We start from the raw sequence: 57,671 nt of genomic DNA on the forward strand, positions 1-57,671 counted from the left end.
GCAGGCTGCATAACAGGCACACTGGACACCCGAATGACTTGAGTGGAAGCCGTAGGAATAAGCCAAACGTTGAGGCCGTCAAACATGGCGGAATACATGGGATTGGCATTAACGCCTGCTGGCCAATTCGAGAAGCTCTCCATTTCGCCAGTCGTTGTGTCAATTCTGAATAATGAGCTGAAGGAGCTAGCCTTTACCCAAATATATCGCCCGTCAAAGGTGCTTTTGCCCAATAGGCTTCCGGATTTATTGAAGCCAGCCGGCCAATCGTCATAACCGGTCATTTCGCCAGTGCTCGTATCCAGCTTCACGACCTGATTTGCGTTATAGGGTATCATCCACATGCTGCGTCCGTCAAATATGCCTCCGTTGAATGCATAAAACCCTTTCGCGAAGCCGCTAGGCCAGTTGTCGTAGGCGGTCATATCTCCCGTAGCTGTATCGACCTTGATGACACTGCTCGCCGTATTAGGAACGAGCCACAAATTTTGCCCGTCAAAAATACCGTCGGTAAAAGCATAATTCGGCAGCGTAAAGCCGCTGGGCCAATCATTATAGCTGGCCATGCTGCCAGTTGCCGGATCGAGGCGAATCAGGGCATTGGCACTGGAAGGAACGAGCCAAATATATTGCCCGTCAAAAATGCCTCCACTGAAACGGGGAGAAGTGTTGTTAAAGCCGGCTGGCCAGCTGTTGTAGCCGGTCATGACCCCGCTTGCCGGGTCAAGTTTAATAATCCGGTCAGCTAATGCCGGGATCATCCATAGCGATTGCCCGTCAAATACGATGTCGCTGAATGCCCCGTACCCCTTCGTGAAGCCTGCTGGCCAATTGTTATAGCTGGTCATGGCTCCCGTTACAGGATCCAGCTTGACTACCTTATCCGTTTCTTGCGGGGCCATCCATATGGCTTGGCCGTCCGAAGCACCGCCTGCAAAAAGCGTGTAGTTCAGGCTCACGTCGCTTGGCAGCTCGTAAGCCGCTATCTCGATAGCGGGGCCGAGAGCGGTTGCCGCGGCTCCTGATGCCGCTGTTGACGTGGCTGCTGGCCAGAAGCCTGATGTCAGCAGCAGAGCGGCGAGACATACCAAGATTTGGTGCTGTATTTTGCTAAGCATCCGATAATCCTCCTATTCGTTTCCCTGATTGGAAAGGCTGTAATCTATATTCTTCTATCTATATTTTACTTATTTTAGCAGCAAAAAAATCCCCCTATAGGGGGATTTAGCGAAAAACAACATCTATTTTAGGCAAGCTGTACGTTTTTGCCGTTCATGGACGAAGGAAGCAGCGAATAAACGTTTTGCAGGTGAAATACGCGCGGGCTAAGCTTGAAGCTGGAGCCCTTGAAGGTGCAGCGGTCATAGTTGAAATGCAGGGACGATATTGTAATGGTGCAGTTGTTGAACGTGCAGCCAATGTAGTGGTTTCCATCGAAGCAAATATGCTCCCCGTCAAAGCGTTTGTTTATTATATAGTCCATCCTATATTCCTCCTCGAAATGTGTATCGAATTACTTTGTATTTACCCTAGTAAACAGATATGAAACAGGCATTAAGTGATATTGATTTCAGATATCAGCTAGCCCTCTCCTTTATTTGACGAAAAAGGAGCCTGTCCGGTTTTGCGGCGGGCGCTCTTGCAGACTGGGCTTAGCTGGGCGTGAACGAGCCAGGCACGCATTCATTTCCCCGCCTAATATAATGATATGCGACGTAATGAATAACCAGACCAGCAAAATAATAATGCCGCCTATGCTGCCGTACGTTTTGGAATAGTTGCCGAAATTATTAATGTAGAACTGGAACAGCATCGAGGCTGCAACCCAGCCAATTGTCGTAAACAGCACGCCGGGCAGCACTTCATTGATGGTCAGCCTGCGGTTAGGAGCAATCCAATACAGCATCGTAAATACGATAAGCATAGCGGCGAGCGGAATCGCATATTTCACCAAATTCCATACCCACTCGCTTTCACTTGGCACATGAAGCAGGTTGAACAAATAGCTGCTGATCGTCTGGCCAAATACGAGCATAAGCATGACGAGCGTAATGACAAGGCCAAGCACGAGCGTGGCGATCAGTGCAATGCCGCGTATTTTCCAGAAGGGGCGGCTTTCCTGCTCCTCATAGGCTGTATTCAGGCCTTTAATAATGGCATTCATGCCATTGGATGCCGACCAGATCGTCGCCAGCATTCCGACCGACAGCAGCGTCCCATTGCTGCCCTGCGTAATTTCTTCAAGCACCTTGCTGATTGCCTCGCCCGTCTCGGCAGGAAGCAGGCGAATAAGCTCGGCCACGAGGCTGTCCCCAGATAACTGAACGAAGCCGAGCAGGCTGACGACAAACAGCAGAAAGGGGAAGAAGGCCAAAATCAAATAAAAAGTCAGCTGCGCCGCTACCCCCGGCACATCATCATCGCGGAAACGGACATACATATCGAGGAAAAATCGCATCGTTTTTGATTTAGGTGCCATAAGCAGCTACCTCCGTTTATGATCTATCTTTTTAAGTTATTCATATATGGTCATGCAGGCTGGTTAAGCCCCGACATTGCCTGTCGTTTATGCTGTTGCTTATACTTACCCGCACAGGAGGCAGCTCAAGCGAAATAGGACGTATGCTATTCCAAAAACTAGTAGACAAACTGGATTAGTAAGGAAGTGGGTGTCAAGGAAATGAATTGATGGAGAGAAGAGAGAGGAGCTGGAGCAAGATAATTCGTACAATTAATCGCGCAGCAGGTACAACTTTTTCCAAATGATCATCGTCTATAGAATAAATGGGCGGACAGGAAGTGATCGTATGGACGTATATTTGCAAGCAAGCGTCGTCATAGCGCTGCTGCTAGGAGTGGGCCTATTGTTTATTGCTTCTACTAAAAAACGTCATGGGCAGGGCGAGCATATGAGCGAGCGTCAAAAAACGCTGCGGCGAATCGGCGCCTGTATCGTGATTTTCACAACGCTGCTGATCGTATTCGGCTTGTTGTCTTATAACGCCGATGAAGTGCATCAGATGGGGCATTGAATACTGACGCACAAAGGGGTTATCGTTAAGCCGCGCTTGAATAAGGCGACTTAACGATAACCCCTTCTATTGGTTGCGGCTCAGCTATTGGGTCAGCTATTGGGAAAACGGTAGGCTGCGCCCGCATGAGTATCCGGCAGGCGTGTATTTCCTTTGCCGAACAGGCGCTCGCGAAGCGTATCCTCCTCGTATTGTTGTCTGAACATGCCGCGCCGCTGAAGCTCTGGCACAACGAGATCGACAAAGTCGATATGCGTCCCGGGAAGCACATAACGCTCCAAATTAAAGCCGTCAATACCGGTTTCCTCTACCCAATATTGCATTTGGTCGGCAATTTCCTCAGCTGTTCCGGCTATTACAATACCGCGAAATTCCTTCTCGGCAAAATTATCGCTCACTTCTCGGACGCTCTGAACTTTGCCGCTATGCTTCGTATAGCGCTCGGTATGCGTGCGTCCTTGCTCGGTTTTTATCTGTTCGAATGGCGCATCGGGATCGAGCGCGGACAAATCAATGCCCGTCGCATTCTCATAGGTGAGCAAAGCCGCCTCCCGGCTGCGATGGGCTTTATATTCGGCAAGCTTGCCCTCAGCTTCCTCGCGCGTACGGCCAACCACAGCCGACAGTCCCGTGAAAATTTTAATTTCCCCGGCTCCTCTGCCATAAGCGACAGCCCGCTTGCGAATATCCTGCACCTGAGCCCTCAGCGCTTCTACAGTCGGGGCTTTCAGAAAAACACCCTCGGCATGCTTGGCGGCAAAATCTCGCCCACGATCCGAGCTGCCCGCCTGAAACAGGACGGGCGTCCGTTGAATAGAAGGCTCACTGGCATGGGAGGCCTTCATTTTATAATATTTGCCGCTGTGCTCAATGACATGAACCTTGTCCGCATCAGCGTAAATGCGGCGCTCGCGATCGGCGATGACAGCGTCATCCTCCCAGCTGCCCTCCAGCAGCTTATAGCTGGCTTCCATAAATTCCTCAGCCTGCTCATAGCGTTCATCATGCGGCAATATGCCGCTGCGGCCAAAGCTTTCCGCGCCGCTGATGCCGCCTGTAGCCACGACATTCCAGCCAATGCGGCCGCTTGTCAAATGGTCAAGCGTCGAGAAGCGGCGGGCGTTGGGAAATGGCAGCTCATACACAGGCGAGGCCGTCGTGACGAATGCGAGATGCTTCGTGCTGGCAGCGAGTGCAGAAATGACCAGCATCGGATCGTTGGAGGGTGTGTACACAGCTTCGCGATACGAAAGCTCGCGCTTATGGTGGGGGTAGCCATAGGAATCGGCAAAAAACATAAAATCGAATTTGCCGCGCTCCAGCACCTGCGCCAGCTCAATCCAGAAAGCCAGCTCCTTGTAGCGTGTAGATTGATTGGCGGGATGGGTCCATAAGCCCTGGGTCATTTGATTAGGGGTATGAATATCGAAAATGCCTAAATGGATTTTTTTCATCGCAAGCAGCGCTCCGTTCCACTATTTAAATATCAAGTTATTCACTCGGAATAATAGTTATAAGTGAGCATAGCGGAAGGGGCAGCGTTTGTACAATTGAAAATGCTAAAGCGCCGCTTTAATAAACCTAAAGCATCGACGCGCTACCAATCTGGATCAGGAGTGAGCGCCTGCTTAATATCGGCAATCAGCTCTTTATTAATTTGGCTCAGCGTCGTGCTGTTCCGCTTAATGAGGATGCCGAGCTCAGGCCCCTCGGCCATATCAATAACCTGCTTAATGATTGTCCCCGGCAGCGGCGGTGAAATGGCGACGATGGGCGACAGGGCAATGCCAAGCTGAGCCTGTACATAATATTTGAGCGCGGAGATGCTGGCGACCTCAATGCTGTTATGCCGCAGCTTGCCGATTTTTTTCGTAATCATTTCCTCGATGCGAATCCGAAACGAGCAGGTTCCCGGCGTGAACAGAAACTTTTCATTCCGCAAATCCTTCATCCGTATTTCCGCGCGTTCAGCAAAGGGATGCCCAGCAGGGAGCAGCAATGAAAATTGTTCCTTCATTAAACGGTGAAATTCAAGCTCGATATGCGGTTCAGGCTGATTGCAAAGCGCCAGATCAATTTCATCGTCGATGACCATCTGCATCAGCTCTTTGGTCGTGCCGACCTTGACTTTAATTTGCACCTTCGGCTTTTTTTGCGTATACGCGGACAGAATGCCAGGCAGGCGACTGCTGGCGGAAGGCTCCGAAGCGCCTACCCGCACAACGCCAGCGTCCCCTTGAATGAAATCCGTTAAGGAGCTGTTCAGCTCGTCGTATTCCCGCAGCAGCATATCGGCCCGTTCATGGAACAGCCGTCCGGCGCTGGTGAGCGTTATCGTTTTGCCCCGCTCGAACAGCTTCATGCCGAGCTCCTCTTCCAGCTTCTTGATTTGTATCGTAATGGTAGGCTGCGAATATTGCAGTGCCTCGGCAGCACGCTGGAAATTACCGAGCTTAACAATGGTCTGGAACGTTTTAATTAACCGAATTTCCATGCGATTTCACCCCTATGCTTAAAAAATACTAAATTGGCTATTTAAATCTTTCAATTATACACGTTCAGCTTTATGCCCTATTATAACAGATATAAACCCGATTAAATCAAGTGGATTACACATATTTAAAATGGAAAATGGAGGTTTTACCCTAATGTCGAACGAAAGCTTGTACACCAGACACGCCCCTAGCTTCTCATCCAAAATATTCAGCTATGCCCCTGATGCCTTTAAGGCGTTCGGCGAATTTAACAAGGAAGCACTTGCTGATGGCGTAATTTCAGTGAAAGTTAAAGAGTTTATAGCCGTTGCCGTTGCCCATGTTACAGGCTGCCCTTATTGTATTGAAGCCCATGTCGGCAAAGCGAAGGCGCTAAACGCATCGTTCGAGGAATTGTTCGAAGCGGCGGCTGTCGGTGCTGCGGTCAATGCTCATTCCGCCTTCTATCAGTCGGTCAATGCGCTTAATGCGTTCAACGACAGCAAAGAAACGGATTTGTACAGCAGAAGCAATATCGAGCTGGTCGAGCAGCTGGAGGACGTAAATGAGGGGCTGTACAATGCTTTCTTCGAATATTTGCATAAGTCGCTTAAGCCGCAGCATATCGAAGCGAAGGAAAAGCTGCTCATCGCAGTAGGCTCGGCCCATGTGACGGGAAGTGCTTACAGCATTGAGATTTTTACAAGGCAGGCGAAGGAAGCGGGAGCAACACTGGAGGAGCTGGCTGAGACGATTGTTGTGGCAACGGTGTTGAAGGCAGGCTCTGCGATGGCACACCGGGTGAATGCCCTTCAAGCCTACGAGCGGGAGTAGCAGCCGATTTCTAGCCATTAATAGCCTGATAATCGAATGAAGAAGAAGAGGAAGAAGGGGGAAGCAAGCATGTCAGATGAAAATAAAGGCTGGAGCGGACAGCTCCCCGAGTGGGTTCATGAGCAGGTTGTCGCATGGCGAAGGCATTTGCATCAGCATCCGGAGCTGTCCTTTGAAGAGACGGAGACGGCGCAGTTTGTCGAAGATACGCTGCGCAGCTTTGGCGGGCTCATCATCAGCCGCCCAACGAAGACGAGTGTGCTGGCGAGGCTTGTCGGTGCTTATCCGGGCAAAACGCTGGCGCTGCGGGCGGATATGGATGCCCTGCCGATAGCGGAAGAAAACACGTTTGATTATGTTTCGCAAAATCCGGGCGTCATGCATGCCTGCGGGCATGATGGACATACCGCTGTGCTGCTCGCGACAGCGCGTCTGCTTGTAGAGCAGAAGGAGCGGCTGCATGGCGAAATCCGGTTTATTTTTCAGCATGCAGAGGAGCTTCCTCCGGGGGGAGCGCGCGAGCTGGTCGAAGCTGGCGTACTGGACGGCGTGGATTGGATCGTTGGCGAGCATCTGGCCGCCCAATTGCCCGTCGGACAAATTGGCGTCGTATATGGTCAGATGTCGGCATCGCCGGATAATTTCACCATTACCGTTAATGGGGTTGGCGGCCATGCCGGCTTCCCTCATCGCTCGGTCGATACGATTGCGATTGGCGCCCAGATCGTGACGAATATTCAGCATATTGTGGCGCGTTATACCGATCCGTTGGAGCGGCTGGTCGTCTCTGTGACCCAATTCACGGCGGGAGCCTCCCATAATGTCATACCTGATAAGGTAACCCTGAAAGGAACGGTGCGGAGCTTCAGCGAGCAGGTGCGCAAGCAGGCGGAGGAGCAGCTGCAGCGCATTGTCGCAGGTATTGTTTCGGCACATAATGCGCAATTCGAGTTCCAGTATGTGTACGGCTATGATCCCGTGGTTAATGACGAAGCATTGACCCGAATCGTGGAGGAGGCGGCGATTGAAGTCGTCGGCAAGGAGCGTGTCGTTCACAACCCGCCGGGCATGGGCGGCGAAGACTTCTCCGCCTACCAGCGCAAGGTGCCTGGCACATTCATTAATATAGGCGCGGGCAACGTCGAGAAAGGCATCGTTTATCCGCATCACCATCCACGATTTGCAATTGATGAGGATGCGTTGGCAAACGGAGTGGCCTTATTCGTAAAAGCAGCAGAAAAGCTAGTGGATTGGCAGTCATAATGCACAATAACAGGGAGGCACTTTATTTATGAAGCAATATCAAAAGTTAGGAATAATCGGATTGCTCGGCGCATTGCTCATCGTTTTCGGCTGCTCCAGCAACAGCTCTGCACCTGCAAGCCCGAATGGAGCGGCTTCGCCAGCCGAGTCAGCAGCAGCTGGCACATCGGGAGGCGAGAAGCTGGCAACCGAACTGAAATATCCGCTTGCGCAAACGATTCCGACGCTTGATCCGCATCTGTCGCTTGGCGGAAGCAATTCCACGATAGCGGTCAATATTTACGAGGGACTATTCGCCTTTAATGCCAAGTATGAGCCTGTTCCAATGCTCGCCGAGTCTTATGAGCTGAGTGAAGATGGGAAAGTGTACACCTTCCGCCTTCGTAAAGGCGTCAAGTTTCACAATGGCAAGGAGATGAAGGCAGAGGATGTAGCAGCCTCGCTCAATCGCTGGAAAAATACGGCGCCGCGCGCGAAAAGCTCTTTTTCCGATCGCGAGTTTGAGGTGAAGGATGACTATACGGTCGTGCTCAGCTCGGACGTGCCGAGAAATGATACATTGGCGCAGCTTAGCCATGTGCTTAATTTTGCAGCGATTATGCCGAAGGAGGTCGTGGATGCGGCTGGTCCGGATGGCGTAACCGAATATATTGGAACCGGGCCGTTCAAGTTTGTGGAGTACAAAACCGACCAATACGTGCATCTGCAAAAATTTGCGGATTACCAGCCTGTCGATGCGCCAGCTGACGGTTTTTCCGGCAAGAAGGAAGCGCTCGTGAACGATTTGTATTTCACTTTGGCTACGGATAATGCGACGCGTTTCTCCTCTTTCCTCGCGAAGGACTTTAACAATGTCGATGTCAGTCTGGATAATTTGCCGCAGGTTGAAAATGACCCTGACGTGGAAATCATCAAAAACCTGTCCACTGATTTCAATTTGGTTTTCAATAAAAAAGGTCCGCTGTTCTCGCAGCTGAAATACCGCCAGGCTGTCGCATCGGTGCTCGATGTTGACCAGGTTTTGCTTGGCATCGTCTCCACACCGGAGCTGTACCGCTTGAATCCGAGCTACATGTACAAGGAAAATGCGAAATGGTACAGCGAGGCAGGCAGCGAAGCCTATAACCAGAAAAATCCGGACAAGGCGAAGCAGCTTCTCCAGGAAGCGGGCTACAATGGCGAGGAAGTTACCCTTCTGACGACCAAGGATACAGGCACCTTCTATAATGCAACGTTGATGGTGCAGGCACAGCTGGAGCAAATCGGCATCAAGACGAAAATCGACATTTCCGATTACGCCACGATGCTGACGAAGCGGGCTGACCCGAATGGCTGGGATATTTATGTCGGTCCATTCCTCGTGCCTTCAACGCCTTCACAGCTGCTTTATTTGAACCCGACCTATGGCTTTGCTGATGATGCCAAGCTTGCGGAGCTGCTTGAAGCTTCTACCTCGGCTATTAGCGACGATGCGATAAAAGCGGCGAATGATGCGCTGCAAGCCTATGAGTGGGAGTATTTGGCGGCGATTAAAATCGGCGATATTTACAACTACAATGCGGTTCGCAAAAATCTCGTCGGCTTGACGTACCTCAGCAACATTCCGAATTTGGCAAATACGAAGCTGGTTGAATAATAGCATTGCACAGCACTATACAGCATTGGAGCGGGCCTAAAGCAGGCATACAGCAGCTGCTTGCCGTGCGGAATTCTACTTTGGAGGGAGGTAAACGGTTTGACCGCTTTTATTGTAAAACGGGTGCTATCGTTGATCCCTATTCTTTTCATTATGTCGGTTATTGTCTTTCTGATCATTTACCTCATTCCGGGTGATCCCGCGCGCGTCATGCTGGGTGATGGAGCAGACGAAGCGACGATTCAGCAGCTGCGTGCCAATATGGGGCTTGATCAGCCGCTTATCATGCAATATGGCCAGTGGATGGGTTCAGCGCTGCGCGGGGATTTAGGCGATTCTTATTTTTTGAAAAAATCGGTGTCTGCCGTCATAGGCGAGCATCTTCAGCCTACCCTGTCGCTCGCGCTGCTTGCCGAGCTGATTGCGATAACCATCGCACTGCCCTTCGGCATATGGGCGGCAGTCAATCGCGGGGGCTGGGCGGATAAAGCATTGACCGCCTATACGCTGCTCGGCATAACGATTCCCGGCTTCCTGCTCAGCATGTTTCTGGTGCTTCTGTTCGCCGTGCAGCTGAAATGGCTGCCGGTATCCGGCTATGCGCCGATCAGTGATGGACTTTGGAATTTCTTGAAATTTTTGATTTTGCCCGGCATTTCAGTCGGCGTCGTCATGTCGTCGGTTATTGCCAGAATCGTTCGCTCCTCCTTTCTGGAGGTGATGAACCAAGGGTATGTGAAGACGGCGCGCTCGAAGGGGCTGCGTGAGCGGGGCATCGTATACAAGCATATTTTGCGCAATGCGCTCATTCCCATTTTGACGGTCATTGGCGGAACGTTCGGTACGCTGCTCGCTGGCGCGGCGGTCGTAGAGAGCATTTTTAACATTCCGGGACTGGGACAGCTTCTAGTCCATTCGGTATCGCGCCGGGACTATACCGTCATTCAAGGCTTGGTGCTGTTCATCGCGTTCACCTATGTGCTAGTGAATTTGGTCGTTGACCTGCTTTATGCGGTCGTCGATCCCCGGATTCGGTTGAATAAATAACAGAAAGGAGGCTGGGCGCGGATGGAAAAAACACAGCCCTCGCTGCATCTGGCAAAGCGCAAGCGCACGATAGGCAATCGAAGGCGCGGACTGCTCAAGAGGCTGCTGGCAAGCAAAACAGCGTCGGCGGGCAGCGTGCTGATGATAGTGGTCGCCTTCATTTCTTTTTTTGCGCCATGGATATCCGTTTACGGCCCGCTCGACGTCGATATCGTCAACCGTTTGTCGCCGCCGGGCGCGCAGCACTGGTTTGGCACGGATAATTTGGGCCGGGACATTTTCAGCAGAGTGATGCATGGCACGCAAATATCGGCGCAGGTTGGCTTTGCCGTCGCTTTGTCGGTCGCCGTTCTAGGTCTTGTTATCGGTTTGTATGCGAGCATGTACAAGTGGCTGGATCAATTGCTGATGAGGACGATGGACGCTTTGTTTGCTTTCCCGGCGATTTTGCTGGCGATTGCCATTATGGCCGCGCTCGGGCCAAGCGTTTCCAATCTGATTATTTGCCTGATTATCGTGTTTATTCCTTCGGTAGCCCGAATCGTCCGTTCGGCCGCGCTCGTCGCGAAGGAGCAAACCTATGTGGAAGCGATGCACGCCTTGGGCGCGTCACAGACGAGGATTTTGTGGCAGCATATTATGCCCAGCACGATTTCGCCGCTTATTGTGCAGAGCTCCTTTATTTTTGCCGAGGCGATTATTGTGGAAGCTGCACTTAGCTTTCTGGGGGCAGGCATTCCGGCTCCGATGGCAAGTCTCGGCAATTTGCTGGCCGATGGAAAAATGTATATATACAACTCCTGGTGGATGACGCTGTTTCCCGGCTTTGCGCTCATTATTTCGGTACTGGCGATGAATTTGTTTGGGGATGGAATCAGGGACTTGCTCGATCCTCATGTTAGACAGGGTAAAGGGAAAAAATAGGGCATCGCAGCCGGCGGGTTGGAGTCCGACTAAGGAGGGTGGAAGAAATGCCGGAGGAGCTTTTGCTTGAGGTTAAAGCTTTACGAACTTATTTTCATACAGCACGCGGGAAGCTGGCCGCAGTCGATGGCGTTTCCTTTGATGTTAGGCGTGGGGAAATCGTCGGCGTTGTCGGAGAATCCGGATGCGGCAAAAGCGTCACTGCCCAGTCCGTGCTGCGGCTGCTCGATGAGAAGCATGACGTGAGCTATGAAGGGGAAATCCGATTTGCAGGCAGCAATCTGCTTGAGCTGAAGCAGCGGCAAATGCGGGAAATTCGGGGCAATGAAATTGCGATGATCTTCCAAGACCCGCTTAGCTCGCTCAATCCGGTATACACCATTGGCGAGCAAATTATCGAGGCTATAGTGCTGCATCAGAAAATCAGACGCAAGGAGGCGGTTCGCAAAGCGATCGAGCTGCTAAAGCTGACGGGCATTCCTTCGCCGGAGCAGCGGGTGTGGGAGTATCCCCACCAGCTTTCTGGAGGCATGCGCCAGCGCGTCATGATTGCGATTGCACTGGCCTGCGAGCCGCAGCTGCTTATTGCCGACGAGCCGACGACAGCGCTGGATGTGACGATTCAAGCGCAAATTATGGAGCTGATAACAGAGCTGAATCGCAAGCTGGCAATGAGTGTTCTGCTCATCACCCATGATCTGGGTGTCGTCGCGGAAACATGCCAGCGCGTCGTTGTCATGTATTTGGGGCAGGTCGTTGAAATGGCTGATGTCGCCACCTTATTCGCCCGTCCGCTGCATCCGTATACGATTGGTCTGATGGGGGCCATACCGCGAATGGATGGAGACAGAACGCAGGATTTGCAAGTGATTGAAGGCAGTGTGCCTTCGCTATCGAATGTACCGACGGGCTGCCGCTTTGCGCCGCGCTGCGCCTATGCAGACGACCAGTGCCGCAAGCATGTGCCGGAATTAACGCGCGATGCTGCCAGTGGAACGATGGTGCGCTGCTGGCATGCCGGTACTTTGGCTGAAGCGTTCGAAGCAACTGAAGCAGCTAGAGCAGTCGTAGCAGCTGAAACAACTGAGTCAGCCGAAGCATCCGAAAGAGTCGAAGCGAAAGGAGGCGTGCAGCATGCCATCTATCCATGAACAGGAAGGCGGGCCCATGCCGCTGCTGGAAGTGAAAGGCTTATCCAAGCATTATAGTACGAAGCGTCCGGCATCCTTTCGCAAAAGTCTCGTTAAAGCCGTTGATGATGTTTCCTTTCACATTTATGAAGGGGAAACCTACGGGCTGGTCGGGGAATCGGGCTGCGGCAAAAGCACGCTCGGCAAGGCGCTGCTGCGTCTCGTTGAGCCTACTGCCGGAGAAGCGCTGTACCAGGGCGAGGATTTAAACCGCATGCCGAGCCGCCAGCTTCGGGCAAGCCGCCGGCAGCTCCAGATGGTTTTTCAGGACCCGTATTCCTCGCTGAATCCCCGCAAGACCATCGGCAGAACGCTGGAAGAGCCGCTCATCATTCACGGAATAGGCAGCCCGCAGGAACGAACGGAGCTTGCGCTGCGGATGCTGGAGACGGTGGGCTTGCAGGAGGAGCATTATGACCGGCTGCCGCATGAGCTGTCCGGCGGCCAGCGCCAGCGGATTGGACTCGCCCGGGCTCTTATTCTTGAGCCGCGGCTCGTCATCTGCGATGAGCCCGTTTCGGCGCTGGACGTCATCATTCAATCGCAAATCATTAACCTGATGCGCAAGCTGCAGCGGGAATTAAAGCTGACGTATTTATTTATCGCCCACGATATTGGCGTCATCCGCCATATATCTGATCGCATTGGCGTCATGTATTTAGGCAAAATGGTCGAGGAGGCCAGAACGGACGACCTGTTCGCCCAGCCGCTGCATCCTTACACGCAGGTGCTGCTGTCCGCTGTGCCGATTCCCGACCCTGCAATAAAGAAGGAGCGGATGATTTTGCAGGGCGACATTCCATCTCCGCTGGAGACGGTCAGCGGCTGTGCTTTTCATCCGCGCTGCCCGTATGCGGTTGAGACCTGCCGGAAGCAGGTGCCGCTCAAGCGGGAGGTTGCGCCGGGCCATTTTGCAGCGTGCCATCTTGCGTAAGGCCACTTGCACACAAGCTAAGCTATTGAGGGATAGGAGAGAGTAGACGATGAAGAAAAAAATTCATTTGGGCGTATTTGAGGTGAATGCCGTCAATCATTTGACCCAAGGCATCTGGACGCATCCCGAGCAAAATCGCATTCATTATAACAGCATTGATTATTGGATCGACATCGCCCGGACTTTGGAGCGGGGCAAGTTTGATTTTATGTTTTTCGCTGACAGCTACGGCTATCCGAAGGAGAGGACCGAGCTTGCGTTCCGCGAGGCATCGGGTGCAGTAGGCAATGACCCGATGCTGCTCATTCCAGCGCTTGCGCAGGCGACTGAGCACCTCGCTTTTACGATGACGACCTCGACGACGTATGAGGCTCCTTATGCGAATGCGCGCAGATTTTCAACGCTGGATCATATTACGAAGGGGAGAATCGGCTGGAACGTCGTGACGACGAGCAGCAAATCGGCCGCCGATTTGTTCGGCAGAAGCGAGTTTCTGCCGCATGATGAGCGTTACGATATGGCTGATGAATATATGGATGTCAGCTATAAGTATTGGGAGGGCAGCTGGCAGGACGATGCGCTGCTCGTTGATCGCGAGAAGCGGATATTTGCTGATCCGCAGAAGGTTCATAAGGTGAAGCATGAAGGGAAATATTTCAAGTCGGAGGGGTACCATGCTTCGACGCCTTCCCCGCAGCGGACGCCGGTTATTTTTCAGGCGGGCAGCTCCGGAAGGGGACGCGCTTTCGCCGCGAGGCACGCGGAGGGCATCTTCCTCAAGGCGCCGACGACGGAGGTGCTTCGGGACCAGATCGCTGATATTCGCAGGCGGGCCGCAGAATATGGACGCGATCCGGCAGCAGTGAAAGTGTTCACCGGGCTGTCGGTTGTAGTGGCAAAGACGCGCGAGGAGGCGCAGCGCAAATTCGACGAGTATATGCAGCATCAGAGCGCAGAAGCGACGCTATCCAGCTACGCTGGTGTGACGGGAATCGACCTGACGCAGCTTGATCCGAACGCCTATTTTGAAAATATTCATACCGAAATGGGCCAAACGCATACCGACCGTTTTACGAAGCACAGCAAGACGAAGAAGACGGTGCAGGAGGTCATGGACGATTTTGTGCAAAAGGGCTTCCGCGGACTGACCGTTGTCGGTACGCCAGAAGACGTTGCCGATCAAATCGAACGCTGGACGGAGGAAACGGACGTGGACGGCTTTAATCTGGAGCCGTATGTGCTGCCAGGCTCCTATGTCGATTTTGTCGACCTGGTCATCCCGGAGCTGCAAAAACGCGGGCTGTTCAAAACCGATTACGAAGCAGGCACGCTCCGCGAGCGGTTGTTCGGCAAGGGTGAGGCGCGACTGCCGGAGCATCATCCAGGCGCTTCGTTCCGCACGCCGGCCGCCCTTGTCTAATCGAAGGAAAGTAGGAGACGATGATGTTTAACGACGAGGTGCTCCTCCAGCTTGTGGAGCAGACCGAATACACGCAGCGCCAAGCGGAGCTTCTCGCCCAGCTTCGCCGAATAGGCAAGCAAAGCATTGGGCCCGCCGCCAAGCAGGTGGATAACGAAGGCGCGTATCCTTATTCCTCGCTCGCTGCGCTTAAGAGCGAAGGCTTGCAAAATCTGTCTGTTCCTGAGGCGTTCGGCGGCTTCGGCGCTGGCTACAAGGGAGATGCTGTGCTGCTCGTATTGGCGCTGATGGAGCTGGCTTCCTGGTGCTCGTCCACCTCGCAAGTATTTGCCTTGCACAATACGGGGGTACAGCTGGTGCATGCGATGGGGGATGCGGGGCAGCAGCGATTTTTTTTCGAGGAAGTCCAGCGCGGCCACCTATTCGGGAGTTTTGGGAGCGAGGCAGGGGCGAATCGTTTCGTACTGGCTAATACGCTTCGTAAAGTAGAGGGCGGCTACCGGCTGAATGGAAAAAAGATTTTTGCAACCGGCTCGCCCGGCGCAAAATGGGCGTTCTGGCGCTCGGTGTCCGAGGATGCGCCGGGCAATCAGGATGAACGGTATATGATGCCTATAGCGGAGCTTAATGGAGCGGGCATTACGATCCATGATGATTGGGACGGCATCGGGCAGCGCGGCACCGGAAGCGGCACCGTCATTGCGGAGGACGCTTTTATTCCAGAAGCGCATGTAATGGGAGGGCCAGGCGCTTATGCCGCCCATGTGCCTTTTTTTGCAGCACAGTTTCATATTCATTTTGCGGCCCAATATGTCGGGATTGCGATTGGCGCTTTTCGGGAGGCTGTTGACTATTTGAAGGAGAAAGCAAGGCCTTGGTCAGAGGCCAAGACGGCGGCTGAGGACCCGATTGCGCAGCTCCGGGTAGGCGAAATGGCGGCCAAGCTCTCCTCCGCGCAGCAGCTGGTAGTTCGCGGCGCACGTCTGCTGCAAGCAGTCAATGAACGGCAAGGAGAGCCGGAACTGCACAGGGCTGTTCAAGCAGCGGCGTCCCATGCCAAAATCATCGCGACCGACACCGCGCTCGACGTAACGAATGCGATTTTTCAAATTATGGGTGCCCGCTCAGCGACGAGAAGCTGCAATTTCGACCGCTATTACCGCAACGCCAGAACGCTCACGCTGCATGACCCGGTAGACAAGCAGCGCGAGGCGGCGGGAAGGCATGAGCTGGGACTATAGCTTGGAGATACAATCAATCGCAATGAAGCACGAACAAGCATAAACAAGGAAGCACTCCGAATGTCCCATTTGGAAGGTCTTCCTTATTTGTGTTCAGCTAGTGTTTAGCTAGGCCAGCTAGGCCTGAAGAAGCAAGCAGGAATAATGATATTATTGAAAACGCTTGCAAAAAATACTATACTTTGATCAAGCGGCAGAAGAGAGAGGGGTAAAGCATGAAAATCAGACATCCGTTTTTTTATCGCACGCTCCGCTTTAAGCTCTTGTTCGGTTTCCTGCTGCTTGTCATTCCGATTGTATCCTTCATGATCTACAACAATCTGTATGCGATTAATGTCGTACGGAATCAGGTCGCCCAGTCCAATAAAAATCTGATCAGCCTCTATATGGGCCAAATTGACCGCAATTTGGAGGATGTGGAGAAATATTTGTTTAATATAGCGGCGATGGAGACTGGCCTGCTCGTACTGGAGCAGCCGCGGGAGCAAAATCCCGACGGCTATGCGTTCGAGAAAATCCAGCTGAGAAACCAATTGAGGAATGAATTGCCCAATTATAAGTCGATGGATATGTTCTTCATTTATTCGCCGGAGAATGATGATTTGATGAGCGTGTTTGGCGTTGCGCCGGATTATGCCACCGGAACCGTGATGGAGCAGAACATTGTAGAAATGATCAAGCTTGCCAAGAAGCCGCTGCAGAAGGACTGGTTCGTCCAGCATATGGCGGACGGTGATTATTTAGCTTATGTCATTCAATACGGCGACATTTATATAGGCGCGATGGGCAATGTAGATCAGCTAATGGTGCCGCTGCATTTAATTGATTTGGGTGAAAAGGGCCGGGCCTTTCTGACGGATGACCGTATGAAGCCCATTATTGATACGCCGCTGGATGGCGGCATCTCGATTGAACCTAGCGGCAGCGGGAACGAAGGCTATCAGCTTACGGGAAGCGATGACCAATTTATCGCAGTCGGCGAGCGCTCCTCACGAGGCCGCTTTGGGCTGGTCGCCCTCATTCCCGACAGCGTTGTGCTGGAGAAGCTTCCCTTTTTGCGCAGCATCGTCTCGCTCATCTCCTTTGGGGCCATTATCATTTTGCCGATTATTTTGCTGCTGCTGCGCAAGCTGGTGCTTGTTCCAGTCAATCGTATTATTATGGCGATGCGCCGCATCGAAGACGGCAATCTCGATGTGCGGATCACGAAACCGTCCTCCACATTTGAATTTGAGGTGATGAACGAATCGTTCAACCGCATGATTACGCAAATTAAGGAGCTCAAGGTTAATGTGCTGGAGGAGCAGCTGAATAACAAAAAAGCACAGCTTAAGCATTTACAGCTGCAAATCAATCCTCATTTTTTTCTTAACTCGCTTAACATTGTTTATAATTTGGCCCAAGTGAAGGATTATCACCTTATTCAGGAAATGACGCATTGCCTGGTCCAATATTTCCGGTTTATGTTCCGCAGCAATCTGTCGTTCGTGTCTCTATCTGATGAGCTTGCCCATACGATGAATTATTTACGCATTCAGGAAATGCGCTTTCCGGGCGATTTGACCTTCGCTTTCCATACGGATGACAGTCTTGGCAGGGTGCCTATCCCGCCGCTAGTCATTCAATCGTTTGTGGAAAATACAATTAAGCATGCGGTAAATACGGATACGCAGGTTCACATTGCCGTTACTGCCAAAGCGCACAATGAAGATACGCTTTATGTCCGCATCGAGGATACGGGGGAAGGCTTCCCGCCGCAGGTGCTGGCACTTCTCCAGCGAGATATGGAGCTGAGCAATGAAGAAGGCGATCATATCGGCATTCAAAATGTGAAGCAGCGGCTAGGACTGCTTTATCAAGATGCAGCACGCATGGCACTAAGCGGCAGCTCAGGTCAAGGGGCGATCGTAGAGCTGTGGCTGCCGATGCAACCAGAAGAGACAGGGGGACGACGAGGATGAGACAGCTGTTAATTGTCGATGATGAGCGGCATGCGGTGCGGGGCATTAAGGCAGGCGTCGAATGGGAGGAGCTTGGCATATCGGTTGTGCATGAAGCTTACAATATCCGAACGGCTAAGGAAATTATGAGCGACAGCAAAATCGATGTGCTTATTTGCGATATTGAAATGCCGCAGGGCAACGGCTTCGAGCTGCTCGATTGGGTGAAAATCCATTACCCGCAGACAGAGGCTATGTTTCTTACTTGCCATGCTGATTTCTCCTATGCGCAAAAAGCAATTCAGCTAGGCAGCTGCGATTATATGCTCAAGCCCGTCCGCTACCCCGAGCTGGCCAGCACGGTCAAGCGCGCGCTGGACAAGCTGGCGAAAGCCGATCTTGATCGCGAGAAGCTGCAATTTGCAGACATGTACGAGCATTATTACCGGCTATGGGAATCTTATCAGCCGATGTTTATGGAGCGCTTCTGGCAGGATTTGCTGAGCCGCTCGATCCCTTCGACGAAGGACGGCATACGAGAGGCGCTGGCGAAGCATAACATTGCTTATGAGGAGCTGCCGCTCTATAAGCCGGTGCTCATTAGCGTCCAGCGCTGGCACAAGGAGCTGACGCTGCGCGAGGAGAAGATCATGGAATATGCGCTGCGCAATTCCTTTGAGGAAATGATACTCGCGAGGTCCGGACTCGGGCGAATTGTTCAGGTGCGCAGCGGGGCGCTGCTCGCGCTGCTGCCTATTCGCCAGGAGGGGGAAGGCGAGCAGCTGCATGAGCAGATCGATTCCTATATCGAGGCGTGCAATCGTTATTTTTTCTGCGACTTGTGCTGCTATATGGGAAGCTCAGTACCAGTAGAGGAAATATGCGAGATGTACGAGCAGCTTGTTGAGATGGAGTCGCGCAATGTAACGCGCACGAACGAAAGGCTTAGCCCCGTCAATTGCGACGTCAGCACGGATGTTGCCCCGCTTCCTGTGATGAGCGGCTGGGCGGAAATGCTCAAGCTTGGTTGCGGGAAGGAAATGCTGGAGGAAATCGCTCAATACTTGGACGGCGTTAAGCAGTCGGGGCAGGCGGATGCCAGGTGGCTGCGCAGCTTTTATGAGGATTTTCTGCAAATGGTGCATCAGGTGCTGCATGCCAAGGGACTGCGGGCGCATCAGGTATTTTCCGCGATGGTATTGATGAAGCGGGTAGATGCCGTAACCCGGTCTATTACTGATTTGTCGGAGTGGGTAGCTGTGCTTATCCATGAGGTCAGCGGCAATCTGAATAGCGTAGACGAGACGCAGACCGTCGTCGACAAGGTCAAGCATTACATCGCCAAGCATATGAGCGATGATCTATCGCGTGAGGATATTGCCAGCCATGTATGCCTGCATCCGGATTATTTGGCCCGCCTGTTCAAGAAGGATACAGGGCTGACGATTTCCGAATATTTGCTGCAGGAGCGGGTAGCGCTCGCCAAGCAAATGCTGGCGAAGACGGAGCTGGCGATAACAAGCATTGCCTATGAGCTGGGCTACGGCAACTATTCGCATTTTTCGAAAATGTTCAAAAAAGCGACCTCGGTCGGGCCGCAGGAATATCGCAAGCTCCAGCAAAGTGGGCAGGCCAAGGGAAGCTGAATTTTCCCCTTCTCCTCTTACGAATCTAAAATAACCCTTCAGTTCCACGGGTAGCGAGGCGCCTGGCAAGCAGTAAGCCATCGTCCATCCGCTGTGGAATGGAGGGTTTTGTGCGTTTACCAAAAAGCATCCGGGCGAGCGCGAATTAGTATTGCTTTTTTTCCAGTATTCAACTATAAATAGATCAGACTTAGGGCGGAGGTGCTGGTGGATTTGCAAGCAATGATCAAAATAATGCGCCGATTTGCCGAATACAAGCTGCTGAGCAGCGTATTCTTATTCACACTATTAATAGAAGTAGCCTATACAGTGGCTTCGCCGCTTAGCTTGAAATATTTGGTGGATGAAGCTTTTACACCGCGAAACTTACAGGCGTTTATTATCATTTTGCTTATTCTGCTCGGCGGGGGCATCTTGAATGTCATTGCCGGTGCAGTGTCGGACTATTCATTAGGCAGGCTGGCTGGAGAGGTCGTTCGCAAGCTGCGAACAGAGCTGTTTGCTCATATCCAGCTCCAGTCCTTGCCCTTCTACGAGCGTTATCGGGTTGGTGATTTGGTGACCCGCTTCTCGGCTGATATGGGCTCCATTGAACGGGTGATTCGCGGCTCCAGCCCGATGCTGCTCAAAGAATTGCTTGCTGTAGCGCTTGGGCTCATGATGCTGTTTACGCTGGAATGGAGGCTGACGCTTGCCATGCTCGCGGGCTCGGTTCTCATGTTTGTGCTGCCGCAGCTTGTGCAGAAGCGCTCGGAGCGGGCGAATCGGGAGTACAAGGAGGCGCAGGAGCGCTTCTCCAATATGATCGATGAGATGGCCAAGGGGCACAAAACGATTCGGGGCCTGCATCAGCAAAACCGGTTTCGCATAAGGGGCGACAACAAAATTGCGGCTTTGTTTAAGACAGGCATGAATCTTCATATGAGCAATTCTTTAATGGAACGGCTGCCTTTAACGGCTTTGCTGCTGCTCAACGGAATTATGATGGGCTTCGGCGGTTATTTAATTTTTCATGATGCGATGACTGTTGGCGGTTTTATCGCCTTCTTCACCTTGTTTATGAGCGTGGGGCAGTCGGGCTCGAATTTGGCCTTTCTCCTTCCCCAATTAATCGAATCAAACATCAGCTTCCAGCGCATCGATGAAATGATGGCCTGCAAGCCAGATTTGCCAGCAGCTGAGCATCCTGCATTACTGCCGGATACGAGCTTGTCCCTGCGCATGGAGCAGGTCACCTTTGGCTACAACGCGGGCATTCCGCAGCTGAAAGACGTCAGCCTCCAGATCGAAGCTGGCAGCTATGTTGCTTTCGTTGGCCCCAGCGGATCGGGCAAAAGCACAGCGCTCCAGCTGCTCTCCCGCTTTTATGATCCCCAGCAGGGAAATATATTTATCCAAGATTTCCCCATTCAGGACATTAGCGAAGCCTCGCTTAGACAGCGTGCTGCGCTTGTTTCGCAGGACACGTTTTTGTTCCATATGACGGTGAGGGAAAACCTGCTGCTTGGCGACGATATCGCGGAAGCGGACATGATTGCAGCTGCAAAGCAGGCGGGCATCCACGATACCATAGCAGGCTGGCCGGATGGCTACGACACCTGGATTCGCCATGAAGGCGGCTCCTTATCAGGCGGGGAGCGGCAGCGCATTGCCATTGCACGCGCTCTGCTTCGCAGGCCGCAGCTGCTGCTGCTGGATGAAGTAACATCGGCGCTGGACCCGGCAGCTGAGGCGGACATTAACCACCTTATTGAACAATTAAAGGGTACTCGTACGATCGTAGCAGTTACCCATCGGCTCTCCTCTGTCGTAAATGCGGATCAAATTTATGTATTTCAGGGCGGTCAAGTGGCAGAGAACGGTTCCCATCAGCAGCTGCTTAGGGAGCAAGGGCTTTACAGCAGCCTATGGGAGAAGCAGCACGGCTTCCATGTATCGGGAGATGGACGGCATGCCTCGGTGAGAGGAGAACGGCTTGCGAAGCTGCCGTTTTTTGCCGGAATGGCTCCCGAGCTGCTGGAAGGCGCAGCTGAATTATTCACCTCCGAAACGTGCAGGGAAGGCGAAGCGGTTGTACGGGAAGGCGAGGAGGGCGATAAGTTTTATATTATCGTTCGCGGCATTTTTGAAATATGGAAGGCGTTTGAGGGTCAAGAGGACAAGAAGGTAGCTGTATTGCAGGACGGCGACCATTTCGGAGAAATTGCCCTGCTGCGGAACATTCCGCGCACCGCCACGGTAAAGGCAGCCGGTTCCGGCGTCCTGCTGTCGATGCGCCGCGAAGCGTTCCATCGGCTGACGAAGGAGCATCCGCAGCTGCTGCATATGCTGGAGCAAACGCTTCAGCAAAGAATGTAGCGCAGCGGCAGAGCAGGAACATTTTCAGGTGCAGAGAGGGGGATTTTAGGTGGCAATGGCGTATTTTAAACGGTGTGAAAATGATGAGGATTATGCAAAGGCCAGCTTGTTTCTGTTGAAGCACAGGCGGGATTTGCATCCCGCTTATACGACAATGGACACGTTGTCGCTGCTGTACGCTTATTTGACGGAGGGGCAGATCATTGTAGGATTGGATGAGCTGCACCAGGTAAATAGCATTTCCGGTTTTTATTATGGGACGCCGGAGCAGGATTTTCAGAATAAGGAAGTTGTTTTTGTGGATATGGTCATTGTTGAGCAAAAGCATCGGGGAACGCGCTTGTTCGCAGAAGGGCTGAATTTTCTAGTCCATCACGTGTTGGAGAGTCGACCGGAGGTACAGGAGCTGAGCCTCGCAGCCTTGTCGGAAAATAAACGGCTTTGCCGGATGTATGCCAAGTTTGTACAAGAGAAGTACAAGCGCGAGGGAGCGCTTGGAGAAGAAACGGTTTTTAGCGGTGAAATTAGAAAAATTGGTACTATGCTAAGAAAAACCAATCCAGTATAATCGTTTTTGTAGGAAAAATTAACTAAGAATGGAGGCGGACAAATGATTCCACCACGCGGATTTGGCAACAAAGACATTAAAAAAGGCAGCGGTTTCGGCAAGATTGTTAAGGTTAATGAAGCATTGAGAGCCCAAGCGAACTAATGTCGTTTATATTTCGTCCCTGTGCGCTTGAAATGGATGAAGAGGCGTACGCTGCGTTTCTGATTCAGCATCATGCTGAACTGAATCTGCCTTATTCCTTCCCGATGAAGCTGAGCTTTATGGGAGGACCGCTCATTTTGGGCAAAGGCCTGCTGCTTTTTAGGGAGGAGCCTTACGAGATTGCCGGCGCTGCGGGCTTCGTCTGCGGGACGGGCGAGCATGATTATGAGGATCAGCATATTTGCCAGATCGAGATTGCTTTTATCCGCAAGGAATATCGTGGCACCAGGCTGTTTGCGCACGGCTTGAATGCGCTCATTGAATTAATGAAGGAATCGAGCCCTGGCGTCCAACAGGTACAGTTTTGGGTGAGGGCGGATGATCGCCAGCTTGACAGGCTGCTGTCCAAATTTACAGCGCTGCAAGGCGCATCGAAGTCACCCGTAAATCATCTTATGCTTTACAAAATCCCCTTTAGCGAGCTCGAAGGCTACGTTCAGAAACGAGCTGCTAGGACTCGCCCCTAACCTTTGATAATGAAGGTTATCCGTATGTATTACTTTCCCAAACAGCTAATCTATCATGCAGCAAGCTTTTGATTATTTAGCGCTCACAGAGGCGCTCCCTACAAGTGATAGTGAAATGAATCATGAACGGAGGCGAGCACATGATCCCACCAATTGGATTTGGTAAGAAAGATATCAAGAAAGGCAGCGGTTTTGGCAAAATCGTTCAAGCAAATGAAGCCTTGAGAGCACAAGCATAAGGCTGCTCATCCTTTTTTGGCCAGAGAAGCTTGCGATAGCTAGAAATTATAGAACCATATAGAGGCCTAGAAGAAGCCTGCTCTGTACGCGCAATCGTATAGGGCAGGCTTTTTAGCTATTTATTAAAAGCAGATGCCTTTGTTCAAATATAGGAAAGGATATGTTTTTTTTATCCCTTCTCTATATTTCTCGGACTGAAACGCGCCGCGCCGCCGAAGGACGTCGACAACCGTTTCACCTTGTTCCGCTCTATCAAGATGTCGGAAGATGACAACGAAGAAGTCGGTTTAGTCGTAGTGTGCTTGCCCGCGAAAAACTAAGATAGAGGTAGAAGAAGTGAAGGGGGAACCGCGATGGCGACGACTGCAAGCACAGCGACAGCAAAACCAGCGGAGCAGCAGACGGAAGTAAGACGGGCGCAAAATCCCGTATTGAAAAGGCTGAAACGTTACGCACCATTATTCATTATGATTATTCCCGGAGTCATCTATTTGTTCATTAACAATTACTTGCCGATGCTGGGGCTCATTATTGCTTTCAAGGATGTCAACTTTGCCAAAGGCATTTTGGCCAGCGATTGGATCGGCCTTAAAAACTTTGAATACTTGTTCAAAACCGAAGATGCTTGGATTATTACCCGCAATACGCTGCTCTACAACATATCTTTTATCATACTAAACCTGATTATAGCGGTGGGCATTGCCATCTTGCTTAATGAAGTGAAGAAAAAAGTGGCCGCCCGTTTTTATCAAAGTATCGTGCTCATTCCTTATTTGATCTCAATGGTTATTGTCGGTTATTTGGTACTCGCCATGCTGAGTGGTGAAACCGGATTCATAAATAAACAGATCCTTCCGCTCTTCGGAATTGATCCTATCTCATGGTATAGCGAGCCTAAATATTGGCCGGTCATTCTAGTCATCGTTAACGTTTGGAAAAATGTCGGCTACCTCTGCATTATCTATCTTGCAGCGATCATCGGCATTGATCCGGAATATTATGAAGCCGCTACCATCGATGGAGCAGGCAAATGGCGCCAAATTACGCAAATTACGATTCCGCTTATAGCACCTGTTATTACGATCATGACGCTGCTGCAAATTGGACGTATTTTCTACTCGGATTTTGGTTTATTCTATCAAGTACCGCTCAATACCGGCGAGCTGCTTTCCACAACGAACGTTGTTGATACGTATGTGTACCGCGCGCTCATTAATCTTGGCGATATCGGGATGTCCTCAGCTGCAGGCTTGTACCAATCCGTTGTTGGCTTCGTGCTCGTGCTGCTGTCCAACTATATTGTAAGTAAACGAAACCGCGACAATGCGCTGTTCTAGGAGGTTAGGGCCATGGTAAATACGAAGGAAAAAATATTTCAAGTCGCGATTCATATTTTCTTTATCGCTGTAGTGCTCATGTGTCTTATGCCATTCGTGCTGCTGCTGACAACTTCCTTTACGAGCGAAGCTTCCATTGTCAAAGATGGTTATTCCTTATTCCCTAGCGAGTGGAGTCTGGATGCTTACAAGTTTTTATGGAATGATGCTGAAAATATTACGCGTTCATACGGCATTACGATCTTCGTCACGTTAATTGGAACGTTCATCGGGCTGTCGATATCCGCGTTGTTGTCCTACCCGATGTCGCGCAGCGATATGCCAATGAAAAAGCAGCTCGCCTTTTACGTCTTTTTCACGATGCTGTTCAATGGCGGACTCGTACCGACTTATCTGATTTACACGCAAGTATTCGATATGAAAAACTCTCTGCTGGCGCTAATTATTCCAGGCTTGCTGACGAATGGTTTCTTCGTCCTCATTATGCGGACGTTTTTCCAAAATTCGATCCCGCATGCGATTATTGAATCCGCTTCTATTGACGGCGCTGGAGAATTCAAAATTTTCTTCAAGATGATTTTGCCGCTGTCGCTGCCGATCCTCGCAACGATTGGCCTTATGCAGACGATTGGCTATTGGAACGACTGGTTTAACGGGCTCATTTATATTACCGACAGCAAGCTGTTCAGCTTGCAAAACCTGCTGAACCGGATTTTGCTCAACGCCCAGTTTATTCAGAACAACGCCTCAACGCTGAATGCGGGGGAAGTAGCGAGTGCGCAAATTCCGCTGGAAACGGTAAGGATGGCCATGGCGGTTATCGGCGTAGTGCCGCTGCTGTGTGCGTACCCTTTTTTCCAAAAATATTTCGTCAAAGGGCTTGTTATTGGTGCTGTTAAAGGTTAATGCTGTTAAACGTCTGGCTACACACGGCTTTCAGCCGGTTAGCATACAAGCTTGAACAAACAGGGAGGTTGCAGAGATGAGAAAACGGACAAATGGAATAGTGGCGCTGCTGCTGACGGTTATGCTGGTGCTTGCAGCATGTGGCGGCAACAGCGGCGGTTCAACATCGAATGCCGGAGCAACGAATGCTGCAGGTGGAGAAACAGGCGGAGCGTCTGAACTCAAGCCTTATGAAATGACGGTGGCTTTCTTAAGCATCGGCAATACGAAGGATTTGGCTGAGGTTCAAGCCGAAGTCAATAAAATTACCCAAGCTAAAATCAATGCAACCGTTAAATTCCTTCCTATTGATATCGGGGCATGGCAGCAGCAGATGAACCTGATGCTTGCGGGCAATGAGCCGCTGGATATTCTCGTAACGGGCACAGGACTTAACTTTGGCACGCAGGCTGCTAAGGGCCAGCTCGTAGAGATGGATGACCTCCTGGCAAAATACGGACAAGATATTCAAAAGGTTGTTGGCGGAGATGTCATTAAAGCCGGCTCCTCGAATGGAAAAATTTACGCTATTCCAAGCGTGCGTGACTGGGCAGCAGATTATGGCCTCGTTATGCGCCAAGACATCGTAGATAAATACAAAATTGATGTCAATGCAATTAAGACGATGGATGATTTGACGGCTGTTTACCAAACGATTAAAGATAATGAGCCGGGCATGGCAGCTGTATTGCCGGAAGGCCCAAGCTTCTCGGTTATCCAATCGATGGTGGGCAGCGTCATCGACCCGCTTGGCGACGAGAATGGTGTACTGGTCGGCTTTGATGGCGAGCTGAAAGTCGTAAACTGGTATGAAACGCCTGAATATGCGAGCTTGGTGAAAAAAGCAAGAGATTGGTACAACGCGGGCTTTATTCCTAAAGATATTTCGACGAATCAAACGACTTCGGAGCAGTTGATCAAGGCTAACAAGGCGTTTGCTTTCATGGCGCATATGAAGCCTGGCTATGAGAGCAAGGAGTCGCTGCTTACAGGTACACCGCTCGTTGCAGCACGCATTTCTCCAGCGATTTCGACGACTTCCTCGATCGCTAACATTATGTTTGGCATTGCAAGAAACTCCGAGGACCCTGAGCGCGCGATGATGTTCCTGAACCTGCTTTACTCGGACGCTGACCTTGTGAACCTGATCGACTACGGCATTAAAGGCAAGCACTATGAAGTGAAAGAGGGCAATATTATCGGCTTCCCGGCAGGCGTAGATTCCTCCAGCTCGACTTACAACCCGACGCATGGCTGGATGTGGGGCAATCAATTGCTTTCCCATATTTGGGAAGGGGACAGCGCAGATCTGTGGACGAAGCTTGATGAGTTCAATAAATCGGCGGTTAAATCGAAAGCGCTTGGCTTCAGCTTTACAGCAGACCCTGTCAAAACAGAAGTGGCGGCTGTTCAGAACGTGAAGGAGCAATTCAAGATTGGTTTGGAAAACGGTACGCTTGATCCGGACAAATATTTGCCGGAGTACATTGCGAAGCTGAAATCTGCAGGCATGGATAAAATCGTGGCCGAAAAACAAAAGCAGCTGGATGAGTGGGCGGCAGCCAATAAATAATATTTGAAGGAGTGAAGGTCTGGCATGAGCATTCAAGCAGGCATTAACATTTATTCCGTCCATGAGCAGCTTGCTCAAGATTATTACGGCACTTTGCGCAAGCTTGCGGAAGCAGGCTATACCCATCTGGAAATGCTAGGCTTCAATATGGTGAAAATGTCGCGGTTCAGCGATGAGTTTCCGGCCAAGGAGGTTGCCGCCGAGCTGGCGGCCTCCGGCCTAAAGGCCATCGCAGCCCATGAGGGGCCGATGCCTGGCGAGGAGCTGCTCGCCCATCGTTGGGATGAGCTGATGGATTATTATGAACAGCTTGGCTGTAGGTCGCTGGTGCTGCCATCCGTATGGATGGACGACCGTGACAGCACGCTGCGTCTCGCCGAGCAGCTGGAGCAGCTTGGCGGCAAGCTTGCACAGCGCGGCTTCCAGCTTTACCTCCATAATCACGCCCATGAATTTAAGGCGGATGGCGATACGACGCTGTTTGATATCCTCGCCGCACATACCGATCCGTTGCATTTAAAATTCGAGCTTGATCTCGTGTGGGTGATGCGGGCCGGGGTTGATCCCATAGCAGTAATGGAGCGAGTCGGCGACCGATGCGATATGATTCATCAGAAGGATTTCAGCAAGCAGCTGTCCGGCCCGCTTAATTTATTCGAATCGATTCAAGCGAACGGCGACGAAGGGCTTGGGCTGATGGATGTTTACCGCAAATATATCGTGCCTTCGGACTTTGTCGATCTCGGTACAGGAGCTTTCGATTTTGCCCATGTGTATGGGAGGATTAAGGAGCTTGGCCATGTGAAATACGCATTGGTTGAAAATGAAGGGAAATCAGCGGATAAGCTTGCCAGCGTCCGCAACGATCTTGACTATTTGCGCACATTCATTTAAATATAAGAATTTATATGCTCACATTTATAACTATGCTTATATTTCATCGCGAAACGGTTGCTTTGCCGCCAAAAGACGGCGACAGCCGTTTCACCTTAGGAGGCTGCAAACGATGGGGAAATTGAAAGCAGGTATTATAGGCTGTGGAGGCATCGCCTTTCAGAAGCATATGCCGTCACTGAAAAACAATAGCGATTTGGTTGATATGGTTGCATTCTGTGATATTATCCCGGAGCAGGCAGAGAAAGCGGCACAGCAGTTCGGCACAGAGGATGCCAAAACGTATACCGACTATAAACAGATGCTCGAAGATAGCTCTATTGATATCATCCATGTGCTGACGCCAAATTTGCAGCATTCCTTTATTACAGTAGATGCGCTGGAGGCGGGCAAGCATGTGATGTGCGAGAAGCCGATGGCGATTAACTCGGCAGAAGCGCGTAAAATGCTGGATGCGGCAGAGCGGACAGGCAAAAAGCTGACGATTGGCTATCAAAACCGTTGGAATGACGATTCCCAGACGCTGCATCAAGCTTGCCGGGAAGGCGCGCTCGGTGAAGTGTATATGGCGAAAGCCCATGCGATCCGCAGGCGGGCGCTCCCGACATGGGGCGTATTTGCCGACAAGGAGCAGCAAGGTGGCGGCTGCCTGATCGATATTGGGACGCATGCGCTTGATTTGGCGTTATGGTTTATGGACAATTACAAGCCGAAATCCGTCAGCGGCTCGGTGTTCTACAAGCTGCGGGATAAGCCGGAGGGCAATATGTTCGGTCCGTGGAAGCCAGAGGAACTGGAGGTAGAAGATTCCGCCTTTGGCCTCATTAAGATGGAAAATGGCGCAACGATTTTCCTTGAAAGCTCCTGGGCTTTGAATACGACGGATGTGAAGGAAGCGAAGGCATCGCTCTACGGCACGAACGGCGGTGCAGAGATGAAGCAAGGCGCGGATTACGCTGGAGAGCTGATCTTCAACAACGTCCAGTTCGGCAAGCTGATGGAAACGAAGGCGGCTGCAGGTCCCGGCATTGCGTATTTCGGCCCCGGCTCGAATGATCCGGGAACGAAGGAAGCTCGGCAGTGGCTGGAGGCGGTTATCCATGATAGGGAGCCGCTTGTGAAGCCGGAGCAGGCTTTCGTGGTGACGCAAATTTTGGAAGCGATCTACGAATCGGCAGCGACAGGCAAAGAGATTTATATGTAAAAGCATGCAAAGAAGCCCGCAGCGATATCGGCCTAGCCGAAGCTGCGGGCTTTTTTGCATATTAATGAAGCTTATAGTTATTTTCATTGTAAATGAGAAGGTTTATCAATTATAATAAAGGGACTAAGGGATTGATCGAGCGGTTCTTTTAAGGCAGGAAGTGGGGAGGTTGGGGAATTGAAGCTGGACGAACATATAAAATTATGGAACCAGACGGCTATAAAAATATGGGATATTCGCCATGTCGTCATGCAGCCAGGGGAGCTGTTGGAGGATTATTTGCTGCCGTCAAGCGGCTTCATTTACAGTGTGCGCGGTGCTGGGCATTTGAAGCTGGACGGCGACGAGCATGAGGCTCAGCGGTTTCATATTCTGCATGGCGGCAAGGGCATGCGGCTGGATGTGTGGGCGGAGGAAGAGTTTGAATATTATTTGCTTTTATACCGTGCGGTGTATGCATTGCCGGGCAATAAAGAGCTGGCGCGGCTAATGGAACGGCATCAGCCATTTGCGCTGCAATATGGTTTTCAGCCGCAGGAGCCGCTGCCCTTGCTTCGCCCGCTGGATTTGATTCGGAAAGCGTGGCAGCAAGCGGATGATCTGGATCGCATCCAGATCAAGGGGCTATTTTATCAATTTATCCATGAGCTGCTCCGGCAAATGAAGACGCAGGGCATTAAAGTAAGCAAGCCGGACCTCGTTACGCAGGCCATACGCTATATAGAGGATCATTTTCAGGAGGCCATTACGCTGGAGTCGCTGGGTGAAAAGCTGAATTACAGCTCCCGGCATCTATCGATGCGCTTTAAAGAGCATACGGGAGCAAGCCCGATCCATTATTTGATTCAAATCCGGGTGAAGCGTGCGGCAGAGCTGCTCATTGGAACGGATGCGGCACTGAATGAAATTGCGCTTGAGGTTGGTTACGCGGATGTGTATTATTTCAGCCGAATTTTCAAAAAACATACCGGCTTATCGCCCGTTCGTTTTCAGGAGCGGGAACGCAACAAGCGGCTTTCAGAAGATCGTCCATTCATCATATCTGAAAAATCCATTGGAATGGGCAAGGTGCGGCGTTATATTGGTAATTATGATAATCATTATCAATATAAACGTGGAGGGTCTGTACGAATGAAAAGAAATACAACATCGGGTCTTGCTATTAGCTTGTTGCTTACGTTAACGCTATTGCTAGGTGCCTGCTCATCAGGCACTGCGAATACGAGCGCGAACAGCGCAGCTTCTGCTTCGCCAAGCAATGCGACGGAATCAGCGTCACCCGCGCAAAATGACGGCGGCCAAGCGTCGCCTGCGGAAGCAGCAACACGCATCGTCAGCACGGAGAAAGGCGATGTGGAAGTACCTGCCGAGCCGAAGCGCGTCGTCGCGCTTTATATGCTGGGCGATGTGGTGGCAATGGGCGTAAAGCCGGTCGGTATTTCCGATGTGTACGAGGGAGCGGCATTCGAGCAGGAGCTTGCGGGTATTGAAACGCTTGGCCAATGGTTTGAGCCGAATCAGGAGGCAGTGCTGGCGCTTGATCCAGACTTGATTATTGCTCCTTCTGAGGATACGTATAACAAGCTGCATGATATTGCTCCGACGGTGTACATTCCGTTTGACAAAATGACTACGGATGAGCGAATGAAAATGCTGGGCAAGGTGTTCGGCAAGGAGCAGGAAGTAAATACGCTGATGGAAAACTTCAATAAGAAAGTAGAAGAGAGCAAGGAGAAGCTGAAAGCAGCAGGCGTTTATGACAAAACGGTTTCCATTATTGAAGGCGGCAAGAAGGAAATGTCGGTCATCGCCAGCAAGCAGTACGGCCGCGGCTCGCAAATTATTTATGAGTACCTGGGAATGAAAGCTCCGAAAGTTATTCAGGATAAAATCGATGTCGCAACAGTTGGCGATGGCGAAAACGTATCGCTGGAGGTGCTGCCGGAATATATGGGCGATTATATTTTCCGCTCCTCTTGGATGGGTATGGATGATTTATCCGACAACTCGATCTGGAACAGCATCCCGGCGGTAAAAGAAGGCCGTTTGGTTGAAATAGAATTTGGGCTTGCGTATTACAGTGATATTTATTCGCTGGACAAGCAGCTTGATTTTATCGTGGAGAAGCTGCTCGAGGGTGCGCCGAAGGCATAGCAACTTTATATTAAAGCTAGCCAGCTGTTCTACAACAGCTGGCTTTTTGATGAGTGAATGCCCGTTCACATGCGCGAATAGCGCAGTGTGAACAAATGAAACTTGGGTGAACAAATTGCGGGAACAGCAGTGGTTCAGCTTGCTCCGAATTGTTCAATTGAAGGATTGCGAATGGTTGGTTACAATCCATTGTGACGCTCCAGCACTTTTTGTGTAAACGCATACATGCTTGGGGTGATCTATATACAGAGAGGGGATTCATCGTATTGAACAAGCGAAAATGGCTTTCGGCCGCATGCTCCTGTTTATTGGTGCTGTCCATGCTCATGTCTGCTGTTCCTGCCTATGCGGCAGATGAGCTGCAAAATGGGGACAATTCGGCTAGTGTGAGCGCAGCGGTACGTGATGATTTTACTGAGCAGCAATTGAAGGATAACGACTATATTCTTTATTTTGTGAATGCAGGGGACACAACGCCATCTACAGTAGAAGGCACCGATAAGTTTGGGCTGTATTCCTCCGTAACCGAGCAGGTATATGGAGTGGATGCTGTAACTGGTAAAAAATGGGGGTTAGTGACGACTACAACAGCTGCAAGAACAGGCGATGCTTCTACGAAACTGGGGACGCTGCGTTATTATAATGGCACGCAAGTAAGGGATAAGGCGATCGAATACAAATTCGAGCTGCCGGAAGACCGCTATGATATTACGTTTGGATACAAAAATCCGTGGAGCGGCCGCAGCGTCAATATGGTTGTGAACGGAACAAATCTCTCTGGTGAATACAGCATTGGCGAGTATGACGCAGTGAAGGAGGTTACTTATCGAAATGTAAGCCTAACGGGCAATGAAATGCAGGTTCGCGTTCAAGGTCCGGCTACTGCAGCATTAAGCAATTATAATGATCCAATGCTTAGCTATATTATTGTCCGTCTGAATGTCACGATCCCATTGTCCGATCTGGGAGATAAGCTGGATGAGGCAAAAAGCGAGGCGGTGGATGTGAAATACACACGCTATAGCGTACAGGTGCTGAATGATGCAATCGCTGCTGCTTCGGATGTGTTTGATGCACTATCTGCGAATGGGACAGACATGCAGGACCCGGCGGTGCAGGAGCAGATTCGCTCGGCTATCGCTTCATTGAATGCGGCGCTTGCCCAGCTATCGCTGGATGTGCCGAATACATCGTTTAAGCCGGGCGCGGTATGGAATGATACGAGCGGTGCGCTTATTCAAGCGCATGGCGGCGGCATCATCTATGATGAGCATACGCAAAAATATTATTGGTATGGCGAGGATAAAACCAATGGCTATTTGCCGGCACGCGGCGTTCGGGTATACTCCTCAACCGATTTATACAATTGGGAGGATCATGGTCTGGCGTTGACTGCGATTGAGTCGATGGATGATTTTACGAATGATCCGCTTATTTCCCAGCTTTATGCAGGGAGAACCGATCAAGCCAGCATTTTCAATGATATTGGGACGAATCGCATTATCGAGCGTCCAAAGGTCATTTACAATGATGCAACCGGGAAATACGTGATGTGGATGCATACGGATGGCCCGTCTGAAACGTCGACAGCCAACTATGCGAAGGCGGAAGCTGGGTATGCTTTGAGCGATTCGCCAACAGGACCATTCGTCTATGGCGAAAGCCACCGGATGGACCGTGCTCCTGCGGATGCCACCTACAATGGGCAGCCTAATCAGCCGGGAATGGCGCGGGACATGACGCTGTTCAAAGATGATGATGGCACAGCTTACCTCGTGTATTCCAGCGAGGAAAATATGACGATGTACATCTCCAAGCTCAATGAAGAGTACACCGATATTGTCGGTTGGCATAAAGACGGCAATGTCGAGCGCGATACCGTATACAAAGCCGAATATGGTGTCGATTACGTCCGGGTATTTCCGGGAGGACAGCGCGAGGCGCCTGCCTTGTTCAAATATCAAGGCAAATATTATATGATTACGTCCGGCGCAACCGGTTGGGATCCAAACCTTGGCAAATACACCGTTGCCGATGATATTTTCGGCGAATGGAAGCCTATGCGCGATGTAGCGCCGGGCAGCTCTACAACGTTTGGCTCGCAAAGCACGCATGTCCTTCCGATTGATCCAGCAGCGGGCAAGTTCCTCTATATGGGTGATCGCTGGGACAAAAATGACCTGAAAAATTCGCGTTACATTTGGCTGCCGATCGAATTTGGCCAAAATGACGAAATCGCGCTGCGCTGGCGCGATGAATGGACGCTGGATGAGCTGAGTGCAATGGGACGTATTACGATTGATACGCCATTGCCTACACAAACCTCGATTGGCAAAGTGCCTGTACTGCCCGATACGGTGCAAATTACAGTGTCTGGCGGTTCGCAAACGACGGCTGCAATTGCTTGGAATGCAACGCCGGAGCTATTCGCCAAGCCGGGCATCGTGACGCTGAAGGGTACGCTTAGCGGGGCGAGCACCAAAACGATTGAACAGCAAATTTATGTGGTGCCAGATCGCAGCGCTTATTTCGTTCATGCCGGAGGCGCGGCGACAGCCGATTATAACGACATGATTTCCTACATGGAAGATACGCTTATTAATAAAGAAGCGATCGATCAGCAATATGACCCGGATAATGGCCGGAATTGGGGTTATGTTGGTAACAATACATTAACCTCTGGTACGGCTAGTGGCGATTTGTTCGCTTCGCTGCGTTATTTAAAGTCTGGAACAGGCGATGATTTGCCGTACCGTTTTGATATTGCGAATGGCGAATACGATGTTTATGTCGGTTTGTATGATCCATGGTCGCAATATAATCCTGGCACTCGCAAAGCTCAAATCATTATTAATGATGAAATTAAAACGAACAGCTATACATTCAGCGCTTCGCGAGATGTACTTGGCTACGAAGATGTGAATGTGTCTGACGGCAAGCTGGCGCTGACGATTCGTCGGGCGGTCAGCGGCGCTCCTGATCCGCAAATTAGCTGGATTATGATTGTTGCTAAGGAGCAGACAGCAGTGCAGGCGGCAAACCGTCTGGGCGAAATAGCGGCACCAGCGCAAGGAGCGGTACAGTTGACGCTGCCGGAAGCCCCAGAAGGCTTCACAGTGGCAATCAAATCCTCCGACAGTGCGGTAATTGGTACCGATGGTACGATTACGCCGCCAGAGCAAGCGACAACGGTTCAATTGGAGCTGGAAGTGACGCGGCTGTCGGATCAGACGAGCGCTGTCATCGTACGTTCCGTTATCGTGCCTGCCAAAGCAAGCAGCGGCGGCGGAACGGATCCGGGAACGAACCCTGGGACGGATCCGGGTACGAATCCGGGAACGAATCCAGGCTCGGGGTCTGGCAGTAATCCAGGCTCAGGCTCAGGAAGCGGCTCAGGCAATGGGACGAATCCAGGCACTACGCCGGGCACAGGAACGGATCCGGGAACAAATCCAGGAACAGGTACGAATCCGCCGTCATTCCCGGATGTCAGCAATCACTGGGCAGGAGCGGCAATTGGCAAGCTGACGGCCCAAGGCCTTATGAAAGGTTATCCAGATGGTACATTCCAGCCGGATAGAAAGATGAATCGTGCAGAGTTTATGACGATTATTTTCCGCTTATTGAAGCTGGATGCGGCTGCGGGCTCATCGAAGTTTAACGATGTGTCAGAAGGAGCTTGGTATGCAGGTTCGGTAAATGCTTTGGTCAATGAAGGAATTGTGAGCGGATTTGCTGATGGCAGCTTTAAGCCAAATCAGGAAATTACCCGCGAGGAAGCTTTTGTCATTTTGTATCGTGCGATTAAGGGGCAGCTTGCTGCTGGCACGGCTAGCGGCGAGGGCAGCTTCAAGGATAGCGACAGCGTTTCAGCTTGGGCAGCGGAAGCGGTTCAAGCGCTTTCAGAGCATGGGCTGATCAGCGGTTATAAAGATGGTTCCATCAAACCGGAGCAATCGATCAATCGGGCTGAAATAGCTACAATTATTGCCAAGCTTTTGCAAGAGCAATAGAAAAAGAAAAGAGCAAGGTTCCCGTGATTGTGGGGGAGCCTTGCTCTTTTTGCTTTATTTTTCAACGATTCTGTTTAACGCAGCCTTCGTTAGTTCACTTTAAAGCTGGAAATTGCCGCCTCTAGATCGCCGACAATGCGATTCAGCGATTGGGCCGATGATGCGATATGCTCCATCTGTGCAAGCTGCTCCTCTGTTGCGGCCGCCACGTCATCGGTTTTCTCCAAATTGGAGGCAGCGCCTGCCGCAGCTGATTCTGTCGAAGCGCTAATTTGCTGGGAGCCTGCGGATAATTGCTCAGCAATAGCCGAATTATCATGGAGCTGATTCGCAATTTGCTCAATCGCGATCGAGATGGCATCAAGCCGCTCCCGCACAACGTTCAGCTGTCCGCCGCCATTTTCGACCTCTTGAACGGTTGTCGCCATATAGCTCGATGCACTGGCAATTTCACTGCGCGTGCCAGCTACGAGCGTATTGATGCCTTCCGCTGATTCCAGCGAGGCCGCTGCCAGCTTGCGGATTTCCTCTGCCACAACGGCAAACCCTTTGCCTTGATCCCCTGCACGTGCAGCCTCAATGGAGGCGTTCAGTGATAAAATATTCGTTTGACCGGCGAATGCGGTAATATTTTGAGCGATTTTGCCGATTTGCTGCGAGCGATGCTCAAGGGAATGAATGCTTTCGGACAGCTTCGTTATGACGGAGCGAATGTCCTCCATCTGGTTAACGAGCATATTCAATGCCTGCTGGCTTTGCTCGGTTTGTTCCGACGTTCCAGAGGAATGCATCGCAATGGAAGTTGTATTTTCGGCAATCCGCTGAATGCCCACCGCCATCTCTTCAATCGCACGGGACGTCTCCTGCGCCGTTCTTGCTTGAACCATCGAGCTTTGAGCAACCTCCTGAATCCGAATCGCGGTATGCTCTGCCGCCTCAGTCGATTCCTGGGATGCGGCTGTCAGCTGGGAGGAGGCAGCGCTTACCTCGATCGCGGACTCCGAAATGCCGCTAATGAGCTTGCGCATCGTGTCAATCATATGATCGACGGCGGCTGATATGCGGCCAAGCTCATCGGTTCCAGGATTTTTATCCCGCTGCACGGTCAAATCTCCCGCTGCCACTTGATTAGATTTTGCGACGATGATGCGGACTGTCCGCATAATTTGACGGACGGTGATGATAACAACGATGACTAAAAGAAGCGTAACTAAAGTAGTTGCTATGAAAGCTACAAGCTGATTTTGCTCTACTTGCTTGTTGATGGCCGCTATTGTCAGCTCCGAATGCTTGTCTAAGCTTTCTCCAATCTCGTCAATACCGGAGCGGCTGGATTTAAAAGCGTCGTCAATTTCGGCATTGCGGAACTGGTGCTGGTCCCCGGCAGCAGCCTGTACGGCAGCAGAGGACCATAATTCAAATTTCGGCTGAAACTGGCCCAGAATATCCTCAATCGTGCGGCCAGACTCACCATATGCCAATTTTTGCAAAGATTGCGCTTCAATAATAACGTTTGCTTTTCCAACACGTTCGGATACCTGCGCGATATTCTCGGACAACTCTTTGCGGGCTTCCTCCGTTTCAGCCGCGTTCAACGTACCAGACTCCACTTTTAAATACGCTTGAAAAGCTTGATACATGTCACGGTCTGCGTTCAAAATCAGTGAATTGACCTGATTGGATGTGTCATAAATCTCCTCTGTCATCGTACGCACAATTTGCTGCTGCCCGTTCAGGTAATACAAGCTCGACAGCACATACGCAATAAGCGGAATTGCAGCAAGCAGAGCAAGCCGCCAGCGTAAAGATAGTTTTAACATAGAATCCCGCCCTCTTTTCTAAAAGTTAACCTAATATGTTTTATATATCGGTGAAAATCACGTTTTCCATAACGATTTTATAGAGCGTTTTAAAAATAATTGTATCGAAGCCTTAGGGAAAAAGAGGTGGGGAAAATGATAGGCTGTTTTCTTGAATGAAGCCTTGCTGGACGCGGTTTACGGCCGATTGAAGATTCGACACATTTCGATAAAAATTTAGGTCGTAATCCGTCTTTTTATTGGAGTAATATGTTGTAATTTGTCGAATTTAATTGCAGCTAGAAATTTCCTGACTCCTTTATAGCTTAGAAGCTGCTGGGTGGCGTCATCAGAGAGAGTATAAATGAAGCATAGAGGAGTGTGAATCCGGCGGGATGCATGGCCTGCATCGATATGGCCACGAATAGGAATTTTTATGCTCGCTTTACTCATCATGCTTCAAGTTAGTCCCCCTTCCATTTATGCAGCTCCTGCGCCGGATACATTTACAACGAAGAGCTGGGAGGATTTGCCCGCAGGCGCAATCAAAGACGCTGCTTACGGAAACAATGTTTATATAGCCGTAGGAGATTATGGCGCCATTATTAAATCAGCAAATGAAGAAGGGAAGGCTTACTTCACAACGAATGGATCGTCTTGGACGAATACTCAGCCGGTGTATACAGAGCCATTCATCTGGAGCGGCATGACTTATATTCCGCTTCGCTACCTGAGCGAAGGCATTGGCGCTGACGTGAAATGGGATAAAAAAGCGCAGCTGGTTACGATCAAAGCAGGCAGCGACACACTGAAATTTTGGATGAACAAAGACTTCATGGAAGTAAACGGCATGAAAAAATCCGTAGGCGCTAAAGTATTTGTCAACTCCGACAACAGGACGGTCGTGCCGCTTCGCTTCATTACGGAACTGCTTGGCTGGAACGTACATTGGGGCAAAGCCGATCATTCCATTACGTTGACCAAAGCAATGTAAGACAAACCGTCCACAAATACAAATCCCCGCAAGCCGATCACTTGAAAAAGTGTCCGCTTGCGGGGATTTTTTTGAAATATAAGCATTATAAGTTTCACACTTATTGTGCACTAGGCAGCTTCGCCAGACACCTTATAAGAGCAGCTTATCGGCTACCTTTTTACTATAAAAGTCATTGCCATTGCGTGCATCATAACGTTGTGCCGCCGCAGTGGCGAGGTTTTCAAAATAAGCGGCGAGCGCTGGAAGGCTGGTATCTTCATGCGCCGCAAGAAAGGAGGCGGGAAGCCGAAGCATCACATTCGATCCTTCTTGAACCAGTTTCTTCAGCAGGCGTGCCGTACATAGATTAAACAGCATCACTTCATAAGGGTTCTCATGATCAAGTGCGAAAGCCAAATGCAGCTCTACAGCCTCAATCGCTTTAGCTGGCTTGGTTGCCGTCAAATATTCAATATGCTGGGCGACGCTTTCCAGCAGATCGCGTTTGCCTTTGACGAGGCGATAGCCTTTCGTATGCGCTTTTTTCGCTTCCTCATGGAGGTTTAGGCGCTGCATAGGCAGGAGCAGCTCCGGCAGCGTAATATGAGGTACCTCAGCACATTTCATGTTCCCTGATAAAATCGGCTCCGCTGCCTTTAATGCTTGCTCATCCTCGCCCAGTCTTGAATATAGCATGACAATATAATGCTGCTCACAGGCGATGCAATCGCTCATATGGTCCCGAAATGCTTTCATAAATTGCTGGAGATAATCTTTGGCTTCATCAAGCTTGCCATGGTCAAGGGCGAGCCGGGAACGGAAATATAAATAAGTGCGATTGCTGTAGCCATGCTCCTTATAACGCTTGCCCAAATCCTCCAGCAGCTCCTGAATTTGCGACATTGGAATTTCTGGGAAATTCGAAATGGTGCCGATGATCCATTTATATCGCCATAACAAGCTTCTGCCATCATATTCCTCAGGGTTTTGATCATATTGGCCTAGCTGCCAGGAGAAGGCGATAATCGCCTTCAGCGGGAAGCCATGAAATCCAGCAGTTTTCACGATTTGGTGGCGCGCATAAAAACCATTTTCGATATCACCCTCGGCATCTGCGAGCCGAACGGCAGCCTCCAGCACCTCGAGCTGGGCAGCGCCGGGAGGGAGGTCATACGCCTGGTTCATTAAATCCTCAAAATCCATTTCCATAGATGCTCCTCTGTTTATTTGTTAAATACATGGCAATAGAAGCGCCAAGAGGCCTCATCAGGCGAGTTAAACGAGCAAGCTCGCGGCATTATTACTATAATAATCATTGCCATTGCGAGCATCAAAACGTTTTGCTGCCGATAGCGCGAGTGCTTCAAAGTGCGCAGCAAGCGCGGGCAGACTTGTATCTTCATGCAACGCGAGGAAGGAGGCTGGCAGACGCAGCTTTACTTCAGCTCCCTCGCTAATTAGCTTCTTCAGCAGCCGTGCTGTGAACAGATTAAATCGCATGACCTCATAAGGATTCTCATGGTCAAGGATAAATGCCAAATGCAGCTCGACGGCCTCTACCGCCTTCGCCGGATTCACATCCGTCAAATAATGAATATGCTGTGCGACGCTAGCGAGCAGATCGCGCTTGCCTTTGACCAGTCGATAGCCTTTCGTATGAAGCTTTTGGGCTTCTTCTGGCGAGCCTTGACGCAGCAAAGGCGAAAGCAGGTGCGGCAGTGTAATATGAGGAACCTCAGCGCATTTCATTTTGCCGGATAAAATCGGCTCTGCCGCCTTTAAAGCTTGTTCATCTTCGCCCAATTGCGCGTAAAGCTCCACGATATGATTTTGCTCGCAGGCGATACAGTCAGTCATATAGTCCCGATCGACCTTCACCATCTGCTCGAGAAAATCCTTGGCTTCATTCAGCTTTCCATGGCTTAAGGCAAGGCGAGAGCGGTAATACAAATAAGTGCGGCGGCTGTAGCCATGCTCCTTATAGCGTTTGCCCAAATCCTCCAGCAGCTCCTGAATTTGCGGCATCGGGATTTCCGGGAAATTCGAAATGTTGCCGACGATCCATTTGTAGGACCACATTAAATCGCTGCTATCGTAATGATCGGGTTGATGGTCAGATTGTCCCAGCTGCCAAGAGAAAGCGATAATCGCTTTGAGCGGGTAACCGTGAAAAATAGCCGTCTCCACAATTTCGCCTCTTGCCTCAAAGGCGTTATCGGTATCGCCTTCTGCATCTGCTATTCTCACGGCAGCCTCCAGCACCTCAAGCTTAGCTGCGCCGGGGGGCAGATCGTAGGCCTGATCCATTAAATCTTCAAAATCGAGTTCCATTCATGTTCCTCCTTCTGCATCTAGCATTTAAGCGTTCGACGATAGTCCCCAGTCGATAAATTTAACCATGCCTTGGCCCAGTACACCAAGCTCCTGGCGCGTCATCGGATAATGACCCATCAGCAAAGCATTCGTATACAGCATTTGGGCAGCGGTTGTGAACATTTGGTTGTCGGCACTGGTGAAAATTTTCTGGACGAGCGGATTGTTTAAGTTAAAATAAAGCGTCGAATACGCCGATTCCGTAAAGTTCGCGCCAAGGTTGCCGAGTACGGAAGCGAGCAAGTCCGAGCTGTTTTCCTTCGCTTTCTCTAAGGAGCGCAGCGACGATGATTCCTTCGACAGCGTATAAAGGGCAGGAAGCTCTGCTGGAGCAAAACGTTTGAGCTGAATTTGACAGCGGAAGCGCTGCAATGCCCCATCTGCAAGGCGAATTCGCTCGTAAAATTGATTGCGCTCCTCATTCGTTAAGTCCTCGAAGGACAGCGATACATCTTCCGGCAGCAGCCTTTCCATATCCAGCTCAGGAAGAAGGATCGACAAGCGCTCAAGCAATTCATGGTTATAAATATAGCCGCCATTGAGGACGAGCATCGATTGTGCTGCGGCCACATGGGTAATTTGACGGTATTCATCAACAGATAACGTGTAAAATATTTTTTTATTATCGGCCATCAGCTCGCCAAATGTTCGTTCTCCGTAGGTGCTTTCAAATGTAATCCAGCGGTAAATGGTTTGCAGGAAATCCTCATCCTGCGCAGCGAGTGCCTTCATCGACAAAGCATGCAGCTGAATGATGCGCTGCAAGCGGTCAGGCTCATATTCGCCTATGCGCATAAGCTCATTGCGGATCGATTGTCCAAGCTCCTCGCGCACCGATTCCAGCCGTTCATCCTCATAGAAATGCTCGCGTGATGCCGTCGGCTGAAGCTCATCTGTCCAGATGAGGCATTTGACGAAAAACGCCCATTCCGGCAAAATATTTTCGGCTTTATCGGAGACGAGCATTTGCTTCAGATATACTTTATGGGAACGGCGGGCATTCAGATTCACACTATGCGGCAAAATAAAGGCGATTCCGCCCGTACGGCCATTCGCTGTTTGGAGCGGGATGAAATCCTGCAGCGGCTCGCCCAGCAGCTTTTCGCCGAAGGCAAGCACCTCGCGGCGACGGCCGCGCGCCAGCTCCGGCTGCAAAATCCAGTCAGGCCGCGACTCGTTAATCGTCTTCGCGTCTCCATTTGCATGCAGCCTAACCGGATAGGGCAGCAGAGCGCCATAATAGAATAGTAAATCCTCAACCATTTGCGGCTCGTAATAAGGCTCGCTATCTGGCTTGCAGCGCAAATAAATTTTCGTTCCCGGTGCCAGCTGGGTGCTCAGCTGGCGGATCGTATACGTTCCGTCCGGCTTGCCGCGCCATTCCATGGATGGCCCGCCCTTCACCGATTGGGTAAGAACGACAATTTCGTCGCTGACCATAAAGCAGGACAGCAGACCGATGCCGAAGCGGCCGATAAACGAGGTTTCTTTTGCAATAAAATCTTGACCAACCTTGGAGGAATGTCCGATCATCGCTAGAAACTGATGAATATCCTCCTCGGTCAGCCCTACGCCGTTGTCTTCAACCGTCATCGTCGCTCCACTGCCGCTGCCTGAAATTTCTACCGTCACATTTCCGGTAAAACCAGGCTCAAGCTGTCCTCGTGCTGTAATAGCATCCGTTGCATTTTGCAGAAGCTCGCGCAAATAAACATTAGGGCTGCTATATAAATGGTTGGAAAGTATATTAATCATTCCGCTTAAATTAACTTGAAAGCGATACTCTTGTTCGTTGCTCATCGGATTCTCCTTTATTATAGAAGGATTTTAGTTTTTATCGTCCTAACTATTCTACTATTTTCCATACATGCAATTCCAATATTTATAGCATAATGAGCCGTTTGGCCCATAAGCTTATACCCTAAATTCCTATCTTTCAAACAGCTATAGTCGCAGAGGTGGACACTAGAATAGAAGAAGCGAGAAGGAAGCTTTATTTTTTTGTAAAATAGGGAACAAAGTTTTCGGTGCGTCTCCTCCCTGATAGGATGACAAAAAAGCGCCGTTTTAGCATAATGAGTCAAGAGGCCCATACGCCTATCCCCTTAATGACTACCTAAAGTTTCCAAATAGTCACGCATGCTGATTGGATCGGTATAGGAGGAAAGGAATGGGGTATAATAAAACTATACAGTATAATAGAAGGAGGCGGCATACAATGTTCTTTCGCAAAGGAAGCCTAAAAGTCGGCATATTAAACGGTATTCTTCTCGCGCTGCCCTTCTGGATCCTCTTAATTTGGTTAATATTAAAGCTAATTAACTAGCCTTATGCGGCTATTGAATCAGACAATTCGGGATAGATTATTGAAACATTAGAACGCTTGCAAAGCTTAGAACATTCGTTCAGAGCGCAAGCGTTTTTTTGTTCATTTTTCTGAAAATAAAGCGAAGGCCAAAACGCCGTCATGCCGCATGGCGCCTATAAAATAAACTGACATGCCGCTCCGCCTGCCGTTAGCGAATCAACGTCTGTTTGTTGCGTCTAAAAAGCGCAATAAAGTTCTCATTTTGCCTGATGCAGCTTAACCGCTGTACCTATGCTGAAAGTGGCCTTTTGTAGACAATAAAGCACGGTTATACAATACCTCAACAATTTACTGAATTTGGATATAGGACGCGTGGGGTAGTTAATGGGCTAAATGATCAATTTATTTAATTCGACACAAACTGACACTCTTTTCGGTTTTCTTCTTTTATACTTATTCAATACGCATAATATACGACATACTAAAAAGAGCGCATTGGATAGGTTGCCTGCTTATATTTTCAAAAAAAAGTGTGGAGGGATTAGGATGGTAACGAATCAACAATCACTCAGACGGGTGAATGATTACGGCGTTGTGGGAGAGCAGCCCGATCAAATCGCTGATGATCTCCACGAGCTTGTGCAGCAGAAGCAGCGCTCTCTGAAAGCGAAGGCCTTTTTCAAAAAGCTTGCTGACGATCCAATGTTTGCGCCCGAACCAGGGAGAACCGCAGGAAGAAGCCTGACGGAATGGCTGTTTATGGCGCAATATCCAATTAAGCAGGAAATGGTATTCGATTATGAAGAGCAGCGTTATGTGCCTTCCGAGGCAAGGCCTCGTATTGATTTAGCCGAGTTGCTGACGCTGCTGCTGCGTAAAAAAGGAATTAATGGCACGTTTGAAGATATGATGGACCATGTCCTTGAGGGCGGTTCGTTCCAACAGTTTTTGTCGGAGAACAGACTCGCGAAAAGGGCCTAAATGTAAATGAAAGTTTTGAAAATTCAGAAAACTAATTTTCAAAACACCTTGAAAAAGTTATTCTTTATGAATATAATCAAGTCGAAAAAGCTCATATTGAGTAATTTCGCAAAAGGATAAAACTGTCGAATCATAGAGAAAGGTGTAAAATGGCTGCCTGCCCGATGCTGAAAGTTGCTTAAAAGGGCCGGGCAGCTGGGCGGCGAAAATGGTAGGTACCTCTTTTTTTTACCCAATAGGTCGCGTTTTGAATAATTTTTTATGGAGGTATACGCATTGGAATTAAAACAATATTGGCACGTTGTGAAGAAAAGAATCTGGTTGATAACAGCGCTCGTCTGCATGGCAGGGATCGCCACAGGCATCTATTCGTATTATTTTCAACAGCCGGAATATGAGGCGTCGACCAAACTGATCGTTAATCAGACAGGCAGTCAAAACGATATTATCGCCAAGCTGGATCTAAGCACGATCAACTCCAACATTCAACTGGTGAAGACGTACAAGGAAATTATAAGAACGCCGAGGGTGATGGGGAAGGTTGCCCAGAAGTATCCTGAGCTTGGCCTTACGACAGGCCAGCTGATTGAACGGATTAGCGTAACCTCAGTCAACGACACGCAGGTGATGTCCGTCACTGCAAAGGATTCCTCTTACAGCCGGGCCGCGAACATTGCGAATGCGGTATCGGAGGTGTTCATGCAGGAGCTGCCGAGCTTGATGCAGGTTGATAATGTGTCGATTTTGTACGAAGCCGATCATACGCTCACACCGCCTCCTGTGTCGCCTAAGCCGACGATGAATATTGCGATTGCGATTGCACTCTCTATGCTGGTAGGCATTGGATTCGCGCTGCTGCTCGATTATCTCGACGATACGATTAAGACGGAGGAGGACATTCAGGCGGTGCTTGGCTTGCCGACGCTGTCGCTCATTCCGAAAATTCGCGAGGTTGATCTAGGCAAGCACAAGGACAATTCCATAGACCGACCGATGAGGGGGAAAAATAATGTCACGTACGAAACCTAATTGGCCGCTCATTACGGAAACGAACCCGAAGTCGCCGATATCGGAGGCTTACCGCATCCTTAGAACGAATATTGATTTCTCCAATTTGGAGGAAGAAATTCGTACTCTGATGGTCACCTCCACGAAGATGAATGAAGGCAAAAGCACAACCTCGGCCAACATTGCTGTCACTTATGCGCAGTCGAACAAGAGGGTGCTGTTGATTGACGCCGATATGCGCAAGCCGACGCAGCATCAGCTGTTCCGGGTATCCAATCAAATTGGCCTAACCTCGGTGCTGAGCAATCAGAAGGAATGGGAGACCGCGATTCAAGCCACCTCGGTGAGCGGGCTCAGCATTTTACCGGCAGGACCAGTTCCGCCGAACCCGTCAGAGATGCTGGCATCCAAGCGAATGGACCAGCTGCTGGAAAAAATGAAGGAGCATTACGACATTATCATTGTCGATACCCCGCCGATCATGGTCGTGACGGATGCGCAAATCGTAGCATCCAAGTCCGACGGCGTCGTCCTCGTCATCGATTCCGGCACAGTCAAGAAGGAGGTCGCCATTAAAGCGAAGGCGAGCCTGGAGCATGTGAAAGCGAGGATTTTAGGGGTAGTACTCAATAAAATCAAGCGGAGCAGCTCGGAAGGGTATTTATATTACTACCAATGAGTGTGAGGTTTCATTTTGAGTAGTTGTAATCTCTTTATCGGATGATTAAAAGCGTGAATGAAAAAAGCTCCACTGCATGAAAGGCTTGGCTTCCGATCGCCATTACCCTTGCATTCCTCGAAATAGCCCCTAATAGGGGGGAACGCAAGGGTAAAAGCATATGCTTACGATGCTGCTTTCCTACGGAAAGCTTTAAGCGAACGCTACGCTTCTCCAGCTCAAGCCTTTCATTCCGCTTCGCCATTTTCATCACCATTTTTTTAAACCACAAGTAAAGAGAATTAACGTTTTTAAAGGTAATGTCTCCTGCACCTATATCACTGGAGGCACTCGATCATGCTGTGGGCCGCGAACGGCCTTAGACGTAGAGCGTCGGTGGTGTGGGGTGAGGAGGGGTTAGATGCCCTTTAATTTAGTGAGGAGTTTAGGTGAAAGGGGCAAGCGCAGCGCCGATCCCCTTTCACCGAGCTCCTCTCCCAAATTACGTGCAGAAAAACGGGCGAAAAGGAGTGAAAGCATTTAGAAGTTCGAGCTATACGATCATGTATAGGAGAGGAGCAAGGCACACGAGAGTATAGCTGGAACTTTTAACTCCCATGAACTGCTTCCAATTAAAGAAAAAAAACGAAGAAGGATAGGGTGATGGATGATGAAAAAAGTGACAAAAGCAATTATTCCTGCAGCTGGACTTGGAACGCGCTTCTTGCCTGCAACAAAAGCAATGCCGAAGGAGATGCTGCCGATTGTCGACAAGCCGACGATTCAATACATCGTCGAGGAAGCCATCGCATCCGGTATCGAAGACATTATTATCGTAACAGGTAAAGGGAAGCGAGCTATTGAGGACCATTTTGATATCGCATTTGAGCTGGAGCACACGTTGATTGAGAAAGGCAAGCTGGAGCTGCTGCAAGCCGTGCAGCGTTCCTCCAATGTAACAATCCATTATATTCGTCAAAAAGAAGCAAAAGGGCTGGGACATGCTGTATGGTGCGCCCGTAAATTTATCGGCAATGAGCCATTCGCGGTTTTGCTCGGCGATGACATCGTCGAATCCGAGGTGCCTTGCACAAGGCAGCTTATTGAACAATATGATGCGACGGGCAAATCGGTCATCGGCGTTCAGACCGTATCCGTCGATCAGACGCAGCGTTACGGCATTGTGGATCCGGTAGGGATGGATGTAGAAGGCAGCCGGCTCGTACAGGTTAACCGTTTCGTCGAGAAGCCGAAGCCGGGACATGCCCCGTCCAATTTGGCGATTATGGGCCGTTACGTGCTGACGCCGGAAATTTTTGATTTTCTGGAGCTGCAGGAGAAGGGCGCAGGCGATGAGATTCAATTAACCGACGCGATTCAAAAGCTGAATGAAAGCGAAGGCGTTTTTGCTTATGATTTTGAAGGCAAACGTTACGATGTCGGAGAAAAGCTTGGCTTTATTTTAACGACGATTGATTTCGCCCTGCGCAATAAGGAGCTTAAGCTTCCGCTCATGACGGCACTTGAGGAAATTGTTGAGCAGCAGCAGGCTAGCCAGCTCAAAGCACTGAGGAGGGATAGCGTATGAGTGTAAATCGGCCACAATACAAATCGGAAGCCCGCACGCTGACTCTCTCGCTGCAAGCCGCAGCGAAGCGGATCATTGATGTCTTATGCTCGCTCGCGGGCATTATTTTTCTGCTTCCGGTGTTCATGCTAGTCGCTTTGCTGATTAAGATCAGCGATCCGAAGGGCACGGTTTTTTTCAAGCAGAAGCGGATTGGACATAAGGGCAATACGTTCAGCATCATCAAGTTTCGCTCTATGCTGCATGATGCCGAGCAGCGGCTGCGCGCCGACCCGGTATTGTACAAAAAATATATCGACAACAGCTACAAGCTTGATCCATCCGAAGACCCGCGCGTCACGAAAATCGGCAGCTTCCTGCGCAAAACGAGCCTGGACGAGCTCCCCCAGCTCATCAATGTGCTGAAAGGCGAGATGAGCCTGGTGGGACCACGCCCAATCGTGCGTGACGAGCTGAAGGAATATGGAGAGAAGGCGGTCCCCTTCCTATCGGTCAAGCCGGGAGTAACCGGCTATTGGCAAGTAAGCGGCCGCAGCGACGTCGGGTATCCTGAGCGCGTCGATCTTGAGCTGTTCTACGTCTACAACCAGTCCGTATGGCTGGATCTGAAAATATTGTATCGCACAGTCATTATCGTGCTGCTGCGTAAAGGCGCTTATTGAAATCAAAAAATGGCAAAAAGGATTAGCGGAGTGAAAAGGTTGGTTGGAGGAGCGGTAGCGTCCGATTTTTGCAGCTTCATTTTACCGCAAAGGCGGTTTATTCAAAAAATGAAGCTGCAACAGCGGCCGGAGACCAACCTTTTCACGCAGCTTTCCCCTATATGCCATAAGACACTACGCACGAAGAAGGAGTTGCCCTATGAGAGTGGCTATCGTTCATGAATGGCTGGTAACCTATGCAGGTTCAGAGAAGGTAGTAGAACAACTGCTGAATATTTACCCTGACGCGGACCTGTTCTGTGTAATTGATTTTCTGGAAGAAAAGGACCGCCATATGCTGAAGGGAAAAAAGCCGATTACAACTTTTATTCAGCAGCTGCCTTTTGCGAAAAAAATGTACAAAACGTATCTTCCTTTTATGCCGCTGGCGGTCGAGCAGTTTGACTTATCCGGCTATGATGTCATCATATCCAGCTCGCATGCGGTCGCGAAAGGCATTATTACGGGCCCTGATCAAATTCATATTTCCTATGTGCATACGCCGATCCGTTATGCCTGGGATTTGCAGCATCAATATTTAAGCGAGCTGGGCAAGCTGAAGCAGCTCGTATCCAAGCTGCTGCTGCACCAAATTCGCATGTGGGATGTGCGGACAGCGAACGGCGTAGATGTGTTTCTTGCGAACTCGTCCTACATCGCCCGGCGCATTCACAAAATTTATCGCCGCCAGGCACAGGTAGTGTATCCGCCGGTTGAAGTGAAGGCGTTCGGCAATCACTCCAATCAGGATCGGAAAGAGTATTATTTTACTGCCTCGCGGCTTGTGCCGTATAAGCGGATTGATCTCGTTGTCGAGGCTTTTGCCAAAATGCCGGACAAGGAGCTGATCGTCATCGGCGACGGCCCGGAGATGAAGACGCTGAAGCAGCTGGCAACGCCGAACGTCAAGCTGCTCGGCTACCAGCCGAATGCCGTGCTGCTTAAGCATATGCAGCAGGCTAAAGCTTTTATTTTCGCAGGTGAAGAGGACTTCGGCATTAGCATGGTGGAGGCTCAGGCAGCGGGAACGCCGGTTATTGCTTACGGCAAGGGCGGTGCCCAGGATATCGTCAAAGGGCTGGGCGAGAACAATCCAACCGGTTTGTTCTTTGAGAAGCAGGATGCGGAATCGGTCATTGATGCGGTACGGCAGTTTGAGCTGCTGTCCTGGATGATGACGGATGCGAACTGCCGCCAAAATGCACAGCAGTTTTCGGTGGAGGCGTTTCTGTACCACATTTCCAGCATCGTCAGCGGCAGCTTCAATGAACGGTTTAACCCGATGAAAGTGCAGGCCTAGCTCGATGCTTGCCCGTTTGCCGAACAAGCTGGCGCTTTATGCCGCGATGCTGCTGTCTCTGGGCGTTATATGCCTCGCTTCCGTACAGCATGTTTACGTGCTGCTGTTCGTTGCTGCTGGAGCGCTCGCTTATGTCGCGATTAGGAAAGACGCCATTTATTATGTCGTCATTCCTGCGCTGCTGGCCTACCAGTTGTATTTGCCGCTTGCGGTTTCGGTGACGCTGTCGAGCCTCGTGCTCGTTATACTTTTGCTGCGCTCGGCTTCGCAAGGAAAGCTGATGCATTATTTTCGCACACAGCGGCTTGTTCGTTATTATGTTGCCTTGCTTATCGCGATGGCGGTGGGCATTATTTATGCCCCGGACCGGGTGCTCGGCTTTAAGCTGATTGCTTATTCCATCATAGGTTTGCTCGCTTTGCTGGCGGGCTACTATTACCGGGCTCGCGGGCTTTCCGTTGAACAGACGCTTCGCGGCATCCAGCATGTGTATTTGCCGATTGGCCTGCTGAACATTTATTTTATTATTGTTCCTGATCAGGAGCTGCAATTTTTAAGGTCGAAAATCGCGAGCTTCCTGATCGAGCCGAATACGCTGGCGGCGTTAATTAATGTAGATATTAAAGCTAACATTTTGGACCCCTTTAAGGCGGGAACGTTGTTCGTTAATACGAATGTGGCTTCGGTTTTTTTCGGGATGATGCTTTGTATTGCACTGTCGCTGCTGCTTCGCAAGGGCGGCCTGCTGCAGCTCGGCATCTGCTTCATTTATTTAGGCGCTATGCTGGCGACGCAATCACGCGCTGGCGTTCTCGCGCTTGGCATTGTGGTGCTGGCTTATGTGTGCATCCGGTTCCGCGTGCAAAAGCTGTTCAAGCTGTCGCTGCTGATCGTCATACCGGCAGCGATCATTCCTTTTGTCGTGACGGGCGATATTATTACGAATTTGACGAGCAGGCTGAATGCCGATGCGATCGAAGGCGATCCCCGGGCTTATATTTGGAAGTTCACCTTCCAAAACTTTGCCGAGCATCCGCTGCTGGGCCTTGGCTATGGCGGCTGGGAGCGGATTTTTCCATTTTACGCAGCGACGGTCGGTTTTAGCAGCAAGTATCCGCCGCATAACTTGTTTGTCATTATGTGGACGTGGAGCGGCCTGTTTGGACTGATTGCCCTCATTTTGCTGCTGTTCGGCATTTTATGGCGCGGCATTTGCCTTTATTATCGCACAGGCTCGGCACTCGATAGCTGTGTAATAGGAGCAGCGTTATTCGTTATCGTGCAGGGAATGTTTGATAACTTTTTCCTGCATGATCTGCGGGTCGCTTCTGTGTTCTTCTTTCTTGCGGGGCTTATCTTGTACGAGCAGCGCGAGGATAGCGAGGAAGAGCGAAGCAGCAACGATAGCAGAAGCCAGAGCGAAAATCTGGCGGGCAGCGGCGATGGGCAAGTGATTCAGGAGCGGGCTTTGATGCCGCAGACGGCAGAAGTTGGAGGAAAATGATGAGGATTGGCGTACTGAGAAATACCTTTTTGCCTGCATCGGAAACGTTTATTTATGAGCAGTTGAATCAATATCGGAATGTGCAGGTGGAGGTCATTACCCGGGAGGTCGCGAATCGCGATAAATTCCCTAATCAATGGAGCATCAACACCATTGTTGGCGCGGCAGGATCATCGCTTCAGAAGAAGCTGACGAAGCTGCTTTACACGCTGACCGTTACCTCCACGCGCCATATTAACCGAATCGTTGAGCAGCGCGAGATTGAGCTTGTGCATGCCCACTTCGGGGTAGATGCGGTCTATGCGGTTCCCGTCTGCAAGGAGCGCGGCATTCCGCTGTTCGCTACGTTTCACGGGTACGATATTACACGGCTGCCGAAGCTGATGCCTGGGCCGCTTTCCTGGCTCGTCTACTATATGAAGTTTAAGCGGCTTGTACGGGACACAACGTTGTTCCTTGCCGTTTCAAACCATATTAAGCAGAAGCTGATGGCGCATGGCGTACCTGAGCAAAAAATCAAAATCCATTATATCGGCATCGATTTGGCTAAAGTTTTTTATCGGGAAGCACCGGATCGTGACACGATTACGATTATGACCGTTGGCCGGCTGACCGAGAAGAAGGGCATCGCTTATTTAATTGAAGCGTTCCACCGATTGGCAGCCCGGCGCGAGCATGTGCGCCTCGTCATTGCCGGAGACGGGCCGCTGAGGCAGGCACTGACTGAGCTTGCTGCATCGGGAGCTGGGAGCGGGCGAATTACGTTCCTCGGCAGCATTCCCCACCATGAGGTGCTGAAGCGGCTCAGCGATTCGGATATTTTCTGCTTGCCAAGCGTAACAGCGAAGGATGGCGATCAGGAAGGGCTCGGCATGGTCATTTTGGAAGCTTCCGGAACGGGACTTCCCGTTGTTGCCACCAGCAGCGGCGGCATTAAGGACGCAGTGCAAAATGGCAAAACCGGCTATTTGGTAGAGGAGCGCAGCGCCGCCCAGCTGGAAGAAAAGCTCGATATGCTCGTAACCAGCCAGCCGCTGCGCGCAGCCATTGGACAAAATGGCCGCGCCTTTGTTGAGCAGCAGTTCGATCTGCGCTTGCAGACGGAGAAGCTGGAGCAGCTCTATAAACAATATATTGGAGAGAAGCAGCATGTCTAAGCCATTTATTATTGTGTCAACCGCCGATTGGGATAACCCCTTCTGGACGAATAAGCAGCATATTGCCGACAGGCTCGCGGGCCGCGGACATCAGGTGCTGTATCTGAATTCGCTTGGCCTTCGCAAGCCGTCAAGCAATGGCAAGGATATTAAGCGCATTATAAAGCGGCTCAGTCAATTTTTTAGCGGGCTGCAGCACAAAAAAACAAATCTATGGGTATGGTCGCCAGTCGTCATCCCTTATCAGCGGTTCAGCTTCGTTCGGAAGCTGAACTTTTTTATTGTCCGGCAGTATGTGAAGCATTTCGCCCGGAAGCTTGGGATGGAGGATTACGTGCTGTGGACATACAATCCGCTGACGCAGCCGCTGCTGAATATGAGCGAGCAGCTGTCGGTTTACCACTGCGTAGACGAAATTTCCGCGCAGCCCGGCATGCCCGAGCAAATTATTAAGGAGCAGGAAGCGCGGCTGGTGGAGGATGTCGATGTTGTTTTTGCTACGGCACCCAATCTGTATGAGACGCGCAAGGCGATCAACGAAAGCACTTATTACAGCCCGAATGTAGCGGAATTCAATCATTTTAACAAGGCGTTGTCGCCAGACACGGCCATTCCTGCGGAGCTTTTGCGGATGAAGGGTCCCAAGGTCGGCTTCATTGGTGCTATAAGCGGCTACAAGCTGGATTTGGCATTAATCGAAACGGTCGCGTCCCGCAACCCTCATGTGCATTTTGTGTTCATTGGACAGGTGGGAGAGGGCGACCCATGGACCGATGCAGATCGGCTTGGCCAGACGCCGAACATTCATTTGATCGGGCCGAAGCCGTATAGCGAGCTGCCGGGTTATTTGAAAGGCTTCGATGCCTGCCTGCTGCCTAACGTCATTAACGAATACACGACGAATATGTTTCCGATGAAATTTTTTGAATATTTATCAGCAGGCAAGCCGGTTGTTATGACGCCGCTGCCAGCGGTCAGGGATTACTATTCCTACTGCTATGTTGCCGCAGATGCTGATGCCTTCGACAAACAGCTGGGGCTGGCGTTGAATGAGGGGCTGCTAGACAATTACGAGCAGTTAATCCTGGATCGTGTTGCCGAAGCGAAAAAGCATGACTGGGAGTCGCGCATTGATACGATGCTCGCCGTCGTGGATGCGCATATCAAAGGCGCAGGCGCACCTGAGGCGCTGCGGGCAGCGAACTTGCCAGGAGCAGCGGCGCTGGACGCAGCCGTTTCACCAAGAAGCAGCACAACTAGTAAAGCCGCTCGGAGCGTGGGCAGCAAAGCTTAGTATCGATAAAGACGAAGATAGAGGAGTGGAGGAGCTTGTTCGAACATATTGTGCACGAAGCTAATGTTCCGCTAAGCCGCATTACGACGATGAGCGTGGGCGGCCCTTGCCGTTATTACGTCGTTCCGAAAAGCGTGGAGGACATTCGTTTTGTAACGGCGATTTGCGAGCGTTTCGGCTGGAAGCTGCTCATTATCGGCAATGGCTCGAATGTGCTTGTGGGTGACGAGGGCTTTGACGGTGTCGTCATGCATGTCGGCAAAGGCATGAAGGAATATGGCCTTCAAGGCGGCGAGCTGTATGCGGAAGCGGGCGTAGCGCTGCCAAGGCTGGCGTATTCCATGGCGAATGAAGGCATTGCCGGATTCGATTTTATGGCAGGCATTCCCGGCAGCGTAGGCGGGGGGCTCGTTATGAATGCTGGCTGCATCGGCAAGGAAATCGGCGATGTCGTCAGCAGCGTCACGCATGTCAGCGACACGGGCGAGGTGATTACGAGCAGCGCCGAGGAGCTGCAGTTTTCCTTCCGCCGGAGCTGGTTTCTGGATCGGCGCCACATTATTGTGAGCGCGCGTTTCCGGGCTGAAGCGGCAAGCGATCCCGCGCAGGTGATGGAAGCGACGAAGCGGGCGGCGGACATCCGCAAGGGCAAGTTCCCCATCAATGTCAAAACAGTGGGCAGCACCTTCAAAAGCCCTCCCGAAGGCCCGCATCCCGGCAGACTGATCGAAGAGGTCGGACTGAAGGGCTTTGTTATTGGCGGCGCACAGATTAGTACGGTGCACGCGAACTGGATCATTAATCAAGGCAGTGCCACAGCCAGCGACGTAAAGCGGCTCATTGAGCTGATGCAAACGACAGTAGCCAAGCAACTCGGCATCCTTATGGAGCCAGAAGTGCTGTTCGTATAAATAAAAAACAAAAGGGTGAGGAAAAAGGCGAGCGGAGTGAAAAGGCTGGTTGGAGAAGTGGAACGTCCGATTTTTGCAGCATGATTTATACCGCTAGAGCGGTTGATCCAATAAATGAAGTTGCAACAGCGGTCGGAAACTAGCCTTTTCGCGCAGCGATGTTCCTGTTTCTGCCCCCTTTAAAAAGGGAGAGAAAGCATATGGTACAAGCTCATTCAAGAGTGCTCGGCACAAAAAGGATTTCGGAGCCTTATTTATTAATTGAGGGAGGTTATCCCCTTTCAGGTGAAGTGTCGCTTCCCGGTGCCAAAAACTCGGCGCTGCCCGCTATTGTGGCTGCCTGCCTCTCCGATGAGGAGGTCGTGCTGCATAATGTGCCGCTTGAGCTGAATGACGTAGCGAAGCTCATCAAGCTGTTGAACGACTCCGGCGCAAACGTCGAGATTAAAGGCGACGAGCTTCACTGCAAGGGCAGCGCGTGGATGGGCGGCACGCTGAATGCGGAGCTGGCGGGCAAAATCCGCCACTCCCTGCTGCTGCTTGGAGCGGCAGCGCACTGGCGCAGCTCGCTATTCCTGCCGCTGCCGGGCGGCTGCAACATTGGCAGCCGCAAGCATGACATGCACGTAAGCGCGCTGCAGGAGCTTGGCTTTGCGATGGAGGAGAGCGAGCTCGGGCTTCACTTGCGCGAAAGCCAGCCGAAGGAGCGGACGGTCATTACGTTCCCGTATCCAACCTTTGGCGGCACGCTGAACGTTCTATTCGCTTCCGTTCGTTCGAATGCGGTTGTTGAGCTGCATAACGCGGCCCGCAATCCTGAGGTGCTGGACGTCATCAAGCTGCTGAACGATATGGGGGCAAATATTGAATGGCTGTCTTCGAACAGCCTGCAAATTACAGGCGTAGCGCGTCTTCACCGTGCAGACTTTACGGTAATGAGCGACCGCATTATCGCCTCGACGATTATTTCAGCGGTCGGTGCGACGAAAGGCTCGGCAACGATTCGCAATGCAACGACCCGCATTCTGGAGTCCGAAGTAGCCGTATGGCGGCAGGCGGGCCTGAAAATAGAAGAAATCGACAATGGCATTTATGTGGAATGGAATCGTCCACTGGAAGCGGTGAACGTCACGACGGCTGCTTATCCGGGCTTCCATACCGATATTCAACCGCTGCATACCGTATTGATGATGAATGCAAGTGGAACGAGCGAGCTGAAGGAGACGATTCTCGACGGACGCTTCTCCTACTGCTACGAGCTGAACAAGCTGGGCGCAAACATCGAGGTGAAGGATGGCGGCTTCCTTTGCGTCAATGGGGCAGCGGGACAGACAGCTGTCATTCATGGCGTAGATGAGCTGTATGGCACCGATCTGGTTGCCACCGATATTCGCGGCGGAGCGGCGGTTGCGGTTGCTGCGCTGGCCGCTGTTGGGACAAGTCGGATTACAAATTTGTACCAGCTGGAGCGGGGCTACGGCAACTTCACTGAAATTTTCACAGCGCTGGGCGCGCAGATCATGAAGGTGAACCACTAGCATGCTGTTTCAGATTTTAACGACGATCGGCACCCGGCTGCTTGTATTATTCGGAGCTTTTATCGTTTCGGTACTGACAGCCAGACTGCTGGGTCCCGAAGGCAAGGGGATGATAACGGCCATACTCGTCATCCCTACGCTCGTTGTGACGATCGCCGATCTTGGCATCCGGCAGGCGGCTGCTTATCTCATCGGTAAAAAATTATTTAACTATAACGATATTGTATCGACCTTATTATTCATGTGGTTAATCTCATCCTCCCTCAGCGTGGCTGTCGTTATGGGCATTTTGCTGCTCCAGTATGGAGGAGAGTACAGCTGGGAGCTGCTTGTCATTTGTACACTGACGGTGCCCGTCAATCTAGCGATTCAATATTTACGCGGCATTATGCAGGGCAAAGGCAATATTGGCAGCATTAATAAGGTGGAAATTATTAAGACGGCACTTAATTTCATCATTTTGCTTATTTTTGTCTGGGCGCTTGGCATGGGCGTTCTCGGAGCGGCGCTGACACAGCTGCTGATGGCGGCGTTCACGCTAGGCTACTCTATGAAACTGCTGCTTGGCGAAGTGAAATTCAAGTTCAAATATATTCACCCCATTCCGCAGCAGATGATGCGGCAGGGCTTTTCCTTTGCGCTTGCGCTGTTCATTATTCAGCTTAATTACCGGGTGGACGTCATTATTTTGGAGCGGTTCACGAATGTCATCGAGGTCGGCATCTATTCTGTTGGCACGAATCTCGCCGAGCTGATCTGGCAGCTGCCAGCTGCCATTGGGCTCATTTTATTTTCCCGCAGCGCAAGCTCAAGCAGCAGTCAGGCGGCGGTCGAACGGACAGCGAAGCTGATACGCGTCATTATGCCTGTGCTTCTCGTATTCGGCGTCTTCTTCTGGTTCATGTCGCCGCTATTTATTCGTCTGCTATATGGAGCAGATTTTGCCGAATCGGGACAGGTTATCCGCTACTTGCTGCCGGGCATCATCGCGATGGTGCTGTTCAAGCTGATCCATTCCGACCTGTCGGGCAGAGGCGCGCCGCTGTTCTCGCTGCGGGTATCGGTTATTGCGCTCATTATGAATGTCGTGCTCAATTTCATTCTCGTTCCCAAATACGGCGCGGTAGGGGCATCGATTTCGTCCAGCATTAGCTACATGTATGCGGGCGTTGCTTTTATTATTTTTTACGCACGGCGTGAATCCATTAGCTTGTCCAGGCTTTTAATTTTGAACAAAGAGGACTGGGCGCAAATCAAAAGTAAAATCGGCTCGATCGGCCTTCGTTTCATAAAGCTGCGAAGCCGCTAAAGGGCCCGAAATAACGGAGGTGAGGACATGCTGGTATCGATCATCACGGTGTATTACAACCGGGTCAATCAAGTGAAGGAGTCGATTCAAAGCCTGCTTGACCAAACGTATGCGAATACGGAAATAATTTTGGTCGATGACGGTTCGACGGACGGCACGCTGCAGGCGCTGGAAGCTTTTCAAGATCCGCGCATTCGGCTGATCAGCCACAGCAATCGCGGCTTCACCCGTTCGGTCATTGAAGCGGTGAAGCAGAGCAGGGGAGAGGTTGTAGCCATTCACGGCTCCGGCGATATTTCGTTCCCGCAGCGTATTGAGGAGCAGGTAAAGGTGCTGCAAAGCAGGCCGGATGTCGGCGTCGTAGGCTGCATCGTCGAGAACGTCAACAAGGTGACGAATACAACGACGATTTATAACAAGTACAAGCAGGGCATTAAGGGTATCGATCAGCTGCTGCAAAATAACTTCTACACCCACGGCGAGGTGATGTTCCGCCGCGATGCTTACGAGCAGGCGGGCGGCTACCGCGAGCTGTTCAAGTTCACGCAGGACTACGATTTATGGCTGCGGATGGGGCTCGTCACGGAGTTTGCGCTTGTCGAGAAGCTGCTGTATCGCAGATACACATTGCCTGACGGCGTAAGCGGCTCCGTTGAAAAAATGATGGTGCAGCAATATCTTGCTGAGCTGGGCAGACAGTGCGCCGAGCTTCGTATTCGCGAAGGGCG

45 protein-coding genes (2 of these 45 cut by a window edge) are annotated in these 57,671 nt (G+C 50.8%); 36 read left to right on the plus strand and 9 right to left on the minus strand.

Annotated features, from left to right (window positions below; genetic code table 11):
* The 3 genes from ASF12_RS10370 to ASF12_RS10380 all read right to left on the minus strand — a co-directional run.
* Positions 1-1,118, minus strand: partial view of an S-layer homology domain-containing protein gene (locus ASF12_RS10370; protein ID WP_056033645.1) — the beginning only. The gene continues 1,786 nt to the left of window position 1, outside the view; the window shows 1,118 of its 2,904 coding nt (coding positions 1-1,118); the start codon lies at positions 1,116-1,118; the stop codon falls past the left edge of the window.
* A gap of 128 nt (positions 1,119-1,246) precedes the next feature.
* Positions 1,247-1,483 carry a hypothetical protein gene (locus ASF12_RS10375; RefSeq protein WP_056033648.1) on the minus strand — a complete coding sequence of 79 codons (237 nt, stop codon included), beginning with the start codon at positions 1,481-1,483 and terminating at the stop codon, positions 1,247-1,249.
* A 111-nt stretch (positions 1,484-1,594) separates the two neighbouring features.
* Positions 1,595-2,479: a YihY/virulence factor BrkB family protein gene (locus ASF12_RS10380; protein WP_056033651.1), complete on the minus strand. Its 885-nt coding sequence runs from the start codon at positions 2,477-2,479 to the stop codon at positions 1,595-1,597.
* A gap of 328 nt (positions 2,480-2,807) precedes the next feature.
* Here ASF12_RS10380 and ASF12_RS10385 point away from each other — a divergent pair, with 328 nt between their 5' ends.
* Positions 2,808-3,032, plus strand: a complete 225-nt coding sequence (locus tag ASF12_RS10385) for a hypothetical protein (protein ID WP_056033654.1) — start codon at positions 2,808-2,810, stop codon at positions 3,030-3,032.
* 92 nt (positions 3,033-3,124) lie between these two features.
* Here ASF12_RS10385 and ASF12_RS10390 read toward each other — a convergent pair whose 3' ends face one another.
* Complete coding sequence (locus tag ASF12_RS10390; protein ID WP_056033657.1) at positions 3,125-4,486, minus strand: LLM class flavin-dependent oxidoreductase; 1,362 nt, start codon at positions 4,484-4,486, stop codon at positions 3,125-3,127.
* A gap of 143 nt (positions 4,487-4,629) precedes the next feature.
* Complete coding sequence (locus ASF12_RS10395; RefSeq protein ID WP_056033665.1) at positions 4,630-5,526, minus strand: LysR family transcriptional regulator; 897 nt, start codon at positions 5,524-5,526, stop codon at positions 4,630-4,632.
* A 154-nt stretch (positions 5,527-5,680) separates the two neighbouring features.
* On the opposite strand from ASF12_RS10395, the gene ASF12_RS10400 reads away from it, so the two are divergent.
* The 21 genes from ASF12_RS10400 to ASF12_RS10500 all read left to right on the plus strand — a co-directional run bounded on the left by ASF12_RS10400 (position 5,681) and on the right by ASF12_RS10500 (position 35,538).
* The gene (locus tag ASF12_RS10400; RefSeq protein ID WP_056033667.1) at positions 5,681-6,340 is read left to right on the plus strand and encodes a carboxymuconolactone decarboxylase family protein; all 660 of its coding nucleotides are present in this window, start codon (positions 5,681-5,683) and stop codon (positions 6,338-6,340) included.
* A 69-nt stretch (positions 6,341-6,409) separates the two neighbouring features.
* Entirely contained in the window at positions 6,410-7,603 is a 1,194-nt protein-coding gene (locus tag ASF12_RS10405; protein ID WP_056033670.1) for an amidohydrolase, read from the plus strand.
* Positions 7,604-7,631: 28 nt separating this feature from the next.
* Complete coding sequence (locus ASF12_RS10410; protein WP_056033672.1) at positions 7,632-9,239, plus strand: ABC transporter substrate-binding protein; 1,608 nt, start codon at positions 7,632-7,634, stop codon at positions 9,237-9,239.
* A gap of 99 nt (positions 9,240-9,338) precedes the next feature.
* A complete protein-coding gene (locus ASF12_RS10415; protein ID WP_056033675.1) occupies positions 9,339-10,286 on the plus strand; it encodes an ABC transporter permease in 948 nt (315 codons plus the stop codon).
* A 21-nt stretch (positions 10,287-10,307) separates the two neighbouring features.
* Entirely contained in the window at positions 10,308-11,210 is a 903-nt protein-coding gene (locus tag ASF12_RS10420; RefSeq protein WP_056033679.1) for an ABC transporter permease, read from the plus strand.
* A 47-nt stretch (positions 11,211-11,257) separates the two neighbouring features.
* Positions 11,258-12,361, plus strand: a complete 1,104-nt coding sequence (locus tag ASF12_RS10425; RefSeq protein ID WP_063892538.1) for an ABC transporter ATP-binding protein — start codon at positions 11,258-11,260, stop codon at positions 12,359-12,361.
* Entirely contained in the window at positions 12,345-13,334 is a 990-nt protein-coding gene (locus ASF12_RS10430; RefSeq protein ID WP_056033682.1) for an ABC transporter ATP-binding protein, read from the plus strand. Before ASF12_RS10425 ends, ASF12_RS10430 begins: the two co-directional genes overlap by 17 nt.
* 49 nt (positions 13,335-13,383) lie before the next feature.
* Positions 13,384-14,754: an LLM class flavin-dependent oxidoreductase gene (locus ASF12_RS10435; RefSeq protein ID WP_056033685.1), complete on the plus strand. Its 1,371-nt coding sequence runs from the start codon at positions 13,384-13,386 to the stop codon at positions 14,752-14,754.
* 20 nt (positions 14,755-14,774) lie between these two features.
* Positions 14,775-15,995, plus strand: a complete 1,221-nt coding sequence (locus ASF12_RS10440) for an acyl-CoA dehydrogenase family protein (protein WP_081418741.1) — start codon at positions 14,775-14,777, stop codon at positions 15,993-15,995.
* Positions 15,996-16,210: 215 nt separating this feature from the next.
* Positions 16,211-17,956, plus strand: a complete 1,746-nt coding sequence (locus ASF12_RS10445) for a sensor histidine kinase (protein WP_056033689.1) — start codon at positions 16,211-16,213, stop codon at positions 17,954-17,956.
* Entirely contained in the window at positions 17,953-19,581 is a 1,629-nt protein-coding gene (locus ASF12_RS10450; RefSeq protein WP_056033692.1) for a response regulator transcription factor, read from the plus strand. The genes ASF12_RS10445 and ASF12_RS10450 overlap by 4 nt, the downstream gene beginning before the upstream one ends.
* 207 nt (positions 19,582-19,788) lie before the next feature.
* Positions 19,789-21,939 (plus strand): ABC transporter transmembrane domain-containing protein, encoded by a 2,151-nt coding sequence (locus ASF12_RS10455; protein ID WP_056033694.1) that lies wholly within the window; start codon positions 19,789-19,791, stop codon positions 21,937-21,939.
* Positions 21,940-21,988: 49 nt separating this feature from the next.
* Positions 21,989-22,507 (plus strand): hypothetical protein, encoded by a 519-nt coding sequence (locus tag ASF12_RS10460; RefSeq protein WP_155973029.1) that lies wholly within the window; start codon positions 21,989-21,991, stop codon positions 22,505-22,507.
* 143 nt (positions 22,508-22,650) lie between these two features.
* Positions 22,651-23,178: a hypothetical protein gene (locus ASF12_RS10465; protein WP_056033700.1), complete on the plus strand. Its 528-nt coding sequence runs from the start codon at positions 22,651-22,653 to the stop codon at positions 23,176-23,178.
* A 707-nt stretch (positions 23,179-23,885) separates the two neighbouring features.
* The gene (locus ASF12_RS10470) at positions 23,886-24,755 is read left to right on the plus strand and encodes an ABC transporter permease (protein ID WP_056033917.1); all 870 of its coding nucleotides are present in this window, start codon (positions 23,886-23,888) and stop codon (positions 24,753-24,755) included.
* A gap of 12 nt (positions 24,756-24,767) precedes the next feature.
* Positions 24,768-25,661: a carbohydrate ABC transporter permease gene (locus ASF12_RS10475; RefSeq protein WP_056033703.1), complete on the plus strand. Its 894-nt coding sequence runs from the start codon at positions 24,768-24,770 to the stop codon at positions 25,659-25,661.
* Positions 25,662-25,737: 76 nt separating this feature from the next.
* The gene (locus ASF12_RS10480) at positions 25,738-27,273 is read left to right on the plus strand and encodes an ABC transporter substrate-binding protein (protein WP_056033706.1); all 1,536 of its coding nucleotides are present in this window, start codon (positions 25,738-25,740) and stop codon (positions 27,271-27,273) included.
* A gap of 24 nt (positions 27,274-27,297) precedes the next feature.
* Positions 27,298-28,167: a sugar phosphate isomerase/epimerase family protein gene (locus tag ASF12_RS10485; RefSeq protein ID WP_056033709.1), complete on the plus strand. Its 870-nt coding sequence runs from the start codon at positions 27,298-27,300 to the stop codon at positions 28,165-28,167.
* A 112-nt stretch (positions 28,168-28,279) separates the two neighbouring features.
* A complete protein-coding gene (locus ASF12_RS10490; protein ID WP_056033712.1) occupies positions 28,280-29,371 on the plus strand; it encodes a Gfo/Idh/MocA family protein in 1,092 nt (363 codons plus the stop codon).
* 177 nt (positions 29,372-29,548) lie between these two features.
* Positions 29,549-31,525 carry an AraC family transcriptional regulator gene (locus ASF12_RS10495; RefSeq protein ID WP_056033717.1) on the plus strand — a complete coding sequence of 659 codons (1,977 nt, stop codon included), beginning with the start codon at positions 29,549-29,551 and terminating at the stop codon, positions 31,523-31,525.
* Positions 31,526-31,791: 266 nt separating this feature from the next.
* A complete protein-coding gene (locus tag ASF12_RS10500) occupies positions 31,792-35,538 on the plus strand; it encodes an S-layer homology domain-containing protein (protein WP_056033720.1) in 3,747 nt (1,248 codons plus the stop codon).
* A gap of 89 nt (positions 35,539-35,627) precedes the next feature.
* Here the strand turns inward: ASF12_RS10500 and ASF12_RS10505 are convergent, their stop codons facing one another.
* Positions 35,628-37,358: a methyl-accepting chemotaxis protein gene (locus tag ASF12_RS10505; RefSeq protein WP_056033722.1), complete on the minus strand. Its 1,731-nt coding sequence runs from the start codon at positions 37,356-37,358 to the stop codon at positions 35,628-35,630.
* Positions 37,359-37,773: 415 nt separating this feature from the next.
* Here ASF12_RS10505 and ASF12_RS10515 point away from each other — a divergent pair, with 415 nt between their 5' ends.
* Positions 37,774-38,331: a stalk domain-containing protein gene (locus ASF12_RS10515; protein WP_081418742.1), complete on the plus strand. Its 558-nt coding sequence runs from the start codon at positions 37,774-37,776 to the stop codon at positions 38,329-38,331.
* Positions 38,332-38,463: 132 nt separating this feature from the next.
* Here the strand turns inward: ASF12_RS10515 and ASF12_RS10520 are convergent, their stop codons facing one another.
* The 3 genes from ASF12_RS10520 to ASF12_RS10530 all read right to left on the minus strand — a co-directional run bounded on the left by ASF12_RS10520 (position 38,464) and on the right by ASF12_RS10530 (position 42,486).
* The gene (locus ASF12_RS10520) at positions 38,464-39,516 is read right to left on the minus strand and encodes a hypothetical protein (protein WP_235533120.1); all 1,053 of its coding nucleotides are present in this window, start codon (positions 39,514-39,516) and stop codon (positions 38,464-38,466) included.
* 72 nt (positions 39,517-39,588) lie between these two features.
* On the minus strand, positions 39,589-40,644 hold the full coding sequence (locus ASF12_RS10525; RefSeq protein WP_056033734.1) for a hypothetical protein: 1,056 nt from the start codon (positions 40,642-40,644) through the stop codon (positions 39,589-39,591).
* 27 nt (positions 40,645-40,671) lie between these two features.
* Positions 40,672-42,486, minus strand: a complete 1,815-nt coding sequence (locus ASF12_RS10530; protein ID WP_056033737.1) for an HSP90 family protein — start codon at positions 42,484-42,486, stop codon at positions 40,672-40,674.
* Positions 42,487-43,540: 1,054 nt separating this feature from the next.
* Here ASF12_RS10530 and ASF12_RS10540 point away from each other — a divergent pair.
* The 13 genes from ASF12_RS10540 to ASF12_RS10605 all read left to right on the plus strand — a co-directional run.
* Positions 43,541-43,975, plus strand: coding sequence for a hypothetical protein (locus ASF12_RS10540; protein ID WP_056033742.1), 435 nt, complete (start codon positions 43,541-43,543; stop codon positions 43,973-43,975).
* 276 nt (positions 43,976-44,251) lie between these two features.
* Positions 44,252-45,004 (plus strand): YveK family protein, encoded by a 753-nt coding sequence (locus ASF12_RS10545; RefSeq protein ID WP_056033745.1) that lies wholly within the window; start codon positions 44,252-44,254, stop codon positions 45,002-45,004.
* The gene (locus ASF12_RS10550; RefSeq protein WP_056033748.1) at positions 44,985-45,662 is read left to right on the plus strand and encodes a CpsD/CapB family tyrosine-protein kinase; all 678 of its coding nucleotides are present in this window, start codon (positions 44,985-44,987) and stop codon (positions 45,660-45,662) included. Before ASF12_RS10545 ends, ASF12_RS10550 begins: the two co-directional genes overlap by 20 nt.
* A gap of 649 nt (positions 45,663-46,311) precedes the next feature.
* Positions 46,312-47,229 (plus strand): UTP--glucose-1-phosphate uridylyltransferase GalU, encoded by a 918-nt coding sequence (galU, locus tag ASF12_RS10560; RefSeq protein ID WP_056033922.1) that lies wholly within the window; start codon positions 46,312-46,314, stop codon positions 47,227-47,229.
* Positions 47,226-47,891: a sugar transferase gene (locus ASF12_RS10565; RefSeq protein WP_081418743.1), complete on the plus strand. Its 666-nt coding sequence runs from the start codon at positions 47,226-47,228 to the stop codon at positions 47,889-47,891. The genes galU and ASF12_RS10565 overlap by 4 nt, the downstream gene beginning before the upstream one ends.
* A gap of 199 nt (positions 47,892-48,090) precedes the next feature.
* Entirely contained in the window at positions 48,091-49,230 is a 1,140-nt protein-coding gene (locus tag ASF12_RS10570) for a glycosyltransferase family 4 protein (protein WP_046233572.1), read from the plus strand.
* Between the two features lie 4 nt (positions 49,231-49,234).
* The gene (locus ASF12_RS10575; RefSeq protein WP_056033755.1) at positions 49,235-50,734 is read left to right on the plus strand and encodes an O-antigen ligase family protein; all 1,500 of its coding nucleotides are present in this window, start codon (positions 49,235-49,237) and stop codon (positions 50,732-50,734) included.
* A complete protein-coding gene (locus ASF12_RS10580) occupies positions 50,731-51,891 on the plus strand; it encodes a glycosyltransferase (protein WP_081418744.1) in 1,161 nt (386 codons plus the stop codon). Before ASF12_RS10575 ends, ASF12_RS10580 begins: the two co-directional genes overlap by 4 nt.
* Entirely contained in the window at positions 51,884-53,185 is a 1,302-nt protein-coding gene (locus ASF12_RS10585) for a glycosyltransferase (protein WP_056033761.1), read from the plus strand. The genes ASF12_RS10580 and ASF12_RS10585 overlap by 8 nt, the downstream gene beginning before the upstream one ends.
* A gap of 35 nt (positions 53,186-53,220) precedes the next feature.
* Positions 53,221-54,096: a UDP-N-acetylmuramate dehydrogenase gene (gene murB / locus ASF12_RS10590; protein ID WP_056033763.1), complete on the plus strand. Its 876-nt coding sequence runs from the start codon at positions 53,221-53,223 to the stop codon at positions 54,094-54,096.
* Between the two features lie 200 nt (positions 54,097-54,296).
* On the plus strand, positions 54,297-55,634 hold the full coding sequence (locus tag ASF12_RS10595; protein WP_056033766.1) for a UDP-N-acetylglucosamine 1-carboxyvinyltransferase: 1,338 nt from the start codon (positions 54,297-54,299) through the stop codon (positions 55,632-55,634).
* Between the two features lies 1 nt (position 55,635).
* On the plus strand, positions 55,636-56,943 hold the full coding sequence (locus tag ASF12_RS10600; RefSeq protein WP_056033769.1) for an oligosaccharide flippase family protein: 1,308 nt from the start codon (positions 55,636-55,638) through the stop codon (positions 56,941-56,943).
* 27 nt (positions 56,944-56,970) lie between these two features.
* Positions 56,971-57,671, plus strand: the 5' portion of a protein-coding gene (locus ASF12_RS10605) for a glycosyltransferase (protein WP_056033773.1). The gene runs 289 nt beyond the window's last position; 701 of the gene's 990 nt are visible here — the first part of the coding sequence; the start codon lies at positions 56,971-56,973; the stop codon falls past the right edge of the window.

The organism is Paenibacillus sp. Leaf72 (assembly GCF_001422685.1).
Classification (GTDB): domain Bacteria; phylum Bacillota; class Bacilli; order Paenibacillales; family Paenibacillaceae; genus Pristimantibacillus.

Coding starts and splice junctions, on each gene's coding strand:
- ASF12_RS10515 (WP_081418742.1), top strand. CDS start 37,774: ATGCTCGCTTTACTCATCATGCTTCAAGTTAGTCCCCCTTCCATTTAT.
- ASF12_RS10400 (WP_056033667.1), top strand. CDS start 5,681: ATGTCGAACGAAAGCTTGTACACCAGACACGCCCCTAGCTTCTCATCC.
- ASF12_RS10425 (WP_063892538.1), top strand. CDS start 11,258: ATGCCGGAGGAGCTTTTGCTTGAGGTTAAAGCTTTACGAACTTATTTT.
- ASF12_RS10465 (WP_056033700.1), top strand. CDS start 22,651: ATGTCGTTTATATTTCGTCCCTGTGCGCTTGAAATGGATGAAGAGGCG.
- ASF12_RS10390 (WP_056033657.1), bottom strand. CDS start 4,486: ATGAAAAAAATCCATTTAGGCATTTTCGATATTCATACCCCTAATCAA.
- ASF12_RS10505 (WP_056033722.1), bottom strand. CDS start 37,358: ATGTTAAAACTATCTTTACGCTGGCGGCTTGCTCTGCTTGCTGCAATT.
- ASF12_RS10480 (WP_056033706.1), top strand. CDS start 25,738: ATGAGAAAACGGACAAATGGAATAGTGGCGCTGCTGCTGACGGTTATG.
- ASF12_RS10485 (WP_056033709.1), top strand. CDS start 27,298: ATGAGCATTCAAGCAGGCATTAACATTTATTCCGTCCATGAGCAGCTT.
- ASF12_RS10375 (WP_056033648.1), bottom strand. CDS start 1,483: ATGGACTATATAATAAACAAACGCTTTGACGGGGAGCATATTTGCTTC.
- ASF12_RS10430 (WP_056033682.1), top strand. CDS start 12,345: ATGCCATCTATCCATGAACAGGAAGGCGGGCCCATGCCGCTGCTGGAA.
- ASF12_RS10445 (WP_056033689.1), top strand. CDS start 16,211: ATGAAAATCAGACATCCGTTTTTTTATCGCACGCTCCGCTTTAAGCTC.
- ASF12_RS10395 (WP_056033665.1), bottom strand. CDS start 5,526: ATGGAAATTCGGTTAATTAAAACGTTCCAGACCATTGTTAAGCTCGGT.
- ASF12_RS10385 (WP_056033654.1), top strand. CDS start 2,808: ATGGACGTATATTTGCAAGCAAGCGTCGTCATAGCGCTGCTGCTAGGA.
- ASF12_RS10490 (WP_056033712.1), top strand. CDS start 28,280: ATGGGGAAATTGAAAGCAGGTATTATAGGCTGTGGAGGCATCGCCTTT.
- ASF12_RS10550 (WP_056033748.1), top strand. CDS start 44,985: ATGTCACGTACGAAACCTAATTGGCCGCTCATTACGGAAACGAACCCG.
- ASF12_RS10410 (WP_056033672.1), top strand. CDS start 7,632: ATGAAGCAATATCAAAAGTTAGGAATAATCGGATTGCTCGGCGCATTG.
- ASF12_RS10585 (WP_056033761.1), top strand. CDS start 51,884: ATGTCTAAGCCATTTATTATTGTGTCAACCGCCGATTGGGATAACCCC.
- galU (WP_056033922.1), top strand. CDS start 46,312: ATGAAAAAAGTGACAAAAGCAATTATTCCTGCAGCTGGACTTGGAACG.
- ASF12_RS10450 (WP_056033692.1), top strand. CDS start 17,953: ATGAGACAGCTGTTAATTGTCGATGATGAGCGGCATGCGGTGCGGGGC.
- ASF12_RS10575 (WP_056033755.1), top strand. CDS start 49,235: ATGCTTGCCCGTTTGCCGAACAAGCTGGCGCTTTATGCCGCGATGCTG.
- ASF12_RS10530 (WP_056033737.1), bottom strand. CDS start 42,486: ATGAGCAACGAACAAGAGTATCGCTTTCAAGTTAATTTAAGCGGAATG.
- ASF12_RS10470 (WP_056033917.1), top strand. CDS start 23,886: ATGATTATTCCCGGAGTCATCTATTTGTTCATTAACAATTACTTGCCG.
- ASF12_RS10475 (WP_056033703.1), top strand. CDS start 24,768: ATGGTAAATACGAAGGAAAAAATATTTCAAGTCGCGATTCATATTTTC.
- ASF12_RS10520 (WP_235533120.1), bottom strand. CDS start 39,516: ATGGATTTTGAGGATTTAATGAACCAGGCGTATGACCTCCCTCCCGGC.
- ASF12_RS10435 (WP_056033685.1), top strand. CDS start 13,384: ATGAAGAAAAAAATTCATTTGGGCGTATTTGAGGTGAATGCCGTCAAT.
- ASF12_RS10565 (WP_081418743.1), top strand. CDS start 47,226: ATGAGTGTAAATCGGCCACAATACAAATCGGAAGCCCGCACGCTGACT.
- ASF12_RS10540 (WP_056033742.1), top strand. CDS start 43,541: ATGGTAACGAATCAACAATCACTCAGACGGGTGAATGATTACGGCGTT.
- ASF12_RS10405 (WP_056033670.1), top strand. CDS start 6,410: ATGTCAGATGAAAATAAAGGCTGGAGCGGACAGCTCCCCGAGTGGGTT.
- ASF12_RS10440 (WP_081418741.1), top strand. CDS start 14,775: ATGATGTTTAACGACGAGGTGCTCCTCCAGCTTGTGGAGCAGACCGAA.
- ASF12_RS10580 (WP_081418744.1), top strand. CDS start 50,731: ATGATGAGGATTGGCGTACTGAGAAATACCTTTTTGCCTGCATCGGAA.
- ASF12_RS10420 (WP_056033679.1), top strand. CDS start 10,308: ATGGAAAAAACACAGCCCTCGCTGCATCTGGCAAAGCGCAAGCGCACG.
- ASF12_RS10380 (WP_056033651.1), bottom strand. CDS start 2,479: ATGGCACCTAAATCAAAAACGATGCGATTTTTCCTCGATATGTATGTC.
- ASF12_RS10595 (WP_056033766.1), top strand. CDS start 54,297: ATGGTACAAGCTCATTCAAGAGTGCTCGGCACAAAAAGGATTTCGGAG.
- ASF12_RS10570 (WP_046233572.1), top strand. CDS start 48,091: ATGAGAGTGGCTATCGTTCATGAATGGCTGGTAACCTATGCAGGTTCA.
- ASF12_RS10525 (WP_056033734.1), bottom strand. CDS start 40,644: ATGGAACTCGATTTTGAAGATTTAATGGATCAGGCCTACGATCTGCCC.
- ASF12_RS10600 (WP_056033769.1), top strand. CDS start 55,636: ATGCTGTTTCAGATTTTAACGACGATCGGCACCCGGCTGCTTGTATTA.